This window comes from Funiculus sociatus GB2-C1, assembly GCF_039962115.1.
Lineage (GTDB): Bacteria > Cyanobacteriota > Cyanobacteriia > Cyanobacteriales > FACHB-T130 > Funiculus > Funiculus sociatus.
Genome location: NZ_JAMPKJ010000006.1, coordinates 115,344 through 158,445, shown reverse-complemented (window position 1 = coordinate 158,445; position 43,102 = coordinate 115,344). Strand labels below are relative to the sequence as shown.

33 protein-coding genes and 2 pseudogenes (1 of these 35 running past the window's edge) are annotated in these 43,102 nt (G+C 45.9%); 16 read left to right on the top strand and 19 right to left on the bottom strand.

Going from position 1 to position 43,102, the window contains the following annotated elements; translation table 11 throughout:
- The first annotated feature begins 515 nt into the window (after nucleotides 1-515).
- From NDI42_RS05140 to NDI42_RS05130, 3 genes are all read left to right on the top strand, one after another.
- Nucleotides 516-2,189 (top strand): chemotaxis protein CheB, encoded by a 1,674-nt coding sequence (locus NDI42_RS05140; RefSeq protein WP_190448085.1) that lies wholly within the window; start codon nucleotides 516-518, stop codon nucleotides 2,187-2,189.
- Nucleotides 2,190-2,292: 103 nt separating this feature from the next.
- Entirely contained in the window at nucleotides 2,293-4,170 is a 1,878-nt protein-coding gene (locus tag NDI42_RS05135) for a CheR family methyltransferase (protein WP_190458446.1), read from the top strand.
- Nucleotides 4,171-5,372: 1,202 nt separating this feature from the next.
- Nucleotides 5,373-6,716: a PAS domain-containing sensor histidine kinase gene (locus tag NDI42_RS05130; protein ID WP_190458444.1), complete on the top strand. Its 1,344-nt coding sequence runs from the start codon at nucleotides 5,373-5,375 to the stop codon at nucleotides 6,714-6,716.
- A 301-nt stretch (nucleotides 6,717-7,017) separates the two neighbouring features.
- Here NDI42_RS05130 and rsmH read toward each other — a convergent pair whose 3' ends face one another.
- Nucleotides 7,018-7,914, bottom strand: coding sequence for a 16S rRNA (cytosine(1402)-N(4))-methyltransferase RsmH (rsmH, locus tag NDI42_RS05125; RefSeq protein ID WP_348231370.1), 897 nt, complete (start codon nucleotides 7,912-7,914; stop codon nucleotides 7,018-7,020).
- 16 nt (nucleotides 7,915-7,930) lie between these two features.
- Complete coding sequence (locus tag NDI42_RS05120; RefSeq protein WP_199311344.1) at nucleotides 7,931-9,847, bottom strand: M48 family metallopeptidase; 1,917 nt, start codon at nucleotides 9,845-9,847, stop codon at nucleotides 7,931-7,933.
- Between the two features lie 252 nt (nucleotides 9,848-10,099).
- Between NDI42_RS05120 and NDI42_RS05115 the strand changes: the two genes are divergently transcribed.
- The 3 genes from NDI42_RS05115 to NDI42_RS05105 all read left to right on the top strand — a co-directional run bounded on the left by NDI42_RS05115 (nucleotide 10,100) and on the right by NDI42_RS05105 (nucleotide 12,094).
- Nucleotides 10,100-11,284, top strand: coding sequence for an NAD(P)H-quinone oxidoreductase subunit H (locus tag NDI42_RS05115; protein ID WP_190458442.1), 1,185 nt, complete (start codon nucleotides 10,100-10,102; stop codon nucleotides 11,282-11,284).
- 81 nt (nucleotides 11,285-11,365) lie between these two features.
- A complete protein-coding gene (gene cynS / locus NDI42_RS05110; protein WP_190437784.1) occupies nucleotides 11,366-11,806 on the top strand; it encodes a cyanase in 441 nt (146 codons plus the stop codon).
- A gap of 108 nt (nucleotides 11,807-11,914) precedes the next feature.
- The gene (locus NDI42_RS05105) at nucleotides 11,915-12,094 is read left to right on the top strand and encodes a PCP reductase family protein (protein ID WP_190427366.1); all 180 of its coding nucleotides are present in this window, start codon (nucleotides 11,915-11,917) and stop codon (nucleotides 12,092-12,094) included.
- Between the two features lie 159 nt (nucleotides 12,095-12,253).
- Here the strand turns inward: NDI42_RS05105 and NDI42_RS05100 are convergent, their stop codons facing one another.
- The 10 genes from NDI42_RS05100 to NDI42_RS05055 form a co-directional block, all read right to left on the bottom strand.
- Complete coding sequence (locus NDI42_RS05100; RefSeq protein WP_206755955.1) at nucleotides 12,254-12,694, bottom strand: hypothetical protein; 441 nt, start codon at nucleotides 12,692-12,694, stop codon at nucleotides 12,254-12,256.
- A gap of 258 nt (nucleotides 12,695-12,952) precedes the next feature.
- Nucleotides 12,953-13,393 (bottom strand): HNH endonuclease, encoded by a 441-nt coding sequence (locus NDI42_RS05095; RefSeq protein WP_190458439.1) that lies wholly within the window; start codon nucleotides 13,391-13,393, stop codon nucleotides 12,953-12,955.
- Between the two features lie 9 nt (nucleotides 13,394-13,402).
- Nucleotides 13,403-13,654: a hypothetical protein gene (locus NDI42_RS05090; protein ID WP_190458437.1), complete on the bottom strand. Its 252-nt coding sequence runs from the start codon at nucleotides 13,652-13,654 to the stop codon at nucleotides 13,403-13,405.
- Nucleotides 13,655-13,680: 26 nt separating this feature from the next.
- Entirely contained in the window at nucleotides 13,681-16,887 is a 3,207-nt protein-coding gene (locus tag NDI42_RS05085; protein ID WP_190458468.1) for a HEAT repeat domain-containing protein, read from the bottom strand.
- A 251-nt stretch (nucleotides 16,888-17,138) separates the two neighbouring features.
- Complete coding sequence (locus tag NDI42_RS05080) at nucleotides 17,139-18,458, bottom strand: aconitase/3-isopropylmalate dehydratase large subunit family protein (protein ID WP_190458435.1); 1,320 nt, start codon at nucleotides 18,456-18,458, stop codon at nucleotides 17,139-17,141.
- Between the two features lie 398 nt (nucleotides 18,459-18,856).
- Nucleotides 18,857-19,162, bottom strand: coding sequence for an NADH-quinone oxidoreductase subunit NuoK (gene nuoK / locus NDI42_RS05075; RefSeq protein WP_190427538.1), 306 nt, complete (start codon nucleotides 19,160-19,162; stop codon nucleotides 18,857-18,859).
- A 21-nt stretch (nucleotides 19,163-19,183) separates the two neighbouring features.
- Nucleotides 19,184-19,816, bottom strand: a complete 633-nt coding sequence (locus NDI42_RS05070; protein ID WP_190458433.1) for an NADH-quinone oxidoreductase subunit J — start codon at nucleotides 19,814-19,816, stop codon at nucleotides 19,184-19,186.
- 96 nt (nucleotides 19,817-19,912) lie between these two features.
- Nucleotides 19,913-20,494, bottom strand: a complete 582-nt coding sequence (gene ndhI / locus NDI42_RS05065) for an NAD(P)H-quinone oxidoreductase subunit I (RefSeq protein ID WP_190427539.1) — start codon at nucleotides 20,492-20,494, stop codon at nucleotides 19,913-19,915.
- Between the two features lie 164 nt (nucleotides 20,495-20,658).
- Nucleotides 20,659-21,777 carry an NADH-quinone oxidoreductase subunit NuoH gene (gene nuoH / locus NDI42_RS05060; RefSeq protein ID WP_190458431.1) on the bottom strand — a complete coding sequence of 373 codons (1,119 nt, stop codon included), beginning with the start codon at nucleotides 21,775-21,777 and terminating at the stop codon, nucleotides 20,659-20,661.
- A gap of 247 nt (nucleotides 21,778-22,024) precedes the next feature.
- Entirely contained in the window at nucleotides 22,025-22,882 is an 858-nt protein-coding gene (locus NDI42_RS05055; protein ID WP_190458430.1) for an Rpn family recombination-promoting nuclease/putative transposase, read from the bottom strand.
- A 351-nt stretch (nucleotides 22,883-23,233) separates the two neighbouring features.
- Here NDI42_RS05055 and NDI42_RS05050 point away from each other — a divergent pair, with 351 nt between their 5' ends.
- From NDI42_RS05050 to NDI42_RS05040, 3 genes and pseudogenes are all read left to right on the top strand, one after another.
- Nucleotides 23,234-25,750, top strand: coding sequence for a GTPase (locus tag NDI42_RS05050; protein ID WP_190458428.1), 2,517 nt, complete (start codon nucleotides 23,234-23,236; stop codon nucleotides 25,748-25,750).
- A gap of 20 nt (nucleotides 25,751-25,770) precedes the next feature.
- The gene (locus NDI42_RS05045) at nucleotides 25,771-27,525 is read left to right on the top strand and encodes a GTPase (protein WP_190458425.1); all 1,755 of its coding nucleotides are present in this window, start codon (nucleotides 25,771-25,773) and stop codon (nucleotides 27,523-27,525) included.
- A gap of 143 nt (nucleotides 27,526-27,668) precedes the next feature.
- Nucleotides 27,669-27,740, top strand: a pseudogene (locus tag NDI42_RS05040) (type II toxin-antitoxin system HicB family antitoxin); the annotation flags it as partial.
- Between the two features lie 107 nt (nucleotides 27,741-27,847).
- Here the strand turns inward: NDI42_RS05040 and NDI42_RS05035 are convergent.
- The 6 genes and pseudogenes from NDI42_RS05035 to tftA all read right to left on the bottom strand — a co-directional run bounded on the left by NDI42_RS05035 (nucleotide 27,848) and on the right by tftA (nucleotide 37,374).
- The gene (locus NDI42_RS05035; protein WP_190458424.1) at nucleotides 27,848-28,981 is read right to left on the bottom strand and encodes a citrate synthase; all 1,134 of its coding nucleotides are present in this window, start codon (nucleotides 28,979-28,981) and stop codon (nucleotides 27,848-27,850) included.
- A 94-nt stretch (nucleotides 28,982-29,075) separates the two neighbouring features.
- Complete coding sequence (gene sixA / locus NDI42_RS05030; RefSeq protein WP_190458423.1) at nucleotides 29,076-29,573, bottom strand: phosphohistidine phosphatase SixA; 498 nt, start codon at nucleotides 29,571-29,573, stop codon at nucleotides 29,076-29,078.
- Nucleotides 29,574-29,602: 29 nt separating this feature from the next.
- Entirely contained in the window at nucleotides 29,603-30,889 is a 1,287-nt protein-coding gene (locus NDI42_RS05025) for a bifunctional oligoribonuclease/PAP phosphatase NrnA (protein WP_190458421.1), read from the bottom strand.
- A gap of 368 nt (nucleotides 30,890-31,257) precedes the next feature.
- The gene (locus tag NDI42_RS05020) at nucleotides 31,258-31,755 is read right to left on the bottom strand and encodes an HNH endonuclease (RefSeq protein ID WP_190427406.1); all 498 of its coding nucleotides are present in this window, start codon (nucleotides 31,753-31,755) and stop codon (nucleotides 31,258-31,260) included.
- 280 nt (nucleotides 31,756-32,035) lie between these two features.
- Nucleotides 32,036-35,326: pseudogene (locus tag NDI42_RS05015) on the bottom strand (PAS domain S-box protein); the annotation flags it as partial.
- Between the two features lie 713 nt (nucleotides 35,327-36,039).
- Nucleotides 36,040-37,374: a hormogonium tapered terminus morphoprotein TftA gene (tftA, locus tag NDI42_RS05010; protein WP_190458416.1), complete on the bottom strand. Its 1,335-nt coding sequence runs from the start codon at nucleotides 37,372-37,374 to the stop codon at nucleotides 36,040-36,042.
- Between the two features lie 183 nt (nucleotides 37,375-37,557).
- On the opposite strand from tftA, the gene pgl reads away from it, so the two are divergent.
- The 3 genes from pgl (at nucleotide 37,558) to NDI42_RS04995 (ending at nucleotide 40,039) form a co-directional block, all read left to right on the top strand.
- Entirely contained in the window at nucleotides 37,558-38,280 is a 723-nt protein-coding gene (pgl, locus tag NDI42_RS05005) for a 6-phosphogluconolactonase (protein WP_190458414.1), read from the top strand.
- A gap of 81 nt (nucleotides 38,281-38,361) precedes the next feature.
- Nucleotides 38,362-39,129, top strand: coding sequence for a double zinc ribbon and FHA domain-containing protein (locus NDI42_RS05000; RefSeq protein ID WP_190458466.1), 768 nt, complete (start codon nucleotides 38,362-38,364; stop codon nucleotides 39,127-39,129).
- A 454-nt stretch (nucleotides 39,130-39,583) separates the two neighbouring features.
- Entirely contained in the window at nucleotides 39,584-40,039 is a 456-nt protein-coding gene (locus NDI42_RS04995; protein WP_190458464.1) for an FHA domain-containing protein, read from the top strand.
- Nucleotides 40,040-40,338: 299 nt separating this feature from the next.
- Here the strand turns inward: NDI42_RS04995 and NDI42_RS04990 are convergent, their stop codons facing one another.
- Nucleotides 40,339-41,238 (bottom strand): pyridoxamine 5'-phosphate oxidase family protein, encoded by a 900-nt coding sequence (locus NDI42_RS04990; RefSeq protein ID WP_190458412.1) that lies wholly within the window; start codon nucleotides 41,236-41,238, stop codon nucleotides 40,339-40,341.
- A gap of 145 nt (nucleotides 41,239-41,383) precedes the next feature.
- Between NDI42_RS04990 and NDI42_RS04985 the strand changes: the two genes are divergently transcribed.
- From NDI42_RS04985 to trpA, 4 genes are all read left to right on the top strand, one after another.
- Entirely contained in the window at nucleotides 41,384-41,554 is a 171-nt protein-coding gene (locus tag NDI42_RS04985) for an LmrA/YxaF family transcription factor (protein ID WP_190458410.1), read from the top strand.
- A 561-nt stretch (nucleotides 41,555-42,115) separates the two neighbouring features.
- Nucleotides 42,116-42,352 (top strand): NAD(P)H-quinone oxidoreductase subunit L, encoded by a 237-nt coding sequence (gene ndhL / locus NDI42_RS04980; RefSeq protein ID WP_277873954.1) that lies wholly within the window; start codon nucleotides 42,116-42,118, stop codon nucleotides 42,350-42,352.
- Between the two features lie 63 nt (nucleotides 42,353-42,415).
- The gene (locus NDI42_RS04975; RefSeq protein ID WP_190437739.1) at nucleotides 42,416-42,730 is read left to right on the top strand and encodes a DUF3007 family protein; all 315 of its coding nucleotides are present in this window, start codon (nucleotides 42,416-42,418) and stop codon (nucleotides 42,728-42,730) included.
- A 145-nt stretch (nucleotides 42,731-42,875) separates the two neighbouring features.
- Nucleotides 42,876-43,102, top strand: partial view of a tryptophan synthase subunit alpha gene (gene trpA, locus NDI42_RS04970; protein ID WP_190458409.1) — the 5' portion only. Its footprint extends 568 nt past the window's final position; only the first 227 of its 795 coding nucleotides appear in the window; it begins with the start codon at nucleotides 42,876-42,878; its stop codon lies off the right edge, out of view.

Genomic DNA, 43,102 nt, shown 5'->3' with positions numbered 1-43,102 from the left:
TAACTCAGGATGGTTAGCATTGACCATTTTTTGAATTTTTCTCTACGCCCTTTTTTTCAGATTTTTACCCGCTTTGCAACCCCACTTCTTGAGAATGGTGCAAGATGTCAGTTGAAATGGGTTTAAATTAATAAATAGCAACCACTTTAGTCCGTTTTAACTGACATCTTGCACCATTCTCAACAAGTCGAAAAACCTAACCCCCCAGCCCCCTTCCCTACAAGGGAAGGGGGAGCCGGAAATCTTACTCCCCTCTCCTTTTAGGGGAGGGGTTGGGGGAGGGGTCAAACTGCTTATTGCAACTGGTGCAAGATGTCAGTTTTAACTCACTTGAGCTTTCAGTCCTGAACTTTAGTTCAGGGCTTGAGCGCACAAAAGTTAAGTGCCATTCCGTTTAAGACTGCTATAACTACTGACTAATAACAACTTGTAGCCTGACAGCCTAGCTTTATCGCTAAAAAAGCATCTACCACTAGACACAAAAGGCTACTTTCACAAAAGTAATTAGGAGTTAAATGCCCGGTCACGACATAATTGTTATTGGTGCCTCCGCAGGTGGAGTAGAAGCTCTGTCAAAGCTGGTTAAGGCTTTGCCGACTGATCTGCCAGCTGCAATCTTTGTAGTTCTTCACGTTCCAGCCCACGGCACCAGCTTAATGCCAAATATTCTGAATCGTTACGGCACTTTGAGAGCGGCGCACCCCGAAGACGGAGCGCCAATTCAGCACGGCCACATATACGTAGCACCGCCAAATTACCACCTAATGATCAAACGCGGATACGTCCACCTAGCGCGTGGCCCCAAAGAGAACGGTCACAGACCAGCAGTCGATCCTCTGTTTCGCACGGCGGCGCAGCACTACGGGCGGCGAGTAATTGGTGTGGTGCTCTCAGGAAATCTTGACGACGGTACTGCTGGTTTAGCAGGGGTGAAAAGCCGAGGCGGTATAGCCATTGCTCAAAATCCCGACGAGGCCCTGTTTAGCGGAATGCCGCGCAGCGCTATCGAAAATGTAGATGTAGATCATATTTTGCCTTTGAATGCGATCGCTCCCTTCTTAGTACGCTTGGCTCAAGAGCAAGTAGAAGAGAAAGCAGGTTCTGCATCTGCTCAGATGGAAACAGAAACCGATCTGGTGGAATTAGATATGGCTGCTCACTCAAAATATGAAAGACCAGGGACACCCTCTGGTTTTGCCTGTCCCGATTGCGGCGGCGCATTGTGGGAACTAGGTGACGGAAAACTGCTCCGCTTCCGATGCCGCACAGGTCACGCCTTTTCTGGGGAAACGCTGCTAGCGGAGCAATCAGAGGCGCTAGAAACCGCGCTGTGGAGCGGACTCCGAGCGCTGGAGGAGCGGGCGGCTCTTGCCAATCGGATGTTTAAAGGCGCACACGAGCGCAACCAAGCCAGGTCAGCCCAACGGTTTGCACAGCAGGAACAGGAGGCACAGCAAAACGCTGCCGTTATCCGGCAAGTGCTGTTAAAAGGCCTGAAACATGGAGATGGGGAGGAAGTGGAAAATGGGCAGAATGGGAGAGTAGACAACAGAAACTGGCGAGATGGGGCAGAAACCTTGTCTTCCCAGCCCCCAGTCCCCAGCCCCGAATCCCCATTCCCAATAGTGGCGATCGCATCCTCTGCTGGAGGGATGAAAGCCTTAACTGAGCTTTTGTCTGCCTTACCGGAAAACTTTCCGGCAGCGATCGCTATAGTGCAACACCTAGAACCCCATCGTGCCAGCCAACTAGCTGAAATCCTGAATGCTCGCATGGCTTTGCCGGTTAAGCAGGCACAACAAGGAGATCAATTGCGTCCCGGAAAAGTCTACATCGCCCCTCCCAATCATCATCTGCTGGTTAACCCAGACGCTACCATCGAGCTATCAAAAACCGAATTGGTACACTTTGTGCGCCCCTCAGCCGATCTGCTATTTGAGTCAGTAGCAGCTAGTTTTAAAGAGCGGGTGATCGCCGTCATCCTCACTGGCAAAGGTGCCGATGGTGCCAGCGGTATCAAGGCGATCAAAAAAATGGGAGGCAAAACGATCGCGCAGGATCAAACATCTTCAGATAGTTTCGGGATGCCAGAAACCGCCATTGATACAGGCTGTATCGATTGGATTCTCCCATTAAATGAAATCGCTGCTACTTTGTTAAATCTGACGATGAATAGTCGTTATTCATAGTCTTTAATAAATTGTCGTTAGCTAATCCATAATTGTTCAAAAACTAACCTATGGCTAATAAGCCATTAGCCACTGACAAACGACCAAAAATTAAATTTTTCTAATGAATCGGCCAAATATTGATCCTGAATTTGAAGCGTTATTAGACTACATAAAAAACAACCGTGGTTTTGACTTCACAGGTTATAAGCGTTCTAGCTTGATGCGTCGGGTAAACAAAAGAATGCAAGCTGTAGAAATAGAAACTTACAACGATTATTTAGACTACTTGCAAGTACATCAAGACGAATTTATTCCCCTATTCAACACCCTATTAATTAACGTTACTTGCTTCTTTCGCGATCGCGAAGCCTGGGATTTCATCGGCGAAAAAATCATTCCCCTCATCGCTGCCAATAAACAAGCCAACGAACCGATCCGCATCTGGAGTGCTGCCTGTGCCTCCGGAGAAGAAGCTTATACCCTCGCAATGGTACTGGCTGAAGCGCTGGGGGTGGAACAGTTCAAAGCACGAGTGAAAATTTATGCCACTGAGTTAGACGAAGACGCACTCACCCAAGCCCGCCAAGCTAGTTACACACCTCAGGCAGTGGAGAGCCTTCCCCCCGAAATGCTAGATAAGTATTTCGAGCCATGCGAACGCGGCTACAGCTTCCGTAAGGATCTACGTCGTACCCTGATTTTTGGGCGGAATAACTTAACTATCGATGCTCCCATCTCCCGCATTGACTTGCTGGTGTGCCGCAACGCCCTGATGTATTTCAATGCCGAAACTCAAGGCAAAATTCTCAACCGCTTTCACTTTGCCCTGCGAGAGGGCGGCTTTCTGTTTTTGGGAAAAGCTGAGATGTTGGTTACTCACGTTCATCGTTTTACACCTGTAGATTTGAAGCTACGAGTTTTTACAACAGTACCTAAGATAGGTATGCCCGATCGCTTATCATTCATGGCAAACACTGATAAAGACCAAAAAGTGAACAAGATCGGCAGTAATACACGCATCCGAGAAGCCGCCTTTGATAACTCCGTAGTTCCACAGATAGTGGTAAATGTCAATGGCTTCCTGATGCAAGTAAATGAACGAGCCAGAGCCATGTTTGGCTTGCAGCCTGGGGATCTCGGTCGTCCCTTGCAAGATTTAGAAATTTCTTATCGTCCGGTAGAGTTGCGTTCCTGCATCGATCAAGCTTATACGGATCGCCGTCCGGTTCACATCAAAGAGGTTGAATGGAGAAATTTCTCCGGTGAATTAATCTATCTAGAGGTGCTAGTGTCACCCCTGGTAGAGATGAGCGGCAATATCCTGGGCGTTGCGATTTCTTTTACCGATATCAGCCGCTATAAAGGGCTGCAAGACGACTTGCAGCACTCTAGCCAAGAACTGGAGATGGCTTATGAAGAACTCCAGTCTACAAATGAAGAGTTAGAAACGACTAACGAAGAACTGCAATCTTCTAATGAAGAGTTAGAAACGACTAACGAAGAACTGCAATCTTCTAATGAAGAATTAGAAACAATGAATGAGGAATTGCAATCGACTAACGAAGAATTGCAAACTCTCAACGATGAAATGCGCCGCCGCACCGAAGAACTCAACGAAGTAAACGCCTTTTTAGAAGCTATCTTTACCAGTCTGCGAGGCGGTATTGTGGTGGTGAATCAAGATTTGTACATCCAGATTTGGAACTACAAAGCGGAGGATTTGTGGGGGCTGCGAGTCGATGAAGTTCAGGGACAGCACTTGCTAAATCTGGATATTGGCTTACCTGTAGAGCAACTTAAACAATCCATCCGCAGATGTTTGTCTGGGGAAAGTGATTATGAAGAAGTGATAGCAAATGCTATCAATCGGCGCGGTAAGGCGATCGCGTGTAAAGTTACCTGCACGCCACTGGTTAACTCCCAACGAGAAATTCAGGGAGTGATTTTGGTGATGGAGGAGCAAGAGGCGCTAGAAGCTTCTGAGAGGATGTCTGAATAAATCGCCCACAGACTTCCAATCACCTAGTATTTTTGCAAAACTGGGATACACCCGTGGAGATCCCCCTTAAAAAGCTACGGTGTATACAGATTTCTGTACAGAACCGAAATCCTTGGAGATCCCCCTAAATCCCCCTTAAAAAGGGGGACTTTGAATCCGGTTCCCCCCTTTTTAAGGGGGGCTAGGGGGGATCAAAACGTTATAGGACAGCGCTAGAAGACTTGTGTATACACGGTAGGGACTAAGACTTGATTCTCCCCCCTTTTTTCTAGCGCAGCGGCGCGTTAGCGCGGAGGCTGGGGGGGATCAAACTAACTTTTTACACTTCTGGGACATCCTCTTAGGGGAAATCTTGTATATAACTTAAGAGCTAGTTAGTTTCAGCCTGATAGGGGAGTGATAAACATCCTAAGTTTGTAAATCTTATGTCTATAAGGATATACCAATTTCAAATCACGCAATTACATAGGAAAGTAACAAATGGCGAAATTCTTAACAAAAAAATAAACTTCTTGGACTGATGAGCCTGGAAATAAATTTCAAGCTAAAAACTTAAACCCGTTTTAACAGTTTGAAACATTTACCCAGGAATCGTGAGATAGCTGAAGCTATAAGCCGAGAAGTAAAGTTTTCGGCTGAGTTTGGCAAGATGCCTAATAAACAAGGGCTTTTCTGAGAAAGTAACAAGAAACTTAAAACACATTGGTCGTGTAAAATCTCAAAAAGGCTTTAACATGAAAAGCATAATTTTGTTACTACCCCGTTCAATGACTGGTGGCTGAAAAGGAATTTTTTCTGACATTGCTTTCCAGAAACAGTAAAATCCGGTTTGAATAAGGATCGTGGATTGGGACGAGGGCCAGCCAAATCCCAGAAAGGCCTTAATAAAGCTGGGTTATTGTAATAATCACCAAATTGTGGATTACTTTAAAGCTGTAGGGGCGTATAGTATATTCACCTAATCTAAAAGAAACCCTATTCAAACCAATACCTCTGGGTTAGTGATGTTCCGCCAGCGCGTAAGCACAAGCGATCGCAACAATTAATCTCTCTGTAGGACATCTCTCTGTAGGAAGGGAAAAGCCAAAAACGCCCAAAACAAAAAAAATTAGCTTTATTTCCCCAAATCTCGCAGCAAGACAAGCAAAATTCAAGAATCCTTTTTTACCCTTTACTTTTAAAAACAACCTGTAGTTCCCAAAATGAACACCGACGAATTTACCCAGCAAATTAAGAAGGTGTATAGCCACGCTGGTACGTTATATCAGCGAGCTGGGGAATCCCATGTAATAGCGTATCCAGAACTGCTGGGGGACTCCTTAGAAGAACTCCGCACCTCCTTGGAAGAACTGCGCGTCGCTGAAGAGGAACTGCGCCAGCAAAATGAGGAACTGGCATCGACGCGGGAAATAGTGGAAGCGGAACGCCAGCGCTATCAGGAGTTGTTCGAGTTCGCGCCAGATGGCTACCTGGTGACTGATGCTGATGGGACAATTCGGGAAGCCAATCGCGCCGCCGCTGATTTGCTCGGTATCGCGCACAATTATTTAATCGGCAAGCCGTTAATCATCTTTATCTCTCAGGAAGAACGACGCGCTTTTCGTACCAAACTTCTGCGGCTGCGCGAAGTCGGCTCGGAGCGTGAGTGGGAGGTGATTGTGAAACCGCGTCATGACAAATGCTTTCATGCTGCTCTGACTGTCGCCAGTGTCCGCGATCGCCAAGACAAGGTTGTCTCTCTGCGCTGGATCATGCGCGACATTACTGCCCGCAAGGAAGCTGAAGAAAAAATTCGCACCTATCATCTGCAAAATCTCCAACTTCAAGAAGCTTCGCGGTTGAAATCGCAGTTTTTGGCGTTGATGTCCCACGAACTGCGTACTCCAATGAACGCGATTATTGGCTTTTCTCAACTGCTGCTGCGCCAGCGTAACCATCAGCTGCCCCCAAATCAAGCAAATATGGTGGAGCGCATTTTTAATAGTGGTAAGCACCTGCTGAAGATGATCGAGGAGATTCTAGATTTCTCTAAGCTGGAGGCTGGACGGCTGGATCTTGACTTAGCAGAATTTAACGTAGCCGCACTGGTGATGGAAACTGTTGAAGAACTCCGGTGTTTGGCAGAGCAGAAGCAGTTGGAAGTGAATATTCAATGTTGTCTGGATAACCCTTGTGTTGTCAATGACAAAGCCCGTTTGAGGCAGGTTTTAGTTAATCTCATCTCCAACGCGATTAAGTTTACCGACTCTGGTAGCATCTCGCTGGAGGCGCAGGAATTGTCTGATAATCGAGTAGCGATCGCTGTTAAAGACACGGGGATTGGCATTGATCCGTCCGACTTACAGCAGATTTTTCAAGAATTTCGCCAACTCAATCAGAGTCTAACACGCGACAAGGGCGGTACTGGTTTGGGGCTGGCGATTAGCGATCGCTTGGTTCGGATGATGCAGGGAAAGATTAAGGTAGAGAGTCAGCTGGGGGAAGGCTCCACTTTTCAGGTGGAATTGCCAAGACAAATTCCTGTGGAGTTAGAAGTTATAAGTTAAAAGTTAGCAATTAATAATACCAATCTTAAAAAAGAATACAACATATCAATTGCCTGTAGGGGCATGGCGATGCCCATCGGTGTCAGTTTAACGTTAGCTTGGCGGTTGAAACCGCAGCTACACAAACAAAACCCGCCTGCGCGGGTTAAAAGAAACTTGATCAGCGCGCGTTAGTCCGCGCACCATCCGGACTTCGTTTTTGTAGCCGCGAATTCCATTCGCTAGGGCTTAAGTTGACACCAATGGGCAATGCCATACCCCTACCCGCGTTTCTGTCGCAGATATTACGCCCTACGATATATCAAGGCTCCTTTCGTTCTGCTATTCGCAGCTTAGCTGAACGCGATCGCGGATTATTTCCTATTTCATCTTCTTGGGGTATAATCGGCTTTTTCGTCAACACCCGTAAGATTGACGTTCCCCGCAGCCCGTGCTTCACCAGTCGGTCTTCTAAACTGTGAAAACTGATAATCCCAATTCTGCCTTCTGGTTTTAACCAAATGGGTGCTTTATTTATCAAGGTTTCCAGTGCGGTTAATTCATCGTTAACTACAATTCGCAAAGCTTGAAAGACGCGAGTAGCTGGGTGAATTCTGCCGTAGCGGTATGCTTTGGGAACGCTGTAAGCGATCGCTTCTGCTAACTGCGTTGTCGTCTGAAACGGGCGTTTTTCCACAATTGCCCTGGCAATTCGTCTAGATAGACGTTCTTCCCCATATTTAAAGAAGATATCTGCCAGTTTCGATTCTTCCCAGTGATTAATCGCCTCAGCGGCTGTAAGCGATCGCTCCCTGTTCATCCGCATATCTAACTCGGCTTCGTGGCGAAAACTAAAGCCTCGCTCTGGTACATCGAACTGAGCCGAGCTAACACCCAAGTCGGCTATTATACCATCAAAAGTGAGATTATTTGGCTGATACTCAGAAAAATTGCCATGCCAGAAGTGGATGCGATCGCTATACTGAGCGAGTTGGGTTTGGGCGGATGCGATCGCTTGCTGATCTTGGTCAATAGCCGTCACTTGAGTATCCGGCGCAGCTTCCAGAATTAACCGACTGTGACCACCACCCCCCACAGTTGCATCTAAATAGTGTCCCCCTGGACGGATTGCCAACCCCTCAATTAACTCCCGACTCAAAACAGGAACATGATAAAATTTCGGTGCTTCTGTTTGATTTGTCACATTCAATTCATTCACATCTGTTACTCAAAATCTAACTGCGATAAATAGACGCTTCCTCTATTTTGGAGAATATTTTTCCTAGTTTCTTGTTGGAACCTACCTGCTCATTAGTAACATTGTTGAGAACAAGCACATATAAAGAACCGGGAAACTCCATTTCTGATGTCAGGTTCCTAAAAAAATCATTGTCCTGTTCTGAAGTATACACTTTCCACCAATTTCGATGCAGCGTCACACCTAGAATATAAAACGGCTTTTCTGGAAAGTATTGAACTACTTTCCGCACCAAGTAAGCTTCTTGCACTTGAGGATAATTAGATAAATGCTGGCACAAGTCTTGAAGGGTTGAAGCTGGCAGATTGTGCATTTGAAATTCATCTTTTTCGCTGACAAAAGACCGCTCTTGCCTTGCCCGCGAAATTAGGTCATAGTGTTTTTCGATACGCTGCTGATAAACCTTAGCTTTTTCTATTTCTCCTTGTTGCTTCAGGAAATAGTAAATTAACTCGCAGCCTGGGATAATATTATCTGGCTCGCCTGCGATCGCTTTTTCGATGTAAATGATGCCCTCAGCATCATTTTGTTTTAATAATATCTGTCCCAAGGCATAGTTAGCCGCCGGATGATTTGGTTCAGTAGAGAGTATTTCTTGAAACAACGCGATCGCTACCTGATTGCCCTTAAACTCTGCCGTCCAGCAAGCACGATTCCAGGCTTCCTCCGCAGTTAACGACCCATTCCGGGCTTTTTCATCCAGAGTTTGCAGAGTTTTTTGCGCTTCCTGAGCATAAGCGTATCTTTGCCGCCAAGGAGTAGCCATTTCCTCCTTCCAAGCGCGATCAAAATGGGCTGTCAAATGGCTCAAAGCCTTACCTAGAAATTTCTGGGCCGCGCTCAACTGAACAGGTGCTGGCAGCACTAATTGCTGCCCTGCCAAAGGAAGATATCCTAAAGCAGAGAGTCGATCCGATAGGCACGGGTGAGTATCAACATTACTGGTTTTTTCTGCTAGAACTTGGTCAATCCATGTACTCGCATCTTCAGAATTAACACCAGTACCCAAAGCACTAAACATCGAGGTAAAAGTTGCCATTGGTGGTTCTACCTGACGCTCTACCTGCTTATAAATACTTGGCCAAAAAGAACTCTGCAAAAATATATCTTTGACTTTTATATTAATCAGCGCCTCAGCTAGATTTTGCGCCCCAGCCAATTCTGCTGCACAACGATCCGCCTCGTATTCATTTGTTCGTCTCAAAACAAACGAATAAGCGCTGAAAAAAGGAGCATACCAGTTTAAAAAGCGATCGAAAAGCACGGAAGAACCATCATGTCCGCTGTGCCGCAACCTTTCCAACATCTGATAATAAGTTTCTTGGACGCGATAAATCCAGGCACTAAAGCGATTATGGTTTCCTGACAAATGTCCGAACTCGTGAGCAAGTACAGCGCGAAACTGCTCCGGCGAAAGGGCTTGCATCAAGGGTAGCCCGATAAGCAGATAGTTTTGCTGCCATCCAAATATCCCCAAACGCGGTACTTGACGGACACCTGCATTGAATTCCTCAGTCAACAAAATGCGGTGAAATCGAGGTGCTTGCAAGGCAGATGTTAGTTCGTTAATTAAAGCAAACAGGTCGGGAACCTCTTGCGGAGTTAGTTCTAAGCCAGTTGGCGGCGGGAACCGCACCCACAGGGATTTTAGAACAATGAACGCTGGAACAAGTACCACAATGCCGACTTTGATCAGAGCGCTACTAACGTGCCTGCTGTAGATTAGTGCCAGTAAAACTAATCCAAAGATTGCCAATAGCCCTGCCAAAACCAAGAAAATATAGGCATAGCCCAAGGCAGCTAGAAGACCGACGCGGAACTTGTAGCTTGCTGGTTGCTTGCGGGCAAAACCCTCCAGACGCTTAACCAGCGCATCGAACTGCTCTTGATTCATTAGAATTCATCCAACTCTTTTATTAGAGTTCCCAATAACCAGGCAATTTCCACAAGGTTTTGCCCGAATTATCCTTGGTTGAAAGCAGCTCAACTTTAAGCGCATCCTGCGGTCAAAGCTCCATATAATTAAGTAAGTGCAACAAAAATAAACACTCAGTAGTAAACCGACAGATGCCCGCCGAGGCAATTTTGGCGTGTTTTGTGATTGAGATGCGGCTGCCCAAATTTTCATCAAGGGAATTGCTGATATATGGCAAAGTTAGAAACTAGAACTGAACCGATGGTGCTGAACATGGGGCCGCACCATCCCTCCATGCACGGAGTGATGCGACTAATCGTCACCCTAGACGGCGAGGATGTCGTAGATTGCGAACCCGTAATCGGCTACCTGCATCGCGGCATGGAAAAAATTGCCGAAAACCGCACCAACATCATGTACGTTCCTTACGTTAGTCGCTGGGACTACGCCGAAGGGATGTTTAACGAGGCTATCACCGTCAACGCCCCAGAAAAGCTGGCTGATATTGCGGTTCCCAAACGCGCCAGCTACATCCGCGTCATCATGCTAGAACTGAACCGCATCGCCAACCACTTGCTGTGGCTTGGCCCGTTCATGGCTGACGTTGGCGCACAGACTCCCTTCTTTTACATTTTCCGGGAACGGGAGTTGATTTATGACCTGTGGGAAGCCGCTTCAGGTTATCGGATGGTGAACAACAACTACTTCCGCATTGGAGGAGTTGCTGTTGATTTGCCTTACGGCTGGGTTGACAAGTGCCAAGACTTCTGCGACTACTTTTACCCCAAGGTTGACGAATACGAACGCTTGATTACCGACAACCCCATTTTCCGCCGTCGGGTTGAGGGCGTTGGCACTATCAACCGCGAAGAAGCGATTAACTGGGGACTTTCTGGCCCCATGCTGCGCGCTTCCGGGGTGAAGTGGGATTTACGGAAAGTTGACCACTACGAATGCTACGACGATTTCGACTGGGATGTGCCGTGGGAAACTGCCGGGGATTGTTTTGCCCGTTACTTAGTGCGGATTCGGGAGATGCGCGAATCTGTGAAGATTCTTCGCCAAGCCCTTAAGGGACTTCCTGGTGGCCCTTACGAAAACTTGGAAGCTAAGCGCATGGCAGAAGGGGCAAAATCTGAGTGGAACGATTTTGATTACCAGTACATCGGTAAGAAAATATCCCCTACTTTCAAAATTCCTAAAGGCGAACACTATGTCCGCGTCGAGTGTGGCAAAGGTGAACTGGGAATTTTCTTGATTGGGGATGATAACGTTTTCCCATGGCGTTGGAAGATTCGCACTCCCGATTTTGTTAACGTGCAAATCCTACCTCACATCATTAAGGGTGTGAAAGTGGCTGATATCGTGACAATTTTGGGCAGTATCGATATCATCATGGGTTCAGTAGATCGGTAAAGAAAATGAAAAAGGCAAAAGGAAAATCACTTTTGCCTTTTTCATGTTTAGCTTAAATAAATAATGGGTGAGGAGTTGATAATGCAAGTTCCAGAAATTACTCAGACACTCTTAGATGCGAAAAAAAATAAGAAACTAAGCTTTGGCGATTTAGAAAAAATATTGGGACGTGACGAGGTATGGATTGCAGCGGTGATCTACCGTCAAGCTAGTGCTTCTGAGGAAGAGGCGAATAAGCTGGTTTCTGCATTAGATGTTAACCCAGTTTATGCTAAAGAATTAACAGAAAGCCCTCTAAAAGGCTTGGGGCCAGTTGTTCCTACTGATCCTTTGATTTATCGATTTTATGAAATAATGCAGGTTTACGGAATGCCGATCAAAAGCGTGATTCACGAAAAGTTTGGTGATGGCATTATGAGCGCAATTGATTTTACCTTGGATGTGGAGAAGGAAGAAGATCCCAAAGGCGATCGCGTAAAAGTCATCATGTCTGGCAAGTTTTTGCCCTACAAAAAGTGGTAACTCGTTGCTAGGGTTGAGGAAAGGCGATCGCGTTCTTGATGAGAGGCTGGAAAGAGCGATCGCTTACCTGTTAAACTCCTGTTTTAAGGATTTTTTTTGGAGAAAACTGTGGCAAACCAACCTAATGCGGTAGAGTGGACACCCGAAGCTGAAGCCAAGCTGAAAGAAATTCCCTTTTTTGTCCGTCCCGCTGCTAGGAAAAAAATTGAAAAATTTGCCCAAGAAGCCGGGCAAAAATTAATAACAGCGGAAGTTTATCAGCAAGCTAAACAACAGTTTGGGCAGTAGCAGCGGCGTAAAGTTTAGGGGCGATCGTTTGATGTTCAGTTGAGATAGCGATCGCGTAATTATCATCTCTGGCAAATTGAAAGCCCTACAAGAAATGGTAGCACTCAGCCCCATAGCCCATCTAATAACCGCTAGGACTGGTTTTTATGTTCAGTGTACCTATCGTCCCACTATCGTCGTACCAGGGGCGCTTGGTAAGGCGCTTGGTAAGGTAGTCGAGGGTGTGGTTATCATCCCTCCATAATTCGTTGTTGTACCAGGTGCCGAGGGATACTTAGTCGGTAAAGTGCTGGTAGGTCTAGCTATTGACGCAGGTGCCAAAGTCGTAGGCTGGGGAGTAGTTGTAAAACTTGGCTCCATTGTAAAGAGTTGCGACTTATTTGTATTTTTTTTAGCTTTGTTCTTCTTTCGTGAAGAACTCTTATTCGTGCCACTCTCCTTAGAGGAAGCTTGCTGCACGAAATCTGGCCGGGAATTCCGCTGGGAAATTAATGTAAAACTGACAAAAGAAGAGATACCTGCAACGACAGACAGACTGAGAACGCTTAAGAGTAAATACTTACTTTTGTCTGCTTCTTTTGATATAGCCCGCAAATTCATAGGTGTTCCGTTACTTTAGTACAATACTCGTCTTCTGGACGAAACCGAGGTTATTACGCAAATATACGTATACACTCAACTTAACTTTAGGAAATCTTTAAGTAAAGCTGCCACCGTTTCGAGTACATCTTTACTAAATATTTACAAACCTCGGTATTATTCCGCCCAATTATAAAGTTACTGTGAAGCGATCGCGCTAGTAATACGCAGAGAAACGGATGCGATCGCTCAAGTCGCACTATTTTAAATTCAGTAAATCTACTTATTAATCCGTCTTAGGGCAGATGCAGACGGATACCTGCCAACTGCTATCAATTCTTGTCGCTCTAGAATGCGCTCATCGTTGTTAAAATCTAGAATTCGTGCAGTTACTTCACCAATATCTGTCAGCGGTTGAATCGCATTGTCATCTAGTCGAAAATGCTCTCCCCAAAAGTCTCGACGTGGGTTGAAAAACCGCACAAGTTCCCCAGTCTGCCAAACAATAGAACCTAGCTCGGTTCCTTTATTGAGATTACAGAAAACACAAGAATAGGTCAGATTATCTTCTGTTGTTGATCCGCCGTGTTTCAAGCTAATGATATGGTCAATTTGAAAGCTTAAGCCGTCTTCATCTGGAATAAAACAATATTCGCAAAGGTAATCAGCACGATTGACAACTAAACGCCGAAGTTCTGCATTAATGTAATTACGAGCCATTTTTAATACTTATTCAGCTTTAATATACTTATTAGCCCGTGCTTTTGCCAGCCTCATTATATGTTCTAGCGTCAGGAAATGGTCTAATTCCCGCTTTTCATCTGGCGTTAGTTCTCCTGATTTGTGTTTATAAACTAAGTCTTCTAAACGTTCTTGCGCTGCTTCAGATAGTCGAAAATTGATGACACTTTGAGGAGTAGTTCCAGTAGCAATGAAGTCAATAATTTCGTCATAGACTTTGGTTGTCTTTACAGCAGTCATGAGTTTATCTCCATTTTTCTCTAATTTTACTTATCTAATTCTTTTAGTTTCTCAATGGCGAACTCGCGCACTTTCTCATCTGGGTCATTAAAAGAGCGATCGCGCAACAGCGGTAGAGTCTGGGGATGCTGAGGATAATCTTTGATGATTATCGCAAGTGCTAATTGCCCAGGGTTGTCTTCCCAGTCTTCCTTACGCTCAAAGGGGTCATTGACAGCGCGATCGCGCAAAAATTCAAACATCCCAGGTTCATCTTTCCAACCACGGGCTAATTCTTGCACCGCCGCACATCGCACATACTCACTGCCATCTGCTTGCGCCTGTTGTTTGAGGATAGGTAAGGTATCCGGGTGATTTTTCCAACCACGGGCTAATTCTTGCACTACCGCTTTTCGCACAGCCCAATTGTCATCCCCTTGCGCCCGTTGTTTGAGGATAGGTAAGGTATCCGGGTGATCTTTCCAACCACGGGCTAATTCTTGCACCACCGCTTTTCGCACAGCCCAATTGTCATCCCCTTGCGCCCGTTCTTTGAGGATGGGTAAGGTATCCGGGTGATCTTTCCAACCACGGGCTAATTCTTCCACCGCCATAAGTCGCACAGGCGAATCGTCATCTCCTTGCGCCCGTTGTTTGAGGATGAGTAAGGTATCCGGGTGATCTTTCCAACCACGGGTTAATTCTTCCACCGCCACATATCGCACGTGCGGATCGTCATCCGCTTGCACCCGTTGTTTGAGGATGGGTAAGGTATCCGGGTGATCTTTCCAACCACGGGCTAATTCTTCCACCGCCATTTGTCGCACGTGCGGATCGTCATCCGCTTGCACCCGTTGTTTGAGCCAAGCTAAGGTATCCGGGTGATCTTTCCATCCACGGGCTAATTCTTGCACCGCCGTTTGCCGCACAGCCCAATTGCCATCCGCTTGCGCCCGTTGTTTGAGCCAAGCTAAGGTATCCGGGCGATCTTTCCAAGTTGTGGCGACAGATGAAACGGCTTGAGTGCGAATTTTCCTAACTAAGGCTGCCTCCTCTCCATAGGGCTTGTAATCGTAAGGTAGGTCATACTGAGTTAAGCCCTTCAGCTGATTGAGGAGTTGGTCAGTTGTTGCTGCAATCAACGAGCGATTCCTCACTTCTGAAAGGCACTCGGCTGCTAAAAATAGATTGATAAACTTTTCGTTTTCGCCCTTTTGTACTATCAGATAATCTAAAATTCCGCCTGCAAATTTTGGCTCAATCATTCCCGCAATCAGCCGCAGAACTTCATGCCAAGACTCATCCTGCCAGTGCTTCCCGAAAACTTCCGTCTTTAAATATTCCAGGGAAATCGTTTGTTCCTTCTCAAATTGCCAGACAAACTCACTAGCACAGAAGTATTCCAAAAATGTCCGATGCACAAAAGCATAGTAATCTGCACCCAAGAAACACAAAATAAAGTTACGATGTCGCAGTTGCTCAATCAGTAACCTAGCAACCGTTCTCGCTTGCTCAACTTCTATAGTTTTCAGATAATCAGTCAAAATCTTTTCTAAATCATCTGCACTAATCAAGTTGCCAGCTAAACCTTTTTCACTAGCTTGCATACGGTAGGCTACCTGACGCAACATCGCCTGCTTATCTTTATAGTCAATCGTTACCGAATCTATCCTCGGATTTTCTAACAATTTTTGCTCGATATCCCATTGATGCAGCAGTAACCGCGAGGCTTGGTTGTAGAGTTCTGGTCTATCTCTTGGCAATTCTTGATTGAGGTTTAAAATTGCCATCATCGTCAGTAACAGAGGATTTCCCGCCAGTTCTCCAATTGCTAAAGAAGTCTCAATTGCTCTTTGCAGTCGCTCCCGATTTCTAATTTTATCCGCCTCATCGGTGAACGTTAATTCATGCCATCGATAGAGAAAATCCTCGATTTTCTCTGACTCTAAATCTTGCAGCATGAAGTGACGAAACTGAGCATCTCGCAGACGTTGCGGTTTGTAGCCAATAATGCGAGAGGTAACAATTACCCGTGCTTTCGGATATTCATTCGTGAAGCGATGGATATCAGTAATTACCTCATCCCGTTTCGCCGGATCGAACACCTCATCCAACCCATCAAACATCACCGAAATCTTGCCAGCTTTTAGCCGTTCGTGGAGTTGATGCTGATTGAGGCGACAGACAATTCCACAGCCTTTGTGAAAGAATTCCAGAAAATCTTTGCACTCTCCAGAGTCGCGATTGCGAATATAAGTCCGCAATTCAATCAGCAACGGAATCGGCTGTTCAATCACAGTATTGAGAGGCGTTCTTGCCCAATTCAAAGCAATGTATTGCAACAGCGTAGACTTCCCCGAACCCGGATCGCCCAAAATTACAATATAGGGATAAGTTTGAGAGTCATTAACAATATCTAAAACTGAGCGAATAGGCTGTTGATAATAAACTTCTTTGTATCGTTCCCACTCCTGGGGGTTAACGTCTGCTTCGAGTTGGTTACTCTCCCTCAGTCGTTTTTGATGCTCTTTAGGAATCTCGTAAACTTGGGGTAAATATTCCTGGCATTCTCGCACATCTTGTGCTATAAAAATTTGCCATACCTTGAGTTTTTCTCGATAGTCGTAAACAGTCGTATCCAAACTATCTAAATTAAGATTGCCGTATCGCTCTCGCAGCCCTTCCTGATATCGGTTTAAATCAAATTCCGGGGAAATTCCAGCCAGTTCTTTAGTATTTTGTTGAATAGCTTCTATATTTTTTGAGTCAAAGATAGTGCGTAACTCGTCTGATTCGCGGATGATAGCTTTAACTTTTTTAAGATAACGCTTGCTAACTTGTTCCCAATCAAATCCCTCTGGCAAAGATAACAAGTCTAGCTGATACCAAATTATAGATAATTTCTTAATATTTATAGCTTGACAGTCATATTGAAAAGCACTTCCTAATATCTCTTTAACAGATTTATTATTAATAAATTGATTAAATGGTGTGATGTAAGCTTTCAGTTGTTCTTCAGAAAGTTCAGCATCTTCTAATTCCTGCTGCACTAATTGCAAAAATTCCTTCAGAGCTTTACCAACTACTGTTTGCAGGGTGTCTTTCTGGAATAATCCCGTAAAATCCTTGATGCTGTCTTTGAAAAAATCTTTGACGTAATCCTCTAAAGCTCCTTTGGCTAAGGGAGCCAAAACCTCTGTAAACACAAATCCTGCGACAGTATTAACTCCCCAGACCAATAACCAATCCACCATAATACTTGCATCTGCTGAATTCCGTAGACTACGAGTATAGCGAGTGTGTTGGAGCGATCGCTTTCTGCGTGCCATCGAAAGCGCGATCGCTATCACCAATTAGTATGGAGTTGACTCAGATAATTTTGATGCTAAGGTCGAGCCATTCATTATTTCCCCTCGCCGTGGACGGAGAGAGGACTGGGGGTGAGGTTCTGTCAGCTCATCAAAAAGCAATAAGGGTGAGCAATACCCACCCTTCTCCTACTGCTTTACATAAAATCGCGGGGGTCAGTCACATATCCAGTCAACGCCGAAGCCGCAGCAGTATAAGGCGAAGCTAAATAAATCCCCGCCTCTTTATTCCCCATTCGTCCGGGGAAATTGCGGTTAGTTGTAGAAACGCAAATTTCCGGCTCATTCACACGCCCGAAAGTATCCTTGGGGCCACCCAAACAAGCCGCGCAGGAAGGTGCCGCAGGCTCAATGCAACCAGCCGCCAAGAAAATCTCAGAGAGAGTTTGCCCTTCGTACTTCTGGGTGAACAAGTCTTCGTAGACTTTCTGCGTTGCCGGTACTAAATAAGTAGGAACCTTCACCTGCTGTCCCTTAAGAATGCGGGCAGCGTACATAAAATCTGAGGTTTTGCCGCCAGTGCAGGAACCGATATAAACTCGGTCAATCTTGACATCCCGGCATTCCCGCGCCAAGGCACGATTATCTGGAGAATGGGGCTTCGCGACAACCGGCTCTAACTTAGAGACATCATAATGCCGATCCGAGTAGAAACGAGCATCAGCATCCGTATAAACTGGCTCAAAAGGCTTATTAGTCCGGGCGCGGACGTACTCAAACGTCGTCTCATCCGGGGCGACCGTGCCATTTTTGCCACCTGCCTCAATCGCCATATTACACAGCGTCATCCGGTCTTCCATCGACAGACCGTTGATAGTACCACCGGAAAATTCCAGCGCCCGATAAGTGGCTCCAGCAACCCCAATATCTCCAATGATTTGCAAGATCAGGTCTTTTGCCAATAGGTAATTCGGCATCTCTCCCTCAAAGACAAAGCGCATCGTCGCTGGGACTTTAATCAGCAGCTTGCCAGTTCCCATGATGAAACCAGCATCCGTGTTGCCGATGCCAGTGGCAAACTGACCAAAAGCGCCCGCGTTACAGGTGTGGGAATCGGTACCAAACAGGACTTCCCCAGGACGGGTGTGACCTTCTTGTGCCAAGGCAATGTGGCAAACACCTTTGTAATCAGGATTGGCTTTAAAGTCGGCTCGGTCGGTGATGTCGTAGAAATATTTAATGTCTTGCTCTTTGGCAAAGTCGCGCAGAATATCAACGTTGCGGTTAGCGCGTTCGTCGGCAGTAAAAATGTAATGGTCTGGAATCAAAACAATCTTTTCTTTGTCCCAGACTTTGGCATCTGCGCCAAATTCGCGCTTGAATACGCCAATTGTACCGGGGCCGCAAACGTCATGAGTCATTAACAAATCAACGTTTACCCAGATATTGTCTCCCGGTTCAACAACAGACCGACCGGAAGCACGGGCTAAGATTTTTTCGGTGAGGGTCATCCCCATAAGTATTCTCCTGCAAAGATGCTTTAATAGCGATCGCTTTACCATCACTCAAGGGCAGCGAGTAGCGCTTTCCCACATACGCCGGAAGCGAGTAGCGCATTCCTTAATGATGCCAACTTTTTCTAGAAATATGTCATTTTATATCGCCGTCCTCAACGAGTTGCGATTTTTTTGTTTGTAGGTAACGCAGGTGTCACGACGACAGGCATCCTGCTATAGCAATCCTAAATGATTCGTGAAACCCTGTAAGGACACGGCAGTACCGTGTTCCTACACCTGGGCGAATACTCGTTAACAACTTAAATAGGATTGCTATACAAATGAAATAGGATTGTTATATCAATTTAATTTAAGCTATTAGCCATTAGTCTAATAACTAATGACTAATAACTAATAATTTACCACTTGAGCAAATTAAACTGCTCCATGTCCACCGTTTCGCGGTTGCGGTAAATTGAAAGCACAATTGCCAAACCAACAGCAGCTTCAGCCGCCGCAATTGTAATCACAAAAACAGTAAAAACCTGACCTTTTATTTCCTGGGGATCTAGATAATTAGAAAACCCCATTAAATTCAGGTTTACTGCATTCAGCATCAATTCAATCGACATCAGCACCCGCACTGCGTTGCGGCTGGTAATCAAGCCATAAATGCCGATGCAGAAAAGGGCAGCGGCTAATATTAGAAAATACTGAAGTTGCAGTTGCATGAGTTTTCTTTGGTTCTATGTATTGGTATCTACGGGGAGTTTTGTGCTTTCAGTGCCTACCGTCAAAAGTTCGCGGGGACGTTCTTGCAAAGTTAAAGCTTTTGTTTGAGCTAGTTCGGAGACTATTTCTTCTGGAATATATTCGCGACGCGCCAAAATAATTGCGCCCACCATTGCCATCAACAACAGTACAGAAACTAACTCAAATGGCAGCAAAAAGTCGCTGAAAAAATGCTCACCCAGCTGCACAATGGTACTTTCAACAGAATGGGGTAAGCTGGATAAAGCCCAAGGAGTTCTTACCACCATCGTTCCCAGAAGCGCAAACAAACCGACACATACCAATCCGGTTGAACCTTGACGAATCCAACGATTGCGAATGGGTGTAAAATCTTCCCGCTTGTTCACCAACATGATGGCGAACAAAATCAAAACGTTAACAGCTCCAACATAGATGAGAATCTGCGCCGCTGATACAAAATCTGCATTCAGGAGAAGGTATAAACCAGCAATGCTGATAAATACTCCGCCCAACAAAAATGCTGAGTAGACAATACTAGAAAACAACACTACTCCTAATGCTGCCCCAATCATCATCACCGACAGCAAGCCAAACGAAACAATCTGAACGCCTTCTGCTAGATTCACTGCTTTTTGTCCTTTGCTAATTGCTAATTGCTAGTGGCTAATGGCTAATTGATAAAAACCATTAGCCATTAGTCATGAGCAATTAGCCACTGACTTTTATTTTTCCATCTGTTCCAGAATTTCCTCTGGACGCTGACCAGCGCGAACCGAACCAGGCGGTAGGTCGTGCGGCTCCATGACACCCTTCGGCAGGTAGGCTAGTTCGCGCAGCGGTGTCACCATCGGGTCTTGCGTGACTTTATACGGTAGACGACCGAGTGCCACGTTGTCATAGTTCAATTCGTGACGGTCGTAGGTAGAAAGCTCGTAATCTTCAGTCATCGACAAGCAATTAGTCGGACAGAATTCTACGCAGTTACCGCAAAAGATACAAACTCCGAAGTCGATGCTGTAGTGTTTGAGCTGTTTCTTTTTGCTTTCCTTGTTAAATTCCCAATCCACCACTGGCAGATTTATCGGGCAAACCCGCACGCAGACTTCGCAGGAAATACACTTATCAAATTCAAAGTGAATTCTACCCCGGAAACGCTCGGAGGGAATGAGTTTTTCGTAGGGATACTGCACAGTAATTGGACGGCGCTGCATATGGTCGAAAGTCACGGACAATCCTTGACCAATATACCGAGCCGCTTGGACAGTTTCTTTAGCGTAATCGCCAACTTGTTTGAGGAACTTCAACATTGTTCGTGTCTCTCTCTCTCCAATTTTGGATTTTGCGGAGGTGGGAGTTTTTGGTCTTCCGATAATTTTGGATTTTGCGGGGGCGAAGGAGTTTCTGGGTCTCCGATGATTTTGGATATCACAACTAATCCAAAATCTAAAATCTAAAATTTAAAATCGGACTAGCCACCAAAAGCACCAGGAAATGCGAGTTTTAGCGCTGCCGTTAATAGTAGGTTTACCAGCGATACTGGCAGCAGGAATTTCCAACCCAAATTAAGCAATTGGTCAATGCGAACGCGAGGTAAAGTCCACCGAAGTAGAACGGCAATGAAGATGAGGAAGTAAGCTTTCAGCAGAGTCATTGTGATTCCCAGCGAGGCATCAATTACCTGCAACATGGGACTCGCTTCATTGAATCCCAGCCAGCTGCCTAACATCTCAATGGGAATAGGGAATTCCCAGCCGCCCAGATACAAAATTGCTACCAGTAGGGCAGACAGAACGAGGTTGACGTAGGAACCAATGTAAAATAAACCGAATTTCATTCCTGAGTATTCGGTTTGATAACCTGCAACCAATTCTTCTTCTGCTTCTGGCAAGTCAAAGGGAAGTCTTTCGCATTCTGCTAAGGCTGCAATCCAAAAGATGATGAATCCTACGGGTTGTCGCCAGATGTTCCAGCTGAAAATTCCGTAGCCAGATTGCTGTTCTACGATGTCGATGGTGCTAAGACTGTTAGACATCATAGCGATCGCTAATACGGACAGCGCCAGCGGAATTTCGTAACTAATCGACTGCGCTGCTGCTCTCAAGCCACCTAGCAGCGAATACTTGTTGTTTGACGAATAGCCAGACATCAGCAAGCCAATCGGGGCAATGCTGGAAAGCGCAATCCACAAAAAGACCCCTACGCTTATGTTAGCAATTACCAGGTTTTGTCCGAATGGCACAATTAAATAGGACAAAAACACTGGAATAACGACGATAATCGGCCCCAGGGTGAATAGCAAGCGGTCAGTCTTGGCTGGTACAATATCTTCTTTAAAAACCAGCTTCAGACCATCGGCTACTGGTTGTAAAACGCCCAACGGGCCGGCGAATTCTGGGCCAATACGCTGCTGAGCGGCAGCAGAAATTTTCCGCTCCAGCCATACAACTACCAAAACGCCGACCGTGGCACCAATGATCATCAAAAACATCGGTAGCGGCATCCAAATCGCTTTGGCAGCACCAGATGGGATGCCCAAATCCTTGAGGGATTGGATAAAAGTTCCTTGTAGGTCAATGCCTGGGTTCATGAAAGCCATCGCTAAGTAATTACTGAGCTGATTCGAGACACCGGGTGTCGAATCTGTCTATCTTTTCTATTGTGAAGATTTTTTTACGACCCCAGTGTTTAGTATATCGTTGCAGAGTATCCAGCCCAGCGCGGCGCATGAGAAATTCTACTTATCAATTTGGTTAAGAGATTGTATGTGAGCAGCCAGCGATCGCATTCAGATGGATGTGTAAAGTGCGATCGCTTGCTCTTGATGCTCTAGGGCGCTATGAGCAATGCTCATCCAACCAAACAACTAAATCCGTTACAGTCTGAAAATCTAACAGCGCCTCGCCCAACTCCTCTAACTGCGCGACGGATAATGTCCCAATTTGCTCTTGCAGTTCTTGGTCAACAGCACCAAATCGACGGGTTAGCAGACGCAGGACAAGCGATCGCGCCTCCTCTTGTTTTCCTTCTTGCTTTCCTTGTTGCAGGCCTTGTTGCACTCCCTTTTGGATGATGGCTTGATACGTTACTGATTCCTGCATAATTTCCTCCCTCAAAAGTTGGCGAATTAAACTTTCTTCAAACCGCAAACCAGCCAGCACCTCGACACAAGCCGCGAGATTCCCCCGTTGCTCTGGTTCTTCGATCATATCGATCTGGGCTGCGACCTGCTCTAATAAGGCGTTGGGAGTGTTGCTTCTAGCTAGCGTAGCCAATGGCAACAAGGCAGTGTTTGCCAAAAGTGGAGCCGGGTCTTCCTCCCACAGGCGGATGACTCGGTAGCTATGCCTGGTGTTTGTTGCCGCAAACTGCTCAGTAAAGACAGCTTCTGAGGTAGTGGACTTTAAAAAAATCACGACTTGCTCAATGGGACAGCGATACTGTCGATACAGTCGCACCCAATAGTCGAGCATTCTAAATGGTAGTGGTGGCTCTGATGCTGGCAGGGTTTGAAATTCTATGTGCAGGATTTGGTTGGCAGTTTGCAACAGTGTGAGAGAATCGGCGCGAATCGGTTCGGTGCTAAGTTCAGTTTTGAGTACCTGAATTTCGGTAGCTTCATCTGAGAGTAGCCAGCGCACGAACTCGGCTGGGTACTGTTCTGCCAGATATTTGCAAATATTATCGTAATCCAATGGTAAGCGTGGGTTGAGATTCTTTGCTTACTTTACTGGGTGATAGTGAATCAGAGCGATAGCTACCACGCTAACACGCAAAAACTTCTGAGAAATAGCGATTTATCGATTAGCGCTGGGAATCCTTAAATAGAAGCTAGTTTTTTATCGCTCCTCACCTCTATTCGTTATGACTCAGCCAAATCTTCTAAAACTCGCAAAGCTTGGAGATGCTAAAGCGATCGCATCCCTAATTAACCGCCAACTACAACCCAAAGGCATCGCTGAACAGCATCGCTAGGAACAGCCATAAAGAAATTTAACAGCCCTGGCTCAAACTCTGTTTTATGTACAACACCCCCGGAGAGATAGATGTCTGCCCCAAACACAACAGCTGACCAGGAAATAGACTACTCATTTTTGCTGGTGACACACATGGTGTGTGCCGATCAACAGATTCATAGTAAAGAGGCGAAAGCTCTGCACGAACTTGCAAGCCAGAGCAGGATGGGACAACGCACCATCGAAGAAATGGAGAAAATCCTCGCCCAAGACGAACACCTGCTTGCTATCGAGGATGTAGCTCGTAGAGTGTCGCCTAGTAAACAAAATGAAGCAATGCGGCAAATCCTGGCGCTGGCGTACATTGACGGTTTCTTTTCACCGTTAGAGCGCGAGATGATTGAGCAGGTAGGGCAGATTTGGAACTGGTCTGCAAAGACAATACAACGGCTTATAGAAGAAGCACAAGGCTTTACTGCTAACCACTCTATCAGCCATGACAACGATAAACCAGAACTGTCTGTCGGTGCGCGTTTACTAAAAGGGGCAGAGTCCATTTTGTCACGCTCATTGGTGAGCAAGTTGGCAGAAATCGCCCCGGAAAATATCGGAGTACAACTTGAAAAATTGCAAAGGGAAATCCTTTTAGCGGGGCCTGAATATGATGATGCTATTCGGCAGTGTGCGGCGATTGCTCATGAAGATTACAAGTTTGCAGAAGTTGCTCTTAAAGCATCTGGGTTAGCACTTAATCACTTGGGGAAAGGCATCCATGACCAACTACAAGCAATCCAGAGCAAGACAAGTAAGGGTCAAGCGAAAACTGCAACGGAGGTAGCAAAGCAACTTGAAATAACGAAAAAAGCTCTCACAATTGAAATTATCAAAGAGATTGAAAGTGTACGTGAATCACTAGCGGCAAAGCAACGCGCTCTCAATCATTTCAGCATCGCCTTCATGGGTAAAACCAAGGCTGGCAAAAGCACTCTCCACGCCATTGTTACTGGTGAAGGTTGGGATGCTATTGGTGTAGGCAAACAGCGCACTACTCGTTTTAATCGGGTATATGAGTGGAAGAATATCCGCATTATTGATACTCCGGGAATTGGCGCTCCTGGTGGCAAGACTGATGAAGAAATTGCCCAAAGCGTTATTGAAGAGTCTGATGTTATCTGTTATGTGGTAACAAATGATAGTATCCAAGAAACAGAGTTTAAGTTTTTGAAACTGTTAAAGGAAAAAGCCAAGCCACTAATTGTTTTACTTAATGTCAAAAATAACCTGCGCGACTCTCGACGTTTGGAGCATTTCTTAAAGGAACCTGATAAACTGTTCGTTATGGACGGTAAAAGCGGTCTTGGCGGACACATCGAGCGCATTCATCGCTACGCCAAACAACATTATGCTAACGACTACTTCGACATCGTTCCTGTCTTGCTTCTTGCGGCGCAGCTTTCCCGCGAACCAGAACACAAAGAGTGTAAAGACAAGCTGTTCAAAGCCAGCAGGATGCAAGATTTTCTGGACTCAATTCGCGTGTCTTTGGTTGAGCATGGGGTGATTAGGCGATCGCAAACTCTGCTCGGTTCTACAGTAGGCGCAATTGAGAATCCTGACAAATGGGTGACACAACAAGCCCAAGTTTATCAAAAGTTGGCAAATACGCTAAAAAACAAGCGTGAGACTATCCGAAAAAACATCGAAAAAGCAGAAAAAGACTCTCTAGAATCTTTGCATCATCAGATAGAAGCAGTCTTTGAAGATGCTTTCAATGCCATCTCTTATTTTGCAGAAGACCAGTGGAACTCTAATGAAGAAGGCATGAAGCGCGGTTGGAACAAAAAACTTAAGGACATAAAGTTTGAGGAGCGTATTGATACAGTCTATAAGGATGTCAGTAAAACATTCAACAAGGAAGTCACAGAAGCACTGGAAGAAGTTGGGAAGGAATTGCAACTCATTGCACAACTGGGTGGCGGTAGTTTCAATTTTACTGAGCAAGATTCAGATATTTTTATGCGTCATGCCATGAAAATTGGAGGAAGTATTTTAGGGTTAGTTGGTAGTCTCCTCTTTTTCACTCCCTTAGCTCCTATCGGATGGTTATTCATAGGGGTAGGTTTTCTTGCTGGTCTATTTTCAGATTTCTTTAAATCTCAAGATCAAAAGCGACGCGAGGCTGTAACAAAAATCTCCGATTCGTTGTCCAATCAACTCAGTAGTCAGAAGAAAGATACTCTCCAGAAGGTTGAGGAGAACTTCAAAAAGTCTTGCGATGAAGTTCTAGCCAACATCGATACTTACTTTGAAGAGTTGATTAAGGGGTTAGATGCGATCGCCACACAGCTTGAAACCGCCAAAAATAAGTTATCGGGGACGACTAATTATCTTAATCGTGCTTATGCCAAGCGAATCATTGACTGGTGTTGCGAACAACATGAACCTCTGACTGATGAGGGTATCAACAGAATTATCTCCAAAGTAAAACGTGATTTTGGACGAAGCATGAGTATCCAAACTAAGTCCGAATTTAAGCTACGAAAATCCTTAGACGATATTAAACAAGTCCTCCAAGAGGACGTTTCCATCCTACCTGTCAAATCTTGAAACATAGGAGTAAATTAACCATGACTCAGAGTAACCAAAACTTCAATGCCGCTGCTGTTGGAGCTAAATTCAAGAATGCCTGTGTAAGGTTCGATAGTTTGCTGGCTCAGGGAAACAATGAAGAACTAACAGCTATCCGTAAAAAGCTGCGTGAGGAATTAAAAGAGTATCGGGAGCAGGGAATTCTCGGAGTAGCCTTTGTGGGGCAGTACAGCGCAGGTAAATCTACCATTATCTCTGCCCTCACTGGACGACGGGATATTCATATCGATGCCGATATTGCTACTGACAAAACAGCCAGTTATGACTGGAACGGCATCAAGCTGATAGATACACCTGGGCTTTTTACAGACCGCAAGGATCATGATGAAATTACTTATGAGGCTATCAACAAATCAGACTTACTGGTTTTCTGCCTCACTTATATGCTGTTTGACTCATTAACAGCAGAAAATTTCAAGAAATTAGCCTATGAAAAGGGCTATCGCTGGAAAATGATGCTGGTCATCAACAAAATGTCTGATGAAGCAGGAGAAGAAGAGCAAAAGATTACCAACTATCGTAAAAGTCTTGCCGAGGCACTTAAGCCTTACAATCTCGATGAATTTCCCATCTGTTACATAGATGCTAAAGACTACTGTGAAGGTGTGGATGAAGACGACGAGTTTTTACTTGAAGTCAGCCGATTCCAAACTTATATTGATGCACTGAATAATTTTGTAGAACGCCGTGCAGCACTTACCCGCTACGATACACCAGTCCGAATCGCGCTAAGTTGTGTTGATGAAGCTCAGTTGAGTTTTACTCGCAACTCTAGCGAAGACTCAGCTTTCTTGGAAGTGCTTGCACGTTTATCTCGTACAGTACGAAGAGAGCGCGATCGCCTGCGAACCAAGGTTAGAAGCATAGCACTACGTCTGTCATCAGCAGTTGCCAAAGAGGGAACAGTCCTTGCTACTGCTGTAGGGGGCAAAGAGGACATCAAAGCTCTATCCGACCAGGCGGAAAATAATGTCAAAGGACATTATGAGAAAGTGGGAACAGAACTGGAAGAGGTTGTAAAGGTAGCAGTCGAGTCTCTCAGAGAAGAAGTCAAAGAGGTACTCCAGGGTGACTTAACTCAAGCCTTTGTCGCACGTTTAGAGGTCAACCAAAAAGTATCTACTCGAAATGTGGAGTCCGATGCTGACTTCGAGCGACTAATGAATCAAGTTAAGCAGCTCGAAAAGATTGGCAAGACAGTAGGAAGTAAACTAACCGATTTAGCAGCAGGGAGAGTATCAACGGTATCTGGACAAGGCTTTCTACACGCCTCCAATGCAGCGGGGAGCAATCTTCATCATGGTGTTTATGCTATTGGGAAACTTATAGGATTTGACTTTAAACCCTGGCAAGCAGTCAACATTGCTAAAGATATAGCTAATGTAGCTATGGTTGTAGGGCCAATTCTGGGTATAGTTTCAGTGGCAATGGATATGCGTGCAGTAAAAAAGGAAGAAGAATTAGATAAGAAACTGGCTGAAGCACGCCGCGAAATCACCAGTCAGTTTATCGCCATTGCTAAAGACCTCGAAGGTCAGGTAGAAGAAGAACTACGGAAAGTTGAAGTACAGGTTTATGGAGAGATTGAGAAGCAAATTGCAGCAGCTCGTCAGCAGGAAGAGAGCGCGATCGCATCTTCAAACACCTGGGTAAAACAACTCGCAGAAATTCGCCAAGATTTTGACTTGATTCTCCGTTACATAACGAAGGCGACAGAAAATACGAGAGATTGAAGGGCGGAACCACACTTATACTCAAAGTCCATTAGATTTCATCTATCGAAAGAGCGATCGCTTTCTCTTCCCCCCTTTTTTGTAAAGCGCGATCGCTCATCTGGTCTAGTCTATAAAAAAGCGCGATCGCTTTGTTGGACTAAGGGGAAACGATTGAAGAAGCTATTTCCAATTTGAAAGAAGCTACAAAGCTATACCTGGAAGAGTTTCCCTGAATTAAATTTTTGTTTTCTTATTAATAATTGTGGCACCCATCAAAAAAAATGTAGAGATGTTTCCAAACGTCTCTACATGAGAAATAATTTTTTGTTTTAACTTGTATCTAGCGCTGGTCGATGGGGATATAGGCAGCTCCGCGATCGCCAGTGTACATTTGGGTAGGACGGAAGATGCGGTTTTCTCCGAGCTGTTCTTTCCAGTGAGCAAGCCAACCAGCTACGCGAGCGATCGCAAACACCGGAGTAAACAAATCTGTGGGAATTGCCATTTTCCGATAAACCAAACCAGAGTAAAAATCTACGTTTGGATAAATTCCTTTTGGGCCTAATTTTTCCTCGACTGCCTTTTCCAACTCCACGGCAATGTCATAGTATTTATCGTGTCCAAACTTCTCAAACAACTGCTCTGCTAAACTTTGCAGAATTGTTGCTCGCGGATCTTTCACCTTGTAGACGCGATGACCAAAGCCCATAATTTTAGACTTGGGCGGCAAATTATCCAGCCAAGGGCGGACATTTTCCACCGAGCCAATTTCTTCTAACATGGTGATGACTTCTTCATTCGCTCCACCATGCAGAGGGCCTGCTAAAGTTCCCACAGCTGAGGCTACTACTGCGTAGGGGTCAGTCAGAGTCGAAGCCGTTACCCTAGCTGAAAAGGTGGAAGCATTCATCGTATGCTCTGCATGGAGCGTCAGACAGACATCGAAAATCCTAGCCGCCAGCGGATCGGGTTCCCGCTCGTTTAGCATATATAGGAAATTGCCAGCATAGTCGAGATCGTCGCGAGGACGCACCGGGTCGTTACCTTTCCGCATCAGCTGGAACGCCGCCACCATTGTCGGAATCTTTGCTAAAAGGCGCACCACGGCTTGGCGAATGTAAGCTGGGTTATCCAAGGCGCGACGGGAGTAAAACAGTCCTAGAGCCGCTGCTGAGGCTTGTAGCGCATCCATCGGGTGTCCGGTTTCGGGGAAGCATTTCATCATGTCCCGGATGCGATATTTAATCCGCCTGTGGTAACGAATTTCACTTTCAAAGGCTTCGAGTTCTTCCTTTGTCGGGAGTTCACCCCAAATTAATAAATACGACGTTTCCAAAAACGTACTTTTTTCTGCGAGGTCTTCGATACGAATGCCTCTGTATTCCAGTATCCCCTCTTTACCATCAACGTAGCTGATGCTGGATTGGGCAGCCGGAATGCCTTCTAGACCTGGTTTATACTCGCAGACAGTCATGTTACTACCAGTTGGGTGAGTGAAACATTTTCAGGGTAACTTACCAAAAATGGATGTATCGGTCGCCCTTTTTACCAGAATTATTTTATCGGCATTACAGTAACAGCTTGGGTGCTGTCAGCCAAAATAGTTCGCTATTACCTATGGGCGAACCGCTAGATGGCAAGTTTAACCCGATAATTCCTGCTTTTTTCAGGATGATTGTTGTTTTGACATTACCCCAAACCAAGATTTCTGCCCAATTTCCCAAGTCTGGTTGATGACCAACTAGCGCTAACTGGGAACCGCCTGAGTTTTGCCATGCTTCTAACCAGTTGATCCAAGTATGGATATTTCCACCGGGAGCAAGCTGGTTTGATTCTTCGAGATGGGAACTCAGATTAGTGTGGTAGAGAATTTTGGCAGTTTGACGCGCCCTGACTAGGGGACTCGTGAGAATCAGGTCAAAATGCAGATCCAACTCTTGCAGCCGTTTTGCTACTTTACCAGTTTTTTGCTGCCCAACGGCTGTCAAGGGGCGATCGCGATCGCTTTCATACTCAGATGGATCGGCTGCGATTCCGTGACGAATTAAGTATAGTTTCGTGGTCATTGGTAATCCTATTGCCCACTCCCCAACCTTTACTCTCCATGAAGTAGGTTATCTTTGGGGTTGACCAAGCGGAGGAGTTTTTGCTTGATTTGGCTATCAAAAACTTCCCATTTTATCTTGGCGTACTCGGAATTTTCATTAAAGCCGCCCAAAAATCCCATGGGGATTTCAAAGCCGCCTGCTGAAAGTCTACCACCACCAAAGAAGCGTCCCTGACTGTCTTGCCCAAAGGCTTCTTTGATAAATTCGTCAGGGTCGAGGGTAAGTTTGCTGGTTCTCAGAGAACCGATGACGACTTCGAGTTCTTCGTCTTCGTCGTGGACAATCCCGTAAACGACAGCAGTGTGGACGTTTTCTTCTGTTACTAGAAAATCTGCCGCTTGGGGGATGGCATCTCGGTCTTCATAGCGGAGGTAGCCGACACCAGCGATGGAGAAGTTATTCTGGACGCTGCGGTTAGTAAGCGATCGCTCGATCACATCCATCACCCGCTTAGACCGATAAGCCTGCAAAACTGCATTCAGCAATTGAGCATCATAAAATCGGCTCAGATACCCCGCCGCCTGAAAATCCTCTTCCTGCGCCTGCATCAGTCGGTTAGTATCCGACCTTAACCCGTGCATCAACGCCGTAGCGCATTTAACGTGATCGCTGACACTGCTATCCAACTTCAGTAAACCCGCCTGGAGATACTGAGTTAAAATCGTGGCAGTAGCTCTGGTACTAGGGCGAATATCTGTAAATTCCGCGTTGAGTTCGTTCTGGGTACTGTGATGGTCAATCACAACCATAATCGGGATGCCAGCCTGTTGCACCAGAGGCAGTAATTGACAAGTAGTGCCTTGATTATCAATCAAAACGCATCCCTGATACACCGATAAATCTTTTTCCTTCAGGCTCTGGATACCCCAGCGTCTAGCAGGTAAACCCGTAAGTTTAACCAGAGCAATATTTTCCTGATGGCTAAGAGTACCAGCATAGACAATTTCGCACTGGATATTGTACTGCTTAGCAATAAGTTGATACGCCCAAGCTCCAGAAAGAGCATCTGGATCGGGAAAATCTTGCAGTAGCACCAGCTGGCGATCGCCTCGGTGACGCTCTAAAGTTTGTCGTAACAACTCGACTACACGTTCTGGCGGCGGTTCGTTCGACACTCTTCTAGAATAATTCCCCGAAGCATGGCTCGATTGTTTGGCAGCTGGCTCCATTTCTTGAGTTTCCACAACAGACGCTAAATTTTGCTGATTGTCTATAGACATCGATCCAGCGGCTATTGAAGAACCATTGAGAGGCTTGAGCAAATTTGATTGCATATAAATGACGCAATGTCAAAGTATTTTCTGATTAATATTCCAGTTGCTGCCGCAATTGTCCTCACACTTACTGCCAGATGTTTGAGGGTTGGCCAAAATTGATCCAGGCTATGAACAAGAAGAGTACATATGCTTCAAAATGAGCTTTTTCTGAGCCAACCAGGTTTTCAGACGGTGGTGATAGGATGCCGAGCTGGACAGACCGACTTATTCATCGATCTTGACAAAAAAATTGACCAGCCGCACTCCCTCTGTGGTCGCGTTTTCCGGACTTGACACAGAAACTTAACAGCTTAGAAATACAAGTTAGTTCTTTCTTTTGAGTTTTGACAAAAAACCCCCTGCACCTATTGATTGGTGTAGGGGGTTTAAAGACCAATTACATATTTTCGCCATTCCTGATGCGTACCACTCTTGAGGTGTTTAGCAACCTCAAAGTGCAGGCTACTGTATGGTTTTCGGGGAGGGTGTCGCAATATCATATTTGCTTCTTTGGGAGTGCGGCTACCTTTGTTGACATTGCACCGGACGCAAGCGGTGACAATGTTTTCCCAGCTATCACCACCACCGCGAGAACGGGGAATCACATGATCGAGGGTTAAATCATCACCCGTGTAAGAGCAGTATTGACAGGAGTGATTATCACGATGGAGGATATTTCGACGGGTCAGAGGAATTTCCTTGTAAGGAACTCGGACATAGTATCGCAGTCGAATAACCGTTGGTAATGGGAACTCTGTATATACGAGTTTGCCGTTGTGTTCAACTTGTTCGGCTTTCCCTTTGATCAACAAGACTGCCGCGCGTCGCCAGCTCGTTATATTGAGCGGTTCATACGAGGCGTTTAACACCAGAACCTTGCCCATGAGTGATCGAGATAAGAGAAGATTTTCCCAGATAGTAACACAGCTGACATAGGGGCAGCCGGGGAGAGTGGGAGATTCTCGTTAAGAGTTTCAGACTGGAAACGCTCACAAGAGAGGCGCTATCTCCCCCAAGGACTCAGGAAAGCTTGGATGATACGTGAGGCGGTCGCCTCGCTAATAGCATTCCCAGTTAAAAATTTTTAACGAAAAAAATTTTTTATTGTGTTGTAGGGACATGGCAATGCCATGTCCCTCCAGATGTATCGCTTTTCAGACGCACTTATAGAACTACGTGGTTTTTAACTTTTTTCCCAACCAGGAGATAAGTTGTCATGTTGCCTTTGCCTTTTACTTGAATAACACCCCGCTCCTGAAACTGATACTGATATTTTAATAATTCGTATGTAGCATCTGTAACTTGTATTTCACCGGGTATTCCGTGGGATTCCATGCGAGAAGCGGTATTTACCGTGTCGCCCCACAGATCGTAAATAAACTTTTTGATACCAATAACACCAGCAACAACTGGCCCTGTGTTGATGCCGATACGGATGCTGAAAGTTTTATCGTTCTTGCGGTTGAAGTGAGCGATCGCATTCTGCATATCCAGCGCCATCGCCGCGATCGCTTCGGCGTGATCGGCTCTGGGTGTTGGCAAACCACCTACTACCATATAGGCATCGCCGATAGTTTTAATTTTCTCCAATCCGTGTTTTTCAGCTAGTAGGTCAAAAGCTGAAAATATCTCGTTAAGCAACTCTACGAGTTTAGTTGGCGCTGTATCAGCAGAAAGTTCTGTAAAACCAACAATATCAGCAAATAAAACTGTCACTTCCGCAAAACTGTCAGCAATGGTACTTTCATCTCCTTTTAGCCGCTCAGCAATTAACTTCGGTAAAATATTGAGCAACAGCAATTCAGATTGTTCCTGTTGATAGCGCAGTGCTTCTTCTGCTAGTTTGCGCTCAGTAATATCTTGGACAGTGCCTTCATAATACAAAACTTGCCCTTGAGAATTTCTAACGTTGCGTGCGCTTTCAGAAATCCAAATAATACTACCATCCTGACGATAAACTTGAGATTCAAACCGAGACACGGAATTATCCTTCTGCATGGCAGCAATAAATTCCGCACGTCGGTTAGGGTCAACGTAAACTTGCTGCTCAACATTGGTAATCTTCGCCATCATTTCTTCTGGTGAAGAGTAACCATATATGCGTGCTAATGCAGGATTCACGCTGATATAGCTTCCTTCAAGAGTGGTTTGGAAAATGCCTTCAACGGCGTTTTCAAAGATGCTGCGATATCTCTCTTCGGCTTGGCGCAGTGCTGCTTCAGCTTGCTTGCGTTCGGTGATATCGCGGGAGTTAACTACCATACCTGCTATTGATGGATCGTCGAGTAGATTGCTACCAGTTGATTCGAGAAAACACCAGGAGCCATCCTTTCGCGGAAAACGATATTCACAAGAAAAAACAATATGAGGGTTGTCAAGAGATTTTTGGAAAGTATCTGCAACGCGAGAAATATCATTTGGGTGAACCATGAACAAGGTATTTATGCCGATTAAGTCCTCTTTCTGGTATCCCAAAATGTTGAAAACCGAAGGACTTTGATAGCGGGTAATGCCGTCAGCTCCAAAAATAGTGATTAAATCCGAACTGTTGAGAATCAGAGAGCGGAATTTAGCTTCACTGGTAGCGAGTGCGGCTTCAGCAAGGCGTGCGTCGCTTGCTTCCATCGCCAAAGCAGCCATATACGCCAAATAACTAGCAAAATTCTGCTCCTCCAGCGCCCAGTGTCGAACTGTACCGATGTGTTCCAGACAAAGCACCCCCACTGTTTGCCCCCCAACCCGAATTGGCGCATCCAACATAGAAGCAATCCCCAAAGGAGCGAGATAAGATACGGAAAACTCCTGAGTTCGAGGATCGGTGTGAGCATCGTCAGCTGCAATTACGCGATCCGCTTCTAACGCTTGAAAATAGCCTGGATAGTCAACATCTGCCAGTTCTGCGCCACTGGTATGCTGCTGGTTACGCAATTCATACAAGTCAACGCAAACCAATTTTAGATTTTGGTTTGTTTCCTCTACCCTGCTCCCACTCTCCCTCTCTCCCCAGTCGCCAGTCGAGAGCCCCCAATTGTAGAGCCACACACTGGCACGTTCCACGTCTAGAGTGTTAGTTGCTGTCTCGGTAATCTCCCGCCATGCAGCGCTCAAATCTCCGGCGTAGATGGGCTGACACCTAGCCATATCCAACAGCGCTGTCTGCTGTTTGCGTAGCCGAGTCTCGCTTTCTTGGAGTGTCGCCTCTTTCTGGCGAATTTCTGCTTCGGCTTGTTTGCGCTGGGTGATATCCCGAACTACGATACACAACACCTCTCTGCCACCATAGGAAATCGGGTTGGCAGAGACTTCCACATCCACAAGAGTTCCATCTTGCCGCTGGTAGCGCCGTTCTCCCAGGACATGATGTTTTTCTGTCAGGATACGCTGAATATTTTGGTCAATGGTTTCGCGACGCGAGGCTATTACATCATAAATTGTCAGTTCTAGCAACGCCGTGGAGGTGTAACCCACCAGTTCAGCAAAGGCGGTATTAGCTTCCAAAATGCGTCTGGTATCAACATCAACCAGAAAAATTCCTTCCGAGGCTTGCTCAACCACGGCGCGGTGACGTTCTTCGCTTTCTTGTCGCTGACGCACTTGATGTTCTAAGGCTGCCAGCATCAAGTTGATGTTGTCACTCAAGCTGGACAATTCATCTTTTCCCTGGCTTTCAAGGCGCATAGAAAGGTCGTTGCTGTTGCCAATTTTCTTTACCCCAGCGTTCAAAGAAGCCAACCGCGACAAAACTAATCGCTCCAGAAGCAGCAAGGTTATGCCGCCAAAAACCGCTCCCACCACTAGCAGGGATGCGATGAGATAGCGCAGGCGGATTTTGCCTTGCTGGTAAATCTCTCTGGGGATATCCACCCGCAACAGCAGCGCCGGCTTGCCGTAGATGTCTTTTAGTATGGTGTATCCGGCTGTGCGATCGCTTGTGGCGTTGACTGCAATCTGTCCTTTCTGCAACAAAGCTTTTTGCGCTGCTTGAAAGTCGGCAGGTATGTTGGCATCATTTAGCCTGTGTATGGTGACGGGAAAACGGTTGATCCGACTTATCTTTTCCAAAGCGGCAGCATCTAGATAGCGCCCAAAGATTAAGGCTCCGCGATTCGCTCCTTTGCCATTGGTTGGTAAAATAGGCTGCGAATTAATCAGCATTGCCCCTTCAGGAAGCAGCAGCAGTCCCGCCAAACTGCGATTAGATAGGGGACGTTGTAAAAGCGGATCTTTGGGGGAAATGCGTTCTCGAATCAGCGCTGGAATCGGGGTTTTTTTCTGGTTTTTTAAATCAAAACCTGTACCAAAGACAATTTTTGAGTTTTTGTCTATGTACACCACCAAGTTAACCCGTAAGTTGGTGAGGGATTCTGGAATGAGATTTGATTCTATATAGGCTTGGTTTGGGTTTTCGATAAAGTTGTAAGTGTCATCCCACTTAGCCCAATCAACAGCAGTAACGCTTAAGTCGTTTCCGGTTTCCGCAAAAATATTAATTGTTCCCTTAACCACTTGGCGGGCATTGTGTTCCTCTGCTCTGGTGAGGCTACGCAACAAGATGGTCGAGGAGGTGGCATACAGAACCCCAACTAGACCTACGAGGGTCGCGCCAATGACGAGTAGTGTCTTCGTTCGCAGTCTCATTTGTAGGGCTGACAAGGTTAGGGTGATTACAGTTCTATTTAGGCACAGGACTATAGACAATAATGTCGTCTATAGTCCATCGTCTATCCTCTATCGTCTATCGTCCAGTGTGAAAATGCTAAAGATCCGGCTTAATTTGATGTAGCTCGTCTGGAGGTGGCGTTGCTGCTACAAGGGAATGCTGTCGATACATCTCGGATAAGGTTTTGCTCCCCCGCCTACGGCGACCCCGTTTTTAAGGGGTGCAAAGAATAGCCGCAATACTGTTCGGTTAAAGGAAAAAAGCCAAAGCGATAATCGTGGTAGCGTTAAGATAGAACGTCTCTACAGGGCTTAAATTCCCACAAGCACCCCTTAACCCTTACATTAGGGAATTTTGTAACTACACCTTGTAGTAACACCTCTAACCTAAAACCTTGGGTAAAGCAATGGTGCAGAAAGCCAATTTCTCTACCACGTTCGGGAAATTATTCGCTTTTTCAAAATAGCTTGACGATTTTGGATTTATTGCTAATCCAAAATCTAAAATCTTACAGTAAGCCTGCTGACTCATAAAGCCGTCTGAGAGTTGCCTCAATTCTAGCGCCGTACTGTGGATCTGCTGCCCAACGTCCGCTTAGCTGCTGGATCAGAGGCGCAATCCCTCGTGTGACAAAGCGAAAGCGGGGGTCTACCTGTTCTTGTACCAAAGGCTCCAGACTAGCATAAGCTTTTAAATGTTGGATATGCGCTCTGACACCAATTCTGGCGCTGGGAAACGATGCGCTTTCGGAAGCACCGCCGACAGCTCCCAAACCTGCAAAGTTGTTTTGGCTAGGTCTGATATCGCTACCGAAGCGCAAAAAGCCTGTTTCTACACACATTTGCGAGAAGGCAATGTCATAGTTTACGCCTTCGATGGTTGCTTCTTCCCGGTAGAGTTTAGGTAAGTCGGGAAACAGGGCGAGGGCGTTCTCATTATTAGCTTTGAGGAACATAATCAGCTGTACCTCAGATGTATTACCATGTCCCATAATTCGGTCAAACTGACCGGGGCAGATTGGTAAAATGGAGCGCAAAAACAGGGTACTGGTGGCGCTATCCCAGCTCACAGAAATATTAAAGCTCCGCAGTTCGACGGCTTTAACATAGACTACACCCCGATATGGTACGCGACGGACTGAGGTGTTATTTGTCAAGTCAATTGAGAGCCTGTCTACCAAGTCAATTGGGATGTAGGCGTTGCTATTAATCAGGATGCCTTTTTCCCCGTACAACTGGTTGTTAATGTTGATATTTATGGGAGCATAGGTAGGATCAGTGCCAGGAACGGTGCCACCATCACCTCGGCTCCATGAGGCAAGTCCGTCTGCTATTCCTAGTGCTAGGTCGCGGCGACGATTTTGAATTAAAAAGCGGTCATCTGGGTTGGTGAGAAACCCAACTTCTATTAGCAGGGAGGGAATAGTGATGTTGCGGCAAAATTCTAAACGACCTACGCCTGTGGCTGTGTCTGGTTTAACTCCCCGACTGGGCAATTGGGGAACGCGGCGCAGTAGTGCCAAAAGTAGCAGTTCAGCATTTTTCTTGCGCTGGTCGTTGTTGGCAATGTAGTAGACGCTAGCGCCTCTAGTCGCTGGGTTGGACATGGCATCGGCATGAATTTCAAGCGCTACATCACCGCTACGAGCGCGGGCGTTTATCCAAGAAATTGTCTGCTCCATTGTCTGGTCGTCGGGGACAGAAAGAACTTCAAAATTGCGCGATCGCAATTCTTGTAAAATTAGGTCGCGCAGTAAAATCATCTCCTGGGCTTCTGTAGTGCCAGCAACTCTCGCGCCCGGCTCTCCAGCACCGTGACCTGCTGAAATAAAAATTCTTCCCATTTCAGATATTCTCCCTGCTGTAAAAGTTATTTATGTCAATCAACCAGAATAAGGATTTTTTGATGTAACGGCTAGTATGGCTCCTAATTCCAAGCTCTCAATGATGATATAGGTATCGATGGGTGCAATTAGACAAGAAACAGTAATATTTTCGGTATGGTGTGACCCAATATAAACATCCAAATGAATAAAATTGTTGAAGTTTTACCGGAGCGGACGGCGCTGATAGAGCGATCGCTGGAAATATGTCTAGAACAAATTCACAAGGCGATAAATGAGCGATCGCTTTGTACTATAGCTTTATCCGGTGGTAGCACTCCCAAGCCTCTGTATGAAGCGATCGCTTCGCAAAATCTTCCTTGGGACAAAATTCACGTATTTTGGGGCGATGAACGCTACGTACCGCCTGATCATCCCGATAGCAATCAACGCATGGCCCGTAGCGCTTGGCTTGACAAAGTTAATATCCCAGCTACCAATATCCACCCCATACCCACCGACGAAGCCGACCCAGCAATCGCCGCCGAGAAACACTCTCAACACCTCCGGGAGTTTTTTCAAGTTCAACCAAAAGAGTTTCCGGCATTCGATCTGATTTTGTTGGGGATGGGAGATGATGGACATACAGCTTCTTTGTTTCCCCACACAGAAGCATTACAAGTACGCGAAAAACTGATAACAGTGGGTGACAAAGACACTCAGCCCCGCATCACCTTTACAGCGCCACTGATTAATCATGCCCGTTGTGTGGTATTTGTTGTTGCTGGTGCTAGTAAACGCCCCGCCTTAGCTCAAGTTTTTGCCTCTACTGCTGATGACATGGAATATCCCAGCCGATTAATCCAGCCCCAAGGGGAACTTTGGTGGCTTTTGGACGAAGCTGCTGGTCTTGAGCTAAAAAGTTAAAATCCCTCGCAATTCGGAATATATTTGAATCTGACCTCCCACTCCACTAATCAGGAGGGATACCGTCCGCAAGGAGATTTTATGATTGTCTGCCCCAATTGTAATCACCAAAATCCTGATGGAGCGCAAGCGTGTGAGGCTTGCTACACTCCCTTACCCGCTACTACAGCGTGTCCCAACTGTGGCGCGCCTGTTCAAACCGATGCCACCTTCTGCGGTCAGTGTGGCACTAACCTCAAACCCAGTAACCCTTTAGAGGTAGCATCAGCAGCACCAGTCCCCCTGCCCAGCATACCGGACTTAATGAACCCCGATCCGTTGGTAGCACCCGATCCCTTAGAGGTTACTCCGCCATCTATCCCCAGTCCAGACATACCAGATCCAGTACCAGTTCCAGCTACTGTGGTCAATGAACCCCCAGCCTCAGGGAGCAGCGCTGAATCCTCATCGGAGCCTTCTTCTCGCAGCACAGGGGCGAGTGGGGCGGCAATGCCTGGTAGCTCTCAAACTCAGCTACAGCAGCAGAGCGCCCGCCTGCTGCATACCCAAACAGATACGATGATAGAATTGCCTTCGCAATTGTCGGTAATTCACATAGGCAAGCCAAATGACCAGATTCCGCCTGATATTGATGTTTCGGGTTTTCCGAATTCAGAAATTGTTTCGCGGATTCATGCCGATATCCGTGTAGAGGGTGATGCCTACTACATTGAAGACGTTGGCAGTTCTAATGGCACATATGTTAACCATAATCCCCTGCCTAGTGGTAATCGGCACCGTCTGAGAACAGGCGATCGCATTAGCTTAGGCAAAGGTGACAAGGTGACATTCTTGTTCCAAGTTTCTTAAGGCTGTCTTCAAATTGCTCATAAAAGCGCCAAAACGGACGCTGTGCAAGCCTTTGGGGTGAGGGGTCAGGGCAATTGCAGACAGTTTTTTTAAGTGATAGGCTTGAGGAAATAAATAAGCATCGCTATCAGGTTTGTGTAAATTCCACCCCTAAACCTAAAAAGTATGAGAGCGGTAATCTTACTGAATCAATTCAGAGGTTACACGGACTCAACACCGTCATGGTACGATGCGATTGTAACGCCCGTGGGTATCCTAGACTAAGGACAGAAAAAACTGGTGGAACGATGTCAAAAGCTTGTCTATTCCATCTGCTCACGTCGTACCAATTCGCAGTCTGACTCCAGTAATTGAGAGATAAATCTCAATTTATTGATTGAAGGATCTTACATCTGTTCAGACTGTTACAATTCCCAAGCCTAGAGGCGGAAATATTTAGAATTATGTGACATCGGTGATTACCCTGACACTGCTGCATCCTCTCCAATCTATTCCAGTCCAAAACTGGACTTTTGCCTCCGAATCAGTTATTCGGATCGGACGCTCAACTGAGAATAATGTCATCCTCTATAGCGCCGTTGTTTCTCGTCACCATGTCGAGCTACGCCGTCATGGTGATGAATGGGAAGTTGTTAGTTTAGGTGCTAATGGCACTTATTTAGAAGGAAAACGTATCACCCAAGCACCAGTGGTGGACGGGATGATTATTCGCTTAGCCAGTTCTGGCCCTCAAATTCAGATTCGCATGGGAGCAACAGAGTCAAAGTCCAAGCAAAACACGGTTGCGGGTAAGCAATCATCCCCCAAAACAGAGGGTCAATCTAAAGATAAAGATACTTTTATAGATCCGAGTTTATACGAGGGAGAAGACACGAGTCAATCTAAGGAGAAGCTACTAAATAAGTTGTAAAATCTGGAAAAATTAAGTTTTTCAGATTTTATTTAGTTGGCTTTGGCGAGCCGCGAACTCTACGTGGATGATGCCAATGTTGCAGGGAATGCCCTCAGCTCTTTTTAGGCGCAAGTAAAGTGCTACTGTAAGGACTTCTCAGTTCTTCAAAGCATCAATATATTGGAACAAATTAGTAAGTCTATTCTCATCCGTATAAGGGTTGAGTGATACTGCTCTCAACTACCGATGTCCGCGATAGAGAGGAAGTGAAAGGAAAGTTTCACTCGCTGATGATGCAATGTTTTCTACTCTCCGGTTCATCTGGGATTAAAGGGGGAGTATTGTCCAAATCGCCAGCGCAGAGGGGTAGCAGCAGCGATCGCTATTACCCGATCGATTTCAAATTCCACTACACGCAAGGCACCAGTAAATTCTGCTAGGCGATCAGCGTCCCATACTACCTTAGCTTTTCCGGTTAGTTGTAAGGTGCTGCCACGTTCAAAGTCAACGAACAATAAGCCAGTATTGGGATTCAGCGAAATATTACCCAGAGTTTGGAACATATTATTACCGGAATAATCAGGAAACACCAGCTTGTTGGCACTCAACACCTTGACAAAACCTGGGTTTCCGCCACGGTGAGATGCGTCAGCACCAGCCTCCGGGTGGAAGCTGGCAATAAAGAAGGTGTCTACCTGGGCAATCTTTTGCTGCTGTTCTTCGCTGAGAGTCTGTCTGTCTTGAATACTAGGCAGACTTGGTTGGACGAAATCGCTCTCTAAGTGCCGTATTTGGATGTACTGGGGACAGTTGAAATACACCTGCTGAGGATGTACATAAATGCTGCCATCAGGCTGAACTTGAGCTTTACCGTTTAACCTTAAGCGCCTGCGAGTTGCCAGATCGATCGCCAGGATACCAATGTCATCTCTCACCCGCAAGTTTTCGTTGAGCGGATCGCTATTAACTGGTGCTGCTTCTATCCGCACCGTTCCTGTCACTACCTGCATGAATCCAGGTTCACCAGTCAACAGGGATGCCCATACGCGATCGCTTGTATCGACGGTGCTGGCGATCGCTAGTCGTTGACTACGCAGAAAGTCAACAGCTGCTGGCTTAACAATCTGACTAATATTGTGACTCAAAGCTTTAGCTGCTTCTTGGACACCCGCACGTTGTTGAATCGCCAGTTCTCCGGAATGATATATAGATGTCATTGCTAGCTCTCTTACAAACCGGGCATTCCAACGTAACCTGGTAGTTGCTTAATCCGGTTAATCCAAGTTAGCGCATAGGGATAAGCTTCGAGAGAAACTTTTTCAGACCCAGATTGGATGCGCCCTTAACCTTTGGATCGATACCTTGGCGCAGGTTTTAATTGAGGCGGGATTTAATTCGGACACAGCACGGCAAAAAGCCGAAGATGCCATTTTGCAGATCCAGGGATCTCTCGTGCTGGCGCGGGGTCTTAATGACACTGCGCCCTTCAAGCGTGTCATCAAGCGCCTACCAGAATATCTGCTAAACGCTTAAGTTGCGGTTTAAAAATTTGGAAATGGGGGCAGAGGGACTTGAACCCTCACGACCTTTTCGGGTCAACGGATTTTCATTCTCTCGCAGCTTTCGCTACTGCCAATAGGCTTTGAGAATTGGACTCTCTCTTTACCCTCGGCTTGACGTTAGGGTAGCTCCCGTCGAGTCTCTGCACCTTCCGAAATGATTTTGAATTTTGGATTGGTTTTGGATTTATCCCCAATCTAAAATCTAAAATTATTTGGCTTGGCTCAGGATTGCCATATCTGTTGCCAGATTTAGGTTTCCCTGAATTTGAGAGCGGTCACTTGACAAATTTCTTCATCAAGGCTCAGTTTTCTAAGTCCGTAGCGTCTGCCATTCCGCCATGCCCCCGTGTTGGGAGAGATGTAATCTCTTATTTAGTACGATTTTATATCTTACACTCTAAATGGCTAATAAATGCAACTATCTTTTTGACAAGGTGGTTAAGCGGCTTCCAACAAAGGGTAAAATATTTACAGTTAGTTGGGCATATAAGCGGCTGTTTGTGGTGTCCCCACACGGACGCTGGTACTGCTACTGTCTGGTTCTTCTACTGCAAGAAAAAATATGTTGGTTGCGATATTGTATCTAGTTCTGAGTGGAACCTACCTGATAGTTGTTCCCTTCGCCCTATATGCCTACCTGCAAAAGCGGTGGTATGTTGCCAGCTCGTTTGAGCGCGGGTTCATGTATTTTATGGTTTTCTTTTTCTTCCCTGGTTTATTGCTGCTCAGCCCATTTTTGAATTTTCGGCCGAAGCGTCGCCTGGTGTAGAGCTAACATAAGAGCTTTTGATACTCAGCGAAGGCTGTAAAGCTGAAAGCAAATATCTTTAAAATGCGACGAATTGACATCATTGGGATTGGCATCGGCATCTTTGTTGCTGGTGGGTTAGCGTATTTGGTTTTGCAGTTGGCGGGGCTAGATAGCCTGGAGGCGGGTATTTGGAGTCAGCTGCTGCTGGTGGGAGGGTTGGTCGGCTGGCTGCTGACTTACCTGTTCCGAGTCGGGACGAAAAACATGACTTATAACCAGCAGCTGAAGGACTATGAGGACGCAGTGTTACAAAAGCGGCTGGAAGAGTTGACTCCGGAAGAATTGGCTAAACTGCAAGCTGAAATTGAACAAGATAAGAAACTGAAAAGGCAATAGACCTCTTGCAAGAATATTTTGAACCCCTCCTCGACAAGCGGGGAGGGAGCAAGAAATTTTTCCCTCCTTGAAAAGCGGGGAGGGTGAAAAGGACTTTTGCAATAAGTCTAATGACTAATGACTAATGACTATTGGCTACTGAAAAATGACTTCAATTCGAGAGTGTTTTGAGTCTCTGCGCGATCGCCACCAGTGCGCTTTGATTCCGTTTATCACGGCTGGCGATCCGGATCTGGAGACAACGGAATCGGCTTTACGAGTCCTTGATGCCGCTGGTGCGGATATGATTGAGCTGGGTGTTCCCTACTCAGATCCGTTGGCAGATGGGCCGACGATTCAGGCAGCTGCTACGAGAGCTTTGCAACGGGGAAC

Coding starts and splice junctions, on each gene's coding strand:
- pgl (WP_190458414.1), top strand. CDS start 37,558: ATGAATAAAATTGTTGAAGTTTTACCGGAGCGGACGGCGCTGATAGAG.
- nuoH (WP_190458431.1), bottom strand. CDS start 21,777: ATGAACCCAGGCATTGACCTACAAGGAACTTTTATCCAATCCCTCAAG.
- NDI42_RS05140 (WP_190448085.1), top strand. CDS start 516: ATGCCCGGTCACGACATAATTGTTATTGGTGCCTCCGCAGGTGGAGTA.
- NDI42_RS05000 (WP_190458466.1), top strand. CDS start 38,362: ATGATTGTCTGCCCCAATTGTAATCACCAAAATCCTGATGGAGCGCAA.
- NDI42_RS05045 (WP_190458425.1), top strand. CDS start 25,771: ATGACTCAGAGTAACCAAAACTTCAATGCCGCTGCTGTTGGAGCTAAA.
- NDI42_RS05095 (WP_190458439.1), bottom strand. CDS start 13,393: ATGGCTCGTAATTACATTAATGCAGAACTTCGGCGTTTAGTTGTCAAT.
- NDI42_RS05120 (WP_199311344.1), bottom strand. CDS start 9,847: ATGAATCAAGAGCAGTTCGATGCGCTGGTTAAGCGTCTGGAGGGTTTT.
- NDI42_RS05130 (WP_190458444.1), top strand. CDS start 5,373: ATGAACACCGACGAATTTACCCAGCAAATTAAGAAGGTGTATAGCCAC.
- NDI42_RS05025 (WP_190458421.1), bottom strand. CDS start 30,889: ATGCAATCAAATTTGCTCAAGCCTCTCAATGGTTCTTCAATAGCCGCT.
- cynS (WP_190437784.1), top strand. CDS start 11,366: ATGCAAGTTCCAGAAATTACTCAGACACTCTTAGATGCGAAAAAAAAT.
- NDI42_RS05080 (WP_190458435.1), bottom strand. CDS start 18,458: ATGGGGATGACCCTCACCGAAAAAATCTTAGCCCGTGCTTCCGGTCGG.
- tftA (WP_190458416.1), bottom strand. CDS start 37,374: ATGGGAAGAATTTTTATTTCAGCAGGTCACGGTGCTGGAGAGCCGGGC.
- NDI42_RS05050 (WP_190458428.1), top strand. CDS start 23,234: ATGTCTGCCCCAAACACAACAGCTGACCAGGAAATAGACTACTCATTT.
- NDI42_RS05115 (WP_190458442.1), top strand. CDS start 10,100: ATGGCAAAGTTAGAAACTAGAACTGAACCGATGGTGCTGAACATGGGG.
- NDI42_RS04990 (WP_190458412.1), bottom strand. CDS start 41,238: ATGACATCTATATATCATTCCGGAGAACTGGCGATTCAACAACGTGCG.
- NDI42_RS05035 (WP_190458424.1), bottom strand. CDS start 28,981: ATGACTGTCTGCGAGTATAAACCAGGTCTAGAAGGCATTCCGGCTGCC.
- NDI42_RS04975 (WP_190437739.1), top strand. CDS start 42,416: ATGCGACGAATTGACATCATTGGGATTGGCATCGGCATCTTTGTTGCT.
- NDI42_RS05135 (WP_190458446.1), top strand. CDS start 2,293: ATGAATCGGCCAAATATTGATCCTGAATTTGAAGCGTTATTAGACTAC.
- NDI42_RS05090 (WP_190458437.1), bottom strand. CDS start 13,654: ATGACTGCTGTAAAGACAACCAAAGTCTATGACGAAATTATTGACTTC.
- sixA (WP_190458423.1), bottom strand. CDS start 29,573: ATGACCACGAAACTATACTTAATTCGTCACGGAATCGCAGCCGATCCA.
- NDI42_RS05020 (WP_190427406.1), bottom strand. CDS start 31,755: ATGGGCAAGGTTCTGGTGTTAAACGCCTCGTATGAACCGCTCAATATA.
- NDI42_RS05085 (WP_190458468.1), bottom strand. CDS start 16,887: ATGGTGGATTGGTTATTGGTCTGGGGAGTTAATACTGTCGCAGGATTT.
- NDI42_RS05100 (WP_206755955.1), bottom strand. CDS start 12,694: ATGAATTTGCGGGCTATATCAAAAGAAGCAGACAAAAGTAAGTATTTA.